The organism is Kluyvera sp. (assembly GCF_047971185.1).
In the GTDB taxonomy this organism is placed as follows: domain Bacteria; phylum Pseudomonadota; class Gammaproteobacteria; order Enterobacterales; family Enterobacteriaceae; genus Kluyvera.
The window spans coordinates 57,672-105,466 of the sequence record NZ_JBKDZH010000020.1 but is presented as its reverse complement, the minus strand read 5'-3'; the positions used below and the strand labels follow the sequence as shown (position 1 = coordinate 105,466).

Sequence of the window (47,795 nt, the reverse complement as noted above, 5' to 3'; positions counted from 1 at the left end):
TCTTCTGAAGCTTCTGCAGCGGACTCGATCAGGTTCTGGTGCCATTCTTCAGCCAGTTCCTGCATGTCAGCCGGGATATCTTCATAAGTGAAGGTTACGCCTGCGTCTTCTTCGTTCCAGTTGATGGCTTTCATTTTCACCAGGTCAACAACACCGGTGAAACCTTCTTCAGCACCAATTGCCAGCTGCAGCGGGACCGGAGTCGCGCCCAGACGGGATTTGATCTGACCAACAACTTTCAGGAAGTTCGCACCCATGCGGTCCATTTTGTTAACGAACGCAATGCGCGGTACTTTATATTTGTTTGCCTGACGCCATACGGTTTCAGACTGCGGCTGAACACCACCAACTGCGCAGTAAACCATTACTGCACCATCAAGCACACGCATGGAACGTTCTACTTCGATAGTGAAGTCAACGTGCCCCGGGGTGTCGATGATGTTAACGCGATGCGGTTCATACTGCTTAGCCATACCAGACCAGAATGCAGTAGTCGCTGCGGAGGTGATGGTGATACCACGCTCCTGCTCCTGCTCCATCCAGTCCATGGTTGCTGCGCCGTCGTGAACTTCACCGATTTTGTGGTTTACACCGGTGTAGAACAGAATACGTTCGGTAGTAGTGGTTTTACCGGCGTCGATGTGCGCACTGATACCGATGTTACGGTAGCGTGCGATGGGTGTTGTACGAGCCATTTGATTCCTCGTTTGTTTCTTTAGGCGTTCAGTTAAGTTATCCAGTACGGGCGACTTACCTGAAGCGCCCGCCTGGTGACTATGACTCCGAAGGGATTACCAACGGTAGTGTGCGAACGCCTTGTTGGCTTCTGCCATACGGTGATCGTCTTCACGTTTCTTAACTGCAGTACCTTTGTTGTCTGCAGCGTCAGAAAGTTCGTTCGCCAGACGCAGAGCCATGGATTTATCACCACGTTTACGAGCAGCTTCTACGATCCAACGCATTGCCAGGGCATTACGACGAACCGGACGGACTTCAACTGGAACCTGATAAGTAGAACCACCTACACGGCGGGACTTAACTTCGACGGTCGGACGGACGTTGTCCAGAGCGACTTCGAAAGCTTCCAGTTCATTTTTACCAGAACGCTGAGCCAGGGTCTCCAGCGCGCTGTATACGATTGCTTCTGCAGTAGATTTTTTACCATCTACCATCAGGATGTTGACAAATTTTGCCAGCAGTTCTGATCCGAACTTAGGATCTGGAAGGATTTTACGCTGACCAATGACGCGACGACGTGGCATGGAAATACTCCGTTGTTAATTCAGGATTGTCCAAAACTCAAAGAGTTTAGTTTGACATTAATATAAAACGTTTGGCCTTACTTAACGGAGAACCATTAAGCCTTAGGACGCTTCACGCCATACTTGGAGCGAGCTTGCTTACGGTCTTTAACGCCGGAGCAGTCAAGCGCACCACGAACGGTGTGGTAACGAACACCCGGAAGGTCTTTAACACGACCGCCACGGATCAGGATCACGGAGTGCTCCTGCAGGTTATGACCTTCACCACCGATGTAGGAGGTCACTTCAAAACCGTTAGTCAGACGAACACGGCAAACTTTACGCAGTGCGGAGTTCGGTTTTTTAGGAGTGGTGGTATATACACGAGTACATACGCCACGTTTCTGCGGGCAGGCTTCCAGTGCAGGCACGTTGCTTTTTGCAACTTTGCGAGCACGTGGTTTGCGAACCAGCTGGTTAACTGTTGCCATTAAATAGCTCCTGGTTTTAGCTTTTGCTTCGTAAACACGTAATAAATCGCCTCATATAATATGAGGACGCGAAATTTTAGGGCCATGCCGAAAGGGTGTCAAGAAATATACAACGGTATAGCATTACCAGGCCATCTGAGCCGGGTGTTTTACCGTTAACCTGACGAAGTCAGTATAGCTGACCATGATGACATCGCTCGAAATTTGAGCACAAAGACCGCGCGCCTGCACATCTACATTCAACACATGGATGGATATGGGGGCAGCACGCAGGATTTCAAGAAAGTGGCTATTCTCCACCGCCGCCAGCACGCCGTCGGCGATCAGCAGCAAATCATCGCCTTCCGCCATCAGGCGGAGCATACCCGCCATGTCGGCGTGCCAGGGAGAGGTACTGAGCGTATGCAGCATAGGGGCCTCAGAAACGCAGAATCACATCGTAGCCGGCCAGCCGTTCACGCAGCGCGTGCGGCTCTAACGGCTCAACGTCGGCAACAAACGCCGTGTCTGCCGCCAGACCGCGCTCGCGCATTGAGGCGGCGCAGATCCAGCAGTTTTCAATATCGTAGAGCGCCAGCAGTTTGAAGGTGGCAATGTAGTCGCGCGCCAGAATCACGCCAGGCGTCTGCTGGCTGAGCAGCTGAAACACTCCGTCGCCGATAAAAAAGACGCCGAGGTCTTCGCTTAACGCCGACGTCGCCAGCAGCGCATCCAGCCCTTCCCGCCCCGCTGCGCTACCGTGCGGCGCGCTGGAAAATACAAACGCAACGCGTTTCATCAGAACTGTACCATTCGATCGCAGGTCAGCGCGGCTTCGGCCAGCGAACCCAGTCCGCTTAGCGAGAAACCCGGCTGGAGGTTAAAAGTGGGCAGGCCAAGCTGGCCGGCTTCCATTTGATCGGTCACGCCTCGACGCAGCGCGGCGGCGACGCAAATATGCAGCGCCACGCCGTGCGTCTCATGGAGCGACTGCCACGCGCGGACCAGGTCAAACTCGTCGCTGGCCGGGGAGCTTAGCTGATTGGCGTTGTATACCCCTTCGCGATAGAAAAACACGCAGGCGAGCTCGTGACCTTCCGCCAGCGCCGCCTGCGCAAACTGCAGCGCGCTGCTGGCCTGCTGCGTACCGTAGGCCGGGCCGGTCACCATCAGGGCAAAACGCATTACTTGTCTTGCCCCAGGAAATCGCCGTTCTTGAACTGACGAATATAGAGGTACACCGTGTGTTTGGAGATATTCAGGCGGTCAGCCACCTGGTTGATGGCATCTTTAATGTCGAAAATGCCTTTCTCGTAAAGGTTCAGCACGATCTGGCGATTTTTGGCGTTATTGGAAACGTTGCGATCGGCGTTCACCTCTTCGATGGTGAACTCCAGCGTCTGGGTCACCAGATCCTCCACCGAGGAGGCGAAGTTAACCGCAGAGCCAACTTCCGGCGTCTCAGGCGGAATGAAAGTGTTCATGATCTGTGAGAACGGCACATCAAGGTTCATGTTGATGCACAGCAGGCCGATAACGCGATGCTCACGATTGCGAATGGCAATGGTGACCGACTTCATCAGCACGCCACTTTTGGCGCGAGTAAAATAGCATTTGGAAACGCTGCTATCCGCCCCGGTCATATCATGCAGCATCCGGAGTGCGAGATCGGTAATCGGCGATCCGATTTTCCGCCCGGTATGTTCACCGTTGGCGATGCGTATTGCCGAGCATTTTAGATCCTGAAGTGAATGCAGCACGATTTCGCAGTGGGAACCAATGAGCATCGCCAACCCGTCCACTACCGCTTCGTAGGATTTGAGGATATCGAAGTCAGTCTGATCGAAAGGACGTTGATCCAGTAAATCGAGCTCACTGGTTTCGTTGGTTAAAAGCGACCTGGACATGAAAAAAAGCACTCCTTTTCAGGAGCCTGTCGTTATGTTGTCAGGGCAGGCTCATCACTATTAGGGGCATCTAAAGTAATACAGCGCATAAGGCGCTTTCCAGCATTAATTATATCCTGCCGATAATAAAAAGCCGCCGCCCAGTGGGCGGCGGCGGTCTGACTCTTATTTTTTGCTCGCTTCAGCGGCTTTATCTGCCGGTGCAGCTTCTGGCTGCGCTTCGGCTTTCGGTGCCGGTTTAACGTCTAACAGCTCAACGTCAAAGACCAGCGTGGAATTAGCCGGAATGCCCGGAACGCCGGTTTTACCGTAAGCCAGATCCGGTGGGATAACCAGCTGGATTTTACCGCCTTTCTTGATGTTCTTCAGGCCTTCGGTCCAGCCCGGAATAACGCCATCCAGACGGAAGGAGAGCGGCTCGCCGCGGGTGTAAGAGTTATCGAACTCTTTACCGTCGATCAACGTACCTTTGTAGTTCACCACCACGGTATCGCTGTCTTTCGGCGCTTCGCCGGTGCCTTCTTTCTCTACTTTGAACAGCAGGCCGGTTTTAGAGGTTTTCACGCCCTTCTCTTTGGCAAACTTGTCGCGGTAGGCTTTGCCTTTCGCTTCGTTGTCAGCCGCGTCTTTTTCCATCTTCGCCTGAGCGGAGGTCTTCACGCGCGTTTCGAAAGCCTGCAGAGTTTGTTCAATTTCCTGATCGGACAGTTTGCTCTTGTCAGCAAAGGCGTCCTGAACGCCGGCGATCAGCTGGTCTTTATCCAGTTTGATGCCCAGTTTTTCCTGTTCTTTCAGAGAATTTTCCATGTAACGACCCAGCGATGCGCCCAGCGCATAAGCAGATTTCTGGTCGTCATTTTTGAATGCAGCTTTGCTTTCTGCTGCCGGGGCCGCTTTCGCCGCCGCGTCAGCCGCGAAGGTCAGAGGCGCATTCAGTGCAACGGCCATTGTGGTTGCCAGAAGCGTTACTTTAAACAGTGATTTCATCCATCTCTCCAGGGCCGGGGCCTCTCGCCCCATGTTAACTAAATGAGAAGCATACTATAAAACGTTGTAGAGGAAATCTACATACGAACGCTCCTGATATCGACCCTTTTCAGACTCTTTTTGTTTAAATTAGTTTCCGCTCACGCACGGTAGTGCTGCACGCCAGGGTAAAGTTGCGTAGAATCCGCCGCGTCAGAAACGCTTTTGGCGATAACAGAGTAGAGAGAGGCATCATGCAGGAAACGACTATCGAAGCGCGTCTGGAAGAACTTGAAAGCCGACTGGCCTTCCAGGAGATCACCATTGAGGATCTTAATCAGACGGTTACCGCTCATGAAATGGAGATGGCCAAACTGCGCGAACATCTGCGTCTGCTGACGGAAAAACTCAAAGCCAGCCAGCCGTCACATATCGCGTCGCAGTCGGAAGAGACGCCGCCGCCCCATTATTGAGACGTAAAAAAAGCGGGTTTCCCCGCTTTTTTTTGTGCCGGATGGCGACGTAAACGTCTTATCCGGCCTACCGTAGGCCTGATAAGCGTAGCGCCATCAGGCAATCAGCCGCATCGACCGATTAGTGGCAGCCGCAGCCGCCGTGGCCTTTACCGCCACCGCCGCAGCAGCCTTCGCCGCCGTGGTCATGACCGTGGTCGTGGCCGTGACCGCCGCAGCAACCGTCTTCACCGTGATCGTGGTGATGGTCGTGCGCGCCGTGAACGTGGCCATGAGCCAGCTCTTCTTCGGTTGCTTCACGGATAGCCACAACTTCAACGCTGAACTTCAGGTTCTGGCCAGCCAGCATGTGGTTGCCGTCAACCACGACGTGGTCGTCTTCAACTTCGGTGATTTCAACCGGAACCGGACCCTGGTCGGTTTCCGCCAGGAAGCGCATGCCAACCTGGAGTTCGTCAACGCCCATGAACACGTCTTTAGGAACGCGCTGCACCAGGTTTTCGTCGTACTGACCGTAAGCGTCGTTGGCCTGTACGGCAACGTCGAATTTATCACCAACATCGTGACCGTCCAGCGCATTTTCCAGGCCGGAGATCAGGGAACCGTGACCATGCAGGTAGTCCAGCGGTGCACTTACCGGAGACTCATCAACCAACACACCGTCTTCTGTACGTACCTGATAGGCCAGGCTGACCACCAGGTCTTTTGCTACTTTCATGATATCTCCTGAGCATGGGAATATTTAAGTGGCGCAGATTGTAGCGGAATTCTACACCCGTGTACCCATAAGCTTAAAAAAAGACAGCACGGATCGCTACTCTGGATGAAAAATACCGATCACTTGTTCCTCTTTGCGTACGTGATCGCGTGCTTGTTTATCCGCTTCGCGCATCTGATGCCCGCACTTAACGCATTCAACGACATCAATATTATTCTCGCGCCACATCGCCATAGAATCCTGCGCCTGACACGACGGGCATTTTGCGCCCGCGATAAAACGTTTACGTACCGCCATGCTTCACCTTCTATTCAAATTCGTCCCAGCCGTCCAGCTGCCGCCGCTCTTGTTGCATCTCACGCTGGAAGATCTCCTCCAGCTCTCGCCGCGCTTCCCGCACGCGCGAAATTTGTTGGGTATCGCTGTGAACCGGCATCAGTTCGCGCAGCATACGCATATCCAGCCGCTTGAAGTGCAGCTGCGCGCGCTGCGCCTGATGCGGGTGCATGCCGGTCGAGATCAGCGCCTTGCGTCCCAGCTCCAGCGCGCTGGAGAACGTTTCACGAGAAAACTGTACCACGCCCGCCTGCAGCAGTTCGTGCGCCTCCACACGTCCCCGCGCACGCGCCATGATATGCAGGTGCGGGAAGTGCTGCTGGCAGATCTCCACCAGCTTCATGGTGTCTTCCGGCTCGTTGCAGGTAATGACGATCGACTGCGCCTGCTCGGCCCCCGCCGAGCGCAGTAGCTCCACCTGGGTGGCGTCGCCGTAGTACACCTTATAGCCGTATTTGCGCATCAGGTTGACCGCGCTGATATCACGCTCGAGGACGGTAATGCGCAGCTTATTAGCCATCAGCAGGCGGCCAATCACCTGGCCGAAACGGCCAAAGCCCACCACGATCACCTGCGGCTTGTCATCCTCTACCCACGGCGCTTCATCTTCCTCTTCCGGGCCGTTAAAACGCCGCGAAAGCACCCGATCCACCAGCTTCATCAGCAGCGGCGTGGTCATCATCGACAGCGTGACGGTCACCAGCAGCAGCGACATCTGGTCGCCTTTAAACACCTTAAACGACGAGGCGGCGGAGAACAGCACAAAGGCAAACTCGCCGCCCTGGCTCAGCACGCTGGCAAACTGCATGCGCTCTGAGCTACGCATGCCGTGCAGGCGGGCCAGCAGGTACAGCACCAGCGTTTTGACGCCCACCAGCAGCGCCACGCAGCCCAGCACCGCCAGTAAATGGGTATAAAGCACGCCCAGGTTGAGCGACATCCCCACCGAGATAAAGAACAATCCCAGCAGCAGCCCCTTGAACGGCTCGATGGCAATCTCCAGCTCGTGGCGATACTCGCTTTCCGCCAGCAGCACGCCGGCGATAAACGTCCCCAGCGCCATCGATAGCCCCAGCGCATCCATAAACAGCGCGGAGCCAAGAACCAGCAGCAGCGTGGCCGCGGTAAACACTTCGCGCACGCCGGAGCTGGCGATAAAACGGAACACCGGGCGCAGCAGGTAGCGCCCGCCAATCAGCATCCCGGCAAAGGCCAGCACCTTCAGCCCGACGGTCTGCCAGTGGAAATGTTCGTCACCTGCCCCCGCCAGCAGCGGCACCAGCGCCAGCGCCGGGATCACCGCCAGATCCTGAAACAGCAGCACCGAAAAGCCGAGCTGCCCGGCCTCACTGCGGTTCATCCCCTTTTCGCGCATTAGCTGCAGCGCCATCGCCGTCGACGACATCGCCAGGCCAATCCCGCCAATCGCCGCCGCCTGCCACGAGAAGTTGGTCAGCAGCAGCAGCCCGCCGAGGATCGCGGCGCTGAAAATCACCTGCGCGGCGCCGATGCCGAAAATGGGTCGCCGCAGCTGCCACAGTTTGGCCGGGTTCAGCTCCAGCCCGATGATAAACATCAGGAACACTACGCCCAGCTCGGAGAAATGAAGAATTTCGTCGACGTCGCTGATGAAGCCCAGCCCCCACGGGCCGATGGCAATCCCCGCCAACAGATAACCTAACACCGCGCCGATGCCCAGCCTGGCCGCTAAAGGCACCGCCGCCACCGCCGCGAAGAGGAACAGCACCCCCGCCAGTAATAAATCCGAACCTTCCATCATCGTCCTCCTGCCACAATCGGCGCCGCCAGCCAGTCAGCGTAGGCCTTAGCATGGTTTGCCAGCTCATTGGGCGGCTGACGTCGCGCCCAGTAAACGATAATCGGGCTCATCCAGTGCATATGACACATGGCGGCGGTCAGCTCAAACGGACGCAGAATATCGCTCATCGGATAACGATTCAGGCCATCGTGGCGATAGGCGCTTTCCGGTTCGCCGGTGGTGATCACGCTACGCCAGTACTTTCCCGCCAGCTGATTGCCCCCGATGCCGCTGGCAAAACCACGGCTCAGCACGCGGTCGAGCCACTCTTTGAGCAGTGCCGGGCAGCTGTAGGTATAGAGAGGGTGTTGAAACACGATGACATCATGCTCGCGCAGCAGCGCCTGCTCGCGAGGAATATCGATAAAAAAATCAGGATAGTGCGCGTAGAGATCGTGCACGGTTACGTTGCTTAACTGCAAAGCCGGTTTAAGCAAAACCCGGTTAGCGACCGAGTCCTGTGATTCCGGATGGGCATAGATCAGCAATACCTTCGCCGTCTGTGACATCATTCCCCTCCCGGGTGTCCATCACGCCACCTGAATGGTTTTGTGTATCGTCATCGTTTTGGGCTACCATTGCGGCCCGGTCTAGCGATTCGCTTACCACATTACATTACCACAATGACAATTTAACATATTCAGAACATACGGCGCCTTATGATTGTTTTCTCCTCGTTACAAATTCGTCGCGGCGTGCGTGTCCTGCTGGATAACGCATCGGCCACCATCAACCCTGGGCAGAAAGTCGGCCTGGTGGGGAAAAACGGCTGCGGCAAATCCACGCTGCTCGCGCTGCTGAAAAACGAGATAAGCGCCGATGGCGGCAACTTTACCTTCCCCAGCAGCTGGCAGCTGGCGTGGGTAAACCAGGAAACCCCTGCGCTGCCGCAGCCCGCTCTGGACTATGTCATTGACGGCGACCGTGAGTTCCGCCAGCTGGAAGCCCAGCTCAACGACGCCAACGAACGTAACGATGGCCACGCCATCGCCACCGTTCATGGCAAGCTGGACGCGATTGACGCGTGGACCATCCGCTCTCGCGCCTCCAGCCTGCTGCACGGCCTCGGCTTCAGCAACGAGCAGCTTACCCGCCCGGTTAGCGACTTCTCCGGCGGCTGGCGTATGCGTCTTAACCTGGCCCAGGCGCTGATTTGCCGTTCCGACCTGCTGCTGCTTGATGAACCGACCAACCACCTCGATCTTGACGCGGTGATCTGGCTGGAAAGATGGCTGAAAAGCTATCAGGGCACGCTGATTCTGATTTCCCACGACCGCGACTTCCTCGATCCGGTGGTGGACAAAATTATCCATATCGAACAGCAAACGATGTTCGAATACACCGGCAACTACAGCTCGTTTGAAGTGCAGCGCGCCACCCGCCTGGCCCAGCAGCAGGCGATGTACGAAAGCCAGCAGGAGCGCGTGGCGCATCTGCAAAGCTACATCGACCGCTTCCGCGCCAAGGCCACTAAGGCCAAGCAGGCGCAGAGCCGCATCAAGATGCTGGAACGCATGGAGCTGATTGCTCCGGCCCACGTCGATAACCCGTTCCACTTCAGCTTCCGCGCGCCGGAAAGTCTGCCAAACCCGTTGCTGAAAATGGAAAAGGTCAGCGCGGGCTATGGCGATCGCACAATCCTTGAATCTATCAAGCTGAACCTGGTGCCGGGTTCGCGCATCGGCCTGCTGGGCCGTAACGGTGCGGGTAAGTCGACGCTGATTAAGCTACTGGCGGGCGAACTGGAGCCGCTACACGGTGAGATTGGCCTCGCCAAAGGCATCAAGCTCGGTTACTTCGCCCAGCACCAACTGGAGTTCCTGCGCGCCGACGAATCCCCGCTGCAGCATCTGGCGCGCATGGCGCCGCAGGAGCTGGAACAGAAGCTGCGCGACTACCTCGGCGGCTTCGGCTTCCAGGGCGATAAGGTGACTGAACAGACCGCCCGCTTCTCCGGCGGCGAAAAAGCGCGTCTGGTGCTGGCATTGATCGTCTGGCAGCGCCCGAACCTGCTGCTGCTCGATGAACCGACTAACCACCTGGATCTCGATATGCGTCAGGCGCTGACCGAAGCGCTGATCGATTTCGAAGGCGCGCTGGTTGTGGTTTCGCACGATCGTCACCTGATCCGCTCCACCACCGACGATCTCTATCTGGTGCATGACAAAAAGGTCGAGCCGTTCGATGGCGACCTGGAAGACTATCAGCAGTGGCTGAGCGACGTGCAGAAGCTGGAAAACCAGGCCGACGACGCGCCGAAAGAGAACAACGCCAACAGCGCCCAGTCGCGTAAAGACCAGAAGCGCCGCGAAGCCGAGCTGCGCACCCTGACGCAGCCGCTGCGTAAAGAGATTACCCGTCTGGAAAAAGAGATGGAAAAACTCAACGCCCAGCTGGCGCAGGCGGAAGAGAAGCTCGGCGACAGCAGCCTGTACGACCCCAGCCGCAAAGCGGAAATGACCGAGTGTCTGCAGCTGCAGGCCAGCGCCAAATCCGGGCTGGAGGAGTGCGAAATGGCGTGGCTGGAGGCGCAGGAGCAGCTCGAACAGATGATGCAGAACGACTAACCTCCGAGGGCAGCCGATGAACCTGTCAATCACCGATGACATTACCTTCCGCAAGCTGACCATCTTCATGACCTTTATGGAGAAGGGCAACATCGCCCGTACCGCTGAGGTGCTGAATATCAGCGGCGTCAGCGTGCATCGGGCGCTGCACACGCTGGAAGAGAACGTCCGCTGCCCGCTGTTCGTCCATAAAGGCCGTAATCTGATTGCCCAACCGGCGGCGTGGACGCTACTGGAGTACTGTCAGGAAGTCACACAGTTGATGGAGCGTGGGCTGGAAGAGACGCGCAAAACGGCAGGCGTGGGCCAGGGCCGTTTACGTGTGGGCACGCTCTACTCGCTGACGCTGGAGACGGTGCCACACCTGATTATGGGGATGAAACTGCGCCGCCCGGATCTGGAGCTGGATCTCACCATGGGCTCTAACGAGGCGCTGCTGAAAATGCTGGAAGATGGCGTTCTGGATGCCATCCTCATCTCTATTTCCGAAAGCGAAATCGATCGCAACAGCCTTGAAGTGCTGCCCCTGTTCCACGACGATATCTACCTTGCCGCGCCGATGACCGCTGGGCTGGATACCACCGCGAAGGCGGACCTGCGCCACTATCGCCATGAAAAGTTTGTCTCGCTGGCGGAAGGCTTCGCCACCTATGCCGGCTTTCAGGAGGCGTTTCATATCGCCGGATTTGAGCCGGAAATTGTCACCCGCGTGAACGATATTTTCTCCATGCTCAGTCTGGTACAGGCAGGGGTAGGATTCTGTTTGATGCCGGGGCGCATGAAGAAGATGTATGAGAATACCGTACAGTTGCAGAAACTGGCGCAGCCGTACCAGATGCAGCAGCTTATCGCCATTGTCTTTGCCCGCAACCGCGAGCGCGATCCAAGCCTGTTGGCGCTGGCCGCCGAAGGGCGCATGTACGCCAGGACGCTGAACCAGAACGCCTGATTGCCGGATGGCGACGCTTCGCGTCTTATCCGGCCTACGCGTATCGAGCCGGTTTTGTAGGCCCGATAAGCGCAGCGCCATCGGGCAATCACATCACGCACGAAGCCGTTTCGCCAGATGCACGGCAACATCCACACCGCTGCGCTCCAGCGAAACAGACTCCCCTTCCCACGCCGCCTGACGGGTTAAGCAGGTCAGCACGCCACCGGGCGGCATCTCAATCGCCAGCCGCGCTTCACGTTCGTTAGCGGAGATAACCGCCTCCTGCCAGCGCACGGTACGCGCCATATTCATCGCCAGATCGTCGGCAATACGTTCCGGCTGCCACAGTACGCGCCCGGTGCTGCCGCTGAGGTAGGCGTAGCGTGGGCGAGAAAGCGTCACCTTACTGAAAGCCTCAACCAGCTTTTGCGCCGGTTCCGCCAGTAGTTCACAGTGGGACGGCACGCTCACCGCCAGCCGATGCACTTTGCTGGCGCCTTTCTCCAGCGCGCGTTTTGCCACCCCTGCCATCGCTTCATCGCTACCCGCAATCACAATCTGCGTTTCCGCGTTCAGGTTGGCGATATAGGTGCCGCTGCCGTCGACCAGTGACTCAACCTGCGACAGGGTTAGCCCCATAATCGCCGTCAGGCCGTAGCCGTGCGGATACGCCTGCTCCATTAAATCACCACGCAGCGCCACGAGCTTCAACGCATCGGCAAAATCCAGTGCCCCGGCGACCACCGCCGCTGGGTAAGCACCGATAGACAAACCACTGACGATATCCGGCGACACGCCGCGACGCTCCAGCTCCCGCGCCCAGGCGACACCGGCAATCAGCAGCGCCAGCTGCACCGCCCGGGTATGTTGCAGTGATGGCGGGGAATCCAGCGTCTCCGCCTCACTCCCCAGCACCTCACGCGCCTGCGCTAACTCTGTTCCCGGAAGGTTTTGCAGCATACCTGCGTGCTGCGTTCCCTGCCCCGGAAAGGTAAACAGAATTTTCATTATTCCTCCCTGCTCCACGGGTCGCTCACCAGACGCGGCCCCTGTGAGGTTTTTAACAGTGCTTTACCGTCACGCAGCCATTCGTTGAGGGCAAACGCGCCACAGGGCGTTTCCACCTGGGTATCCGCCCGGCACAGCCCGCCCGTCAGCTGCTGCTGCCACATCGCCAACGGCTCGCGTGCCAGCGGCTGCGGCGCGCGGATCAGCAGATCCAGATCGCTTGCCGCATGGATCACCGGGATCCCGGTCGCCAGCGCATAGCCGGTACTGCCGGTAATGCCCCACGTCCACGGCCACGCCTGCTGCGCCAATAACAAAGCCACCTGAACGGGTGGCTGAGAGATAAAGGGCGAGCGCAGCAGCGCCAGCGGGTCCACCAGCGATTCCGGCGAGCAGACGCGGACGACCGCCCCCGCTTTCACCCAACCGGCGGCGCGCTGGTCGCGCTTCATGCCGCGCACGCCAACCGGCACGCGCCCCTGCGCATCAACATCACGCCGCACCACCACCGGCAGACCGCTATGCCAGACGGTATCCACCCAGGATTCCGTGACATCTTCAAGCGCGTCGCGCGCGTTCAGCCAGATAAGGTCGTGTGGGCGTAATGTTGTGCTCATGATTTAGATTCCTGAAGTCAGCGAGATAAACAGCGGCAGAGACAGGATACACAGGACCGAACTCAACAGCAGCACGGCTTCTGCATCAGGCGACTGCACGCCAAAGCGGTTACCAAACACCACGCCGAAGAAACCCGCGGACAGCGCAATCATCAGGATTGCAGTAATCGCCACGGAGCCATGCAGACCGAAAATCAGCACGATACCCCAGGCAATGGCCGGTTGAATCAGCAGTTTGGCGATAGTGGAGGTAATCACCACCGTGTTGATCTGCAGTTTACGCGCAGAGAGGATCACACCGGTCAGGAACAGCGCCGCCGCAGTCGCGGACAGACCCAGCGGTTTGATCGCCGCCAGCACCAGTTCCGGCATTTTAATACCAATGGCGGAGAGGATAACCCCCAGCAGCGGGCCCATAACGATCGGTTTTTTGATGGAACGCCACATCAGCACCGGCAGCATAGACAGCGTAGAACCGGAGTTACCGCCTTCCGCGCGCGCTTTCTCACGTTCGAGGATCAGCAGGCAGAACGGCGTCATCAACACGGAACCGCAGGCGATGGAAACGGCAACGGAAAGCGAGGTGGAAGAAGTTTCACCCAGTACGCTACCCAGAATCGGCAGACCCAGCGCGGCGTAGTTTGGCAGCGCGACGGTCAGCGTCAGCACGGCGGCATCCTGCGGCGATTTCTTGAACACTTTGGTCGCCATAAAGTAGATGGCGGCATAGGTAATCCACATTGCCAGCGTCAGCACCACAATCAGCGGCGACTGCGCAACGATGCCGGCCCACGGTGTTTGTACCGTGGCGCTAAACAGCGCGGCGGGCAGCGCGAAGTCCATCACGAAGATATTGAGCAGGGAGACATTCTTGTTATCCACCATTTTGGCCTTCCCGGCCCAGAATCCCAGCAACATAATGACGAAAATCGGAGCAAGAGCATGAACAATTACGTAAGTCATATTTCACCTGTAATGAAAAAAAGTTAGCACTGGCGCGATGATTATTATTTTTCAGATGCAACTGCCCGCATGGGCGCGGAAAGCGCCCATGGAGCCGTACATCCGGCAGGTCTCTTTTTTACTTACCAGCTTGCTCGCATGCGTTCGCGTACGAGGGCAGAGCTGCGGCGATTGTCGGCCCCCAGACGGCTTTTCAGCGTCGGGTCCTGACGAGCGTCGTTGATGGCCTGTTGCAAGGTGTTTAACACCAGCGTCAGATCGTTAGCAGACGGGGCATCCGGATTGCTGATATCCAGCAGATTCTCCAGCAGCCCCAGGGTGGCGTAGTTGCTGATGTCATACGCCATTGGCGGAATGGTTGCCGCCAGTTTTTCCAGCGCCTCAACGGTACGCAGGGTGATGCGCGCCGCGGACTCTTTGCCCATCGCGTGGATCAGTACGCCTTTGTCGTTAAAGGCGATCAGGCGGTTTGCCTGATAGCCGTGCGCCAGAAACGCACCGGACATCGCTTTACCGACGATAAGGCCAATCACCGGGTGACCTGCCAGACGCGCATTGGCATACGCCGCTGCGGCACCGGCCAGCGCCTGGTGAATGCCAAAGCCTTCTTCACGACGACCATAGGCCTGGCTCGGCACGTCAATCACCGCCACAATCGGGCGCTTCACGGCTTTATCGGCATCGGCGGCGATGGTTTCGCTTACCACTTTCGCCAGGGTCCAGCCTTCCAGCAGGCCCACTTCGCCTTTCGCGGCACGCGGGTAGTGGTTGTTCGCGTCCGGCACCACGGCAATAAAACGCACCGTTTCACCGTTCAGCTCGCCGTCGGCAGCCTGGACGGACGGACACAGACCCTCGATACGTTTAGCGTTCGGCGCCAGGATTTCCAGCCATAATTGGCCACGGCTCATTGCGTTACTCATCATTTCACCTCCCGGGCAAAGAGCGCATGAATCTGTTCGGTATCGGCCTGTTTACGCGTGTCGAAGTGGGTCAGGCGTTCGAGATACCAGTCGTAGTTATCGGTGCGATGTTTTGCCGGAACGCCTTTAGCCAGCGCATCGTTCATCGCCGCTTTCACCGCGTTGACGCCGTCGCCGACCAGCGCTTCCACCAGCCCGCTTTGGTAGCGAATTTCGCCACCGGTCATGCCCCAGATAAACGGACGGTCACGGGAGTCGTACTCTTCAATCCCGGCTTCCTGTTCGATAACCTGCGGGCCGTTCAGGCCGAGACGCGCTTCGCGGGTGACAATCAGATAGCTGCACAGCGCCGCCGCGATGGACATCCCACCGAAGCAGCCCACGGTACCGGCGACAATGCCGACCACCGGGGTATAACGGCGCAGGTCAACAATCGCCGCGTGAATATCAGCAATCGCCGCCAGACCGAGGTTCGCTTCCTGCAAGCGCACGCCACCGGTTTCCAGGCTCAGGACCGCCTGAGTCGGGATGCCGTTGCGGTTATCTTCCGCCGCCAGCTCCAGCGCCGCCGCCATTTTGGCGCCGGTCACTTCGCCCATGCTGCCGCCCTGGAATGCGCCTTCAATCTCTACAACAACGGCCGGTTTGCCATTGATGGTGCCTTTCGCCACCACCATGCCGTCATCGGCCTGCGGGACAATACCCTGTGCGCCGAGCCACGGCGACATCACGCCTTCAAACGGGTCGAGCAGTTCACGGTAGCTGCCTTCGTCCAGCAGCGCGTGCGCACGCTGGCGCGCTTTTAATTCGATAAAACTGCGATCATCACGCATAGCTCACCTCTTCAAATACCTGTTCGATACGAATGCGCGCCACGCCCGGCGTCGCGCCGAAATCGTGGATCGTCAGTTTGCCCGCAGGCAGGCTGCTGACCGTTTGCAGACGGTTGAACAGCGCTTCCCAACGGCGGGTGCTGTTATCGACAGAAGTGGTGATATCAATGGTTAACGTCTGGCCCTGGTCGGCGGTGAATAACACCTCCATATCCCCGGAGCCCACAACGCCTGCCAGCGCTTTGCCGCTTAAGGTGCGGCTGGCCGGTACGGTTAACGTAATGTGTTCCATAACATCCTCTTAATGCTTGAAATAAGGCGATTCGATGCGATCGAGAAACAGCGTGGCGGCCAGTAAATCGGCTGCACCGCCCGGCGAGGCGTTCAGCGCCAGCATCTGGCTATCGAGCGCCGCTAAGGCCGCCTGGCCTGCCGGATGGGCGCTACCCCCTGCGCTCAGCACGGCGCGGGCGCCGTCCTGCATAGCGTCCAGCCCCGCCATCCCGGCGCGCGACAGCACGCAGGTGTCGGTGAGCGAGGTCATGATCGCCATCAGCGCATCGAGCCTTGCGTGCGTTTCGCTGCTGCCGTTAAAGCGGCTTAAACGAAGCTGCGGCAGCGCGCGCTGCATGATGTGCGGAAACGCCTGCTGTGCCTCTTCTCTGGCACCCGGCACCTGATAACGGTGGGTGGCGCGTAGCCCCTTGCTGAAGACCTTCGGCGCGGCGGCATCCGGCAGTTTTGCCAGTTCAGCGGCGGTATTCGCCACCTGCTGCGCGCTGCCCACGCCGCCATGCATCGCCACCGCGCTGACCAGCAGCCCGAGCGCCCAAATCGCGCCGCGGTGGGTATTCACGCCGTCGGTGGCGGCCATCATCTGTTTCTCGCCTTCTCGGCCTAGTCGCCCTACGGTTTGTCTCAGCGCAATGTCGGCTGGCCGCTGCCAGCTCTGTTGCGCAAGTGCCTGAAACGTGGGGGTCAGGCTGTGCGCGGAGCGCTCCATTAGCGCAAGCGATAAATCGTGGTGCGCGCCGTTCCCCCGACTGTCCACCAGACCGGGTTTCGGGCTTAATCGTGCTTCGTCAATCAGACACTGCGTGGCGGTTCGCGCCAGCCATTCGGCACCGCCTTCAACCTGAATCTGGGGCAGAAGTTTCATTACCAGCTCCGGAATTTCGCAGGTGGGTTGTAAAGACCGCCAGACCATTCCACCAGGTCCGCGACGCTACCGGCCGCCAGCAGCGAACGGGTGGCATCGGTACGACGAATGCCCATATCTTCCGGGTAGACCACTTTGCCGCTCTGGCGCAGCTCGGCAACGCGCTTAGCGTCAACGCCCAGACCGATATCGGTGATACCGGCAACCGCAGCGACCATCGCGCGGCGTTCTTCCAGATCTTTGGCGCGGTAGAGGTAGGCGATACCTTCTTCAGTCAACACGTGGGTCACGTCGTCGCCGTAAATCATCACCGGCGCCAGCGGCATACCGGAGGCTTTCGCCACGTCTACCGCATCCAGTTTCTCAACGAAGGTTGGCTTCACACCGGCCTGGAAGGTTTCGACCATCTGCACCACCAGTTTTTTACCGCGCTGCATCGGATCCGGTTCGGTGATCATGTTCAGCCAGGCTGGGGTCGCGTGGCGACGACCGTGCGGATCGTGGCCCATGTTCGGCGCGCCGCCGAAGCCGGAGAGGCGGCCTCGGGTGACCGTTGAGGAGTTGGCGTAGCCGTCAACCTGCAAGGTAGAACCGATAAACATATCCACCGCGTACTGACCTGCCAGCTGGCAGAAAGCGCGGTTGGAACGCATGGAGCCGTCGGAACCGGTGAAGAAGATGTCCGGACGGGCGCGGATGTACTCTTCCATCCCCAGTTCGCCGCCGAAGCAGTGCACGCTTTCTACCCAGCCGCTTTCAATCGCCGGGATCAGCGTCGGATGCGGGTTCAGAGTCCAGTGTTTACAGATTTTGCCCTTCAGCCCCAGCTGTTCGCCGTAGGTCGGCAGCAGCAGTTCGATAGCGGCAGTATTGAAGCCGATACCGTGGTTCAGCGACTGCACCTGGTGTTCCGCGTAGATGCCTTTAATCGCCATCATCGCCATCAGGATGTGTTCCTGTTTAATCAGGCGCGGGTCACGGGTAAACAGCGGTTCAATAAAGAATGGCTTATCGGCCACCACCACGAAGTCAACCCAGGAGCCGGGGATGTCCACGCGCGGCAGGTCGCATTCGTCGTCCACCAGCTCGTTCACCTGTGCGATGACGATACCATCGTGGAACGCGGCGGCTTCAACCAGCGCTGGCGTATCTTCGGTGCTCGCCCCGGTGTAGAGGTTACCTTTGCGGTCGGCTTTGAAGCCGGCAATCAGCGCCACGTTCGGCGACAGGTCAACGTACAGACGGGAATAGAGTTCGATATAAGTATGGATGGCGCCAATTTCCAGCTGACCATCTTCCAGCAGCTGCGAGATGCGCAGGCTCTGGGTGCCGGAGAAGGAGAAGTCCAGCTTGCGGGCGATACCCTTTTCGAAGATATCCAGATGCTCGCTGCGCCCGACGCTTGGCATAATCATGTGCAGGCCGTGCACAATCTGCGGGTTCACCTCAGCCAGCATACGGGACAAGAAATCTGCCTGCTTTTGGTTATTCCCTTCTAATACCACGCGGTCACCCGGCGCGATCAGTTTTTCCAGCATCGCGGTCAGGTCTGCGGTCGGCAGCACCTTACCCTGCACCGGAACGGAAGCCAGACGGCGCTGTTTTTCCGTGCGGCGGGTGTTCCAGACTCGTGCTGGCGTTTGCCCAGATAACATTATTAACCTCCTGATTCAGCTAATCATTTTGATTGCTTAACACAGCTAAGAGTGTGCGCCCTGGTGAGAAAGTCATCAATTAAGCGTAGGAGAGAATCATTAGCTTGAGAGTAATAATTGAAGTAACAATTTGTGATGAGGATCAGATCCCAAAGGGATAAAAACGACTATCTATGCCTCATTTTCATAAACACGAGGGCAAAGTGACGGTATAGTAGGCGGCAGATTAACGAGTAAACATCACGTAGACATGACTGAAACCACCCACCACGATCTCAACATCGACACCCAGAGCAGCGCCGACTTCGTGCCGATGCGCGGCGTCAGCAACCGTCATTTGCAGACCATGCTGCCGCGCCTTATCCGCCGTAAGGTACAGTTCACGCCGCACTGGCAGCGCCTTGAGCTGCCGGACGGTGATTTTGTCGATCTGGCGTGGAGTGAAGATCCGCAGGCCGCGCGCCACAAACCGCGTCTGGTGGTGTTTCACGGTCTGGAAGGTAGCCTGTACAGCCCGTATGCGCACGGCCTGATCAGCGCCGCGAAAGCGCAGGGCTGGCTGGGCGTGGTGATGCACTTCCGCGGCTGTAGCGGCGAACCCAACCGTCTTAACCGCATCTACCACTCCGGCGAAACGGAAGACGGCACCTGGTTCCTGCACTGGCTGGCGCGCGAGTACGGCAACGTGCCTACCGCCGCGGTGGGCTACTCGCTGGGCGGTAATATGCTGGCCTGCCTGCTGGCGAAAGAAGGCGACGAGGTGCCGATTGACGCCGCCGCGATCGTTTCGGCGCCGTTTATGCTGGAAGCCTGTAGCTACCACATGGATAAAGGCTTTTCGCGCGTCTACCAGCGCTATCTGCTCAACCTGCTGAAAGGCAACGCTGCCCGCAAGCTGAAGGCCTATCCCGGCTCGCTGCCGGTGGATCTCCGCCAGCTAAAAAGCATGCGCCGCATCCGCGAGTTTGACGATTCGATTACCTCGAAGATCCACGGTTTCGCTGATGCCATCGACTACTACCGCCAGTGCAGCGCGATGCCGATCTTAAGCAAAATTACGAAGCCGACGCTGATCATTCACTCGAAGGACGATCCGTTTATGGATCACCACTCCATCCCCGCGCAGGAAGAGCTGCCGGAGAACGTGGAGTACCAGTTGACGGAATACGGCGGACACGTGGGCTTTATCGGCGGCACCCTGCGCCACCCGGAAATGTGGCTGGAAAAACGCATCCCCGCCTGGTTGATGCGCTGGCTAGGAGCGAAAGCATGATTATTCCCTGGCAGGATATCGACCCGGAGACGCTGGACAACCTGATTGAAAGCTTTGTCTTGCGCGAAGGCACTGATTATGGTGAATATGAACGTTCACTTGCGCAAAAGGTCGCCGACGTAAAACAGCAGCTACAAACAGGCGAAGCGGTGCTGGTCTGGTCCGAACTTCACGAGACCGTCAATATCATGCCCCGTAACCAATTTCGCGGTTAACTATACTTACGCTAAGCGCGCCGCGCTGATCGTAGCCTGTTCAGGGAGTTATTCGCATGTCTGCCAAACACCCGGTTATTGCCGTTACCGGCTCCAGCGGGGCGGGAACCACCACCACCAGCCTCGCGTTTCGTAAAATCTTTGCTCAGCTCAACCTGCGGGCGGCCGAAGTGGAAGGCGACAGCTTTCACCGCTATACCCGCCCGGAAATGGATATGGCGATTCGTAAAGCCCGCGATTTGGGCCGCCATATCAGCTACTTTGGTCCGGACGCCAATGACTTCGGCCTGCTGGAACAAACCTTCCACGACTATGGCCTGAACGGTAAAGGGCAGTCGCGTAAATACCTGCATACCTACGATGAGGCGGTGCCGTGGAATCAGGTGCCCGGCACCTTTACCCCCTGGCAGCCGCTGCCGGAACCCACCGACGTGCTGTTCTATGAAGGCCTACACGGCGGCGTAGTGACGCCCCAGCATGACGTCGCGCGCCATGTCGACCTGCTGGTTGGCGTAGTGCCGATCGTTAACCTCGAGTGGATCCAGAAGATGATCCGCGACACCAGCGAGCGCGGCCACTCCCGAGAAGCGGTGATGGATTCCGTGGTGCGTTCGATGGAAGACTACATCAACTACATCACGCCGCAGTTCTCCCGCACCCATATCAACTTCCAGCGCGTGCCGACGGTCGATACCTCCAACCCGTTCGCCGCCAAGGGCATTCCGTCGCTGGATGAGAGCTTTGTTGTCATTCACTTCCGCAACCTCGATAACATCGATTACCCGTGGCTGCTGGCGATGCTGCAGGGCTCGTTTATCTCGCATATGAATACGCTGGTGGTGCCGGGCGGGAAGATGGGGCTGGCGATGGAATTAATCATGACGCCGCTGGTGCAGCGTCTGATGGAAGGCAGGAACTAGCAGGTAGCCCGGACGAGGTGCGCAAGCACCGACGCCGGCAACGTCCCCGGCGTCACTTCGTTCGGCCGGGCTACCCTTCGAAGGGATTAACCTTCAATCACTTCGTAAGAATGGGTAATGTTCACCGCTTTTTCGAGCATCAGCGCGACGGAGCAGTATTTTTCCGCCGACAGATCCACCGCGCGGGAAACCGCCGCATCCTTCAGCCCTTTACCGGTGACGATAAAATGCAGGTTGATGTGGGTGAACAGGCGCGGCGCCTCTTCACGACGCTCGGAGGTCAGCTTCACTTCGCAGTCGGTCACATCGTTGCGACCCTTCTGCAGAATAGAGACCACGTCAATCGCGCTGCAGCCGCCGGCGGCCATCAGCACCACTTCCATCGGGCTTGGCGCTTTATCGCCAGAGTTGCCGTCCATCAGAATCTGGTGGCCGGAAGCGGACTCGCCCAGGAAGGTCAGCCCTTCAACCCATTTCACACGCGCTTGCATAATTTTTAACTCCAAGGTTGCAATTTTCTTCTCAGATTACGCGCACATAACAATTCTCGCAATGGAAGGCGATCGGCGTCATGCTGAAGCGAGACACCAGGAGACACACGGCAAAAGCTATGCTAAAACAGTCGGGATGCTACGGTAATACATAAACGTACTGCATGTATGCAGAGGACATCACATTACAGGCTGCGACAGTATTCGACAGCCGACTTCCCAGGTAACGGGAAGGATACTATTGCAACCGGTGGCCGCTAGGCTTTTGCCGCCGGGAAGAGCTTATAACAGAGGATAACCGCGCATGGTGCTTGGCAAACCGCAAACAGACCCGACTCTCGAATGGTTCTTGTCTCATTGCCATATTCATAAGTACCCATCGAAGAGCACGCTGATTCACCAGGGTGAAAAAGCAGAGACGCTGTATTACATCGTAAAAGGCTCAGTGGCAGTACTCATCAAGGACGAAGAAGGGAAAGAGATGATCCTCTCTTACCTCAACCAGGGCGATTTCATCGGTGAGTTAGGCCTGTTCGAAGAAGGCCAGGAACGCAGCGCGTGGGTACGGGCAAAAACCGCTTGTGAAGTTGCTGAAATCTCTTATAAAAAATTCCGTCAGCTGATCCAGGTTAACCCGGACATCCTGATGCGTCTCTCTTCGCAAATGGCGCGTCGTCTGCAGGTTACCTCTGAGAAAGTCGGCAACCTGGCGTTCCTCGACGTCACCGGTCGTATCGCGCAGACCCTGCTGAACCTGGCGAAACAACCTGACGCCATGACCCACCCGGACGGGATGCAGATCAAAATCACCCGCCAGGAAATTGGTCAGATCGTGGGCTGCTCCCGTGAAACCGTGGGCCGTATCCTGAAGATGCTGGAAGATCAGAACCTGATCTCCGCACACGGCAAAACCATTGTCGTTTACGGTACCCGCTGATCCAGCCCAAACGGCGTATTGTTAACCCAGTACGCCGTTTTTGTTTTCCCTCTATGTGGCGCAGGCTGATTTACCACCCGGAAATCAACTATGCACTGCGGCAAACGCTGGTGCTGTGTCTGCCCGTTGCCATCGGCCTGCTGTTCGGCTACCTCCAGCAAGGGCTGCTGTTCTCGTTAGTGCCCGCCTGTTGCAACATTGCCGGTCTCGACACCCCGCATAAACGCTTTTTTAAACGTCTGGCTATCGGCGGCTGCCTGTTCGCCGGCTGTAGTCTCGCCGTTCAGCTGCTGCTGGCGCGCGATGTGCCTTTGCCACTGATTCTGACCGGGCTAGCGCTGCTGCTTGGCGTAACGGCGGAGATCAGCGCGCTACACGGACGACTGCTGCCCGCCTCGCTAATTGCCTCCATTTTTACCCTCAGCCTCGCGGGAAATATGCCCATCTGGCAGCCGCTGCTGCTGTATGCGCTGGGCACCCTGTGGTACGGGCTGTTTAACTGGTGGTGGTTCTGGATGTGGCGCGAACAACCGCTGCGCGAATCGCTCAGCCTGCTGTACCGCCAACTGGCCGACTACTGCGAAGCCAAATACAGCCTGCTGACCCAGCATACCGATCCCACCACCGCGCTGCCGCCGCTGCTCACCCGTCAGCAGAAAGTGGTCGATCTGATTTCCCTGTGCTACCAGCAGCTGCACATGCTGGCGGCTAACCAGCATAATGACTATAAGCGCCTGCTACGCGCCTTCCAGGTCGGGTTAGATTTGCAGGAGCATATCTCCGTCAGCCTGCACCAGCCGGAAGAGGTGCAGAAGCTGGTTGAACGCAGCCACGCCGAAGCGGTGATCCGCTGGAATGCCCAGACCGTGGCCGCGCGCCTGCGGGTGCTGGCGGACGATATCCTCTATCACCGCTACCCTACCCGCTTCAGCATGGATAAACAGATTAGCGCGCTGGAAAAAATTGCCGACCAGCACCCGGATAACCCGGTTGGCCAGTTCTGCGCCTGGCACTTCAGCCGCATTGCCCGCGTGCTGCGCTTTCAGCGGCCGCTGTATCCGCGCAACCTGATGGCCGACAAAGAGCGGCGGCTGCCGCTGTTCCCGGCGCTGAAAAGCTACCTGTCTTTGAAGTCTCCGGCCCTGCGTAACGCCGCGCGTCTCAGCGTGATGCTGAGCATCGCCAGCCTGATGGGCGCGGCGCTGCATCTGCCGAAACCGTACTGGATCCTGATGACGGTGCTGCTGGTGACGCAAAACGGCTACGGCGCGACCCGGGTACGTATTTTCCACCGTGCGGCGGGCACCCTTGCCGGGCTGGTGATTGCCGCCATTACCCTGCACTTCCACGCGCCGCAGGGCTGGGCGCTGGCCGGCATGCTGATGATCACGCTGGTGAGCTACCTGATTATTCGTCGCAGCTACGGCTGGGCGACCGTTGGCTTTACCATCACGGCGGTATACACCCTGCAAATCCTGACGCTTAACGGCGAAGAGTTCATCGTCGCCCGCTTTATCGACACCATTATTGGCTGCCTGATTGCCTTCGGCGGCATGATCTGGCTGTGGCCGCAGTGGCAGAGCGGCCAGCTGCGCCAGAACGCGCAGGCGGCGCTGGAAGCGGACCAGGAAGCCATTCGCCTGATCCTCAGCCCCGACCCGCAGGCACCAAAGCTGGCCTACCAGCGCATGCGCGTTAACCAGGCGCATAACACGCTGTATAACACCCTCAACCAGGCGATGCAGGAGCCGGGGTTTAACTCGCGCTATCTGGAAGACATGAAGCTGTGGGTCACCCACAGCCAGTTTATCGTCGAGCACATCAACGCCATGACCACCCTGGCGCGCGAGCACAACATGCTAACGCCCGATCTGGCGCAGCAGTATCTGGAGTCGTGTGAAATCGCCCTGCAGCGCTGTCAGCAGCGGCTGGAGTACGATGAGGCGGGGGGCAGCGGCGAGGTCAATATTATGGAAGCGCCGGATTCGCTGTCGCATGGGCCGCTAAGCACCATGGAACAGCATCTCCAGCGTATTCTGGGGCACCTGAACACCATGCACACCATTTCATCGGTGGCGTGGCGCCAGCGCCCGCGGCACGGTGGCTGGTTAAAGCGGAAAGCTAGCTGACAATTCTGGCGACGGCCTGTGCAAAACGCTGCATGCCCTCGTCGATATCCACTTCTTCCACCACCAGCGACGGCGCAAAGCGCATCACGTCCGGCCCGGCGTTGAGCACCATCACGCCAACGTCCGCCGCGGCGTATAAGAAGTCGCGCGCGCGGCCCTTGTACTTCGCGTTCAGTTCGGCGCCAATCAGCAGCCCCATCCCGCGCACGTCGCTGAAGACGTCATATTTCGCATTGATCTGCTGCAGGTGCTGCACAAAGCGCTCGCGCTTGGCGTTGACGCCGTTCAGCACTTCCGGGGTGTTGATGATATCAAAAGCAGCACCGGCCACCGCACAGGCCAGCGGGTTGCCGCCGTAGGTCGAACCGTGCGAACCGACGTGGAAGGCGCTGGCAATCTCTTCAGTGGTGAGCATGGCGCTGACCGGGAAGCCGCCGCCCAGCGCTTTGGCGCTGGTCAGGATATCCGGCGTCACGCCGTAGTGCATGTAGGCAAACAGCGAACCGGTACGGCCCATGCCGCTCTGCACTTCATCAAACACCAGCAGCGCCTGGTGCTTATCGCACAGGTCGCGCAGGCCTTTAAGGAATTCTGGCGTTGCCGCCATCACGCCGCCTTCACCCTGAATCGGCTCCACCACTACCGCGCAGGTGTGGTCATCCATTACCGCCTCGACCGCATGCAGATCGTTAAACGGCACGTGGATGATATCGGCCGGTTTCGGGCCAAAGCCATCGGAGTACTTCGGCTGGCCGCCAACGGAAACGGTAAACAGCGAACGCCCGTGGAAGGCATTGTGGAAGGCGATAATTTTCGTTTTGTACGGGCTATGACGGGTAGAGGCGTAGTAACGCGCCAGCTTGAAGGCGGTTTCGTTCGCTTCCGTGCCGGAGTTCATGAACACCACGCGCTCGGCGAAAGTGGCGTCAACCAGCTTCTGCCCCAGGCGCAGCGCCGGTTCGTTGGTAAAGACGTTGCTGGTGTGCCACAGGGTTTCGCCCTGGGTTTTCAGCGCCTCAACCAGCGCCGGATGACAGTGGCCCAGCGCGGTCACCGCGATACCGCCCGCAAAATCAACGTACTCTTTGCCTTGCTGATCCCACACGCGGCTGCCTTTTCCTTTCACCGGAATAAACTCCGCCGGTGCATAGATTGGTAAAATGACCTGATCGAAGGTCGCGCGGGTGATCGCAGGTTGTTTGGTTACCATGTCATGCCCTTCTTCAAACGATGCAGCAATGATTGTGAGAATCTACCCACAAAATATGCATAAAAAATCACATCATAGCAACTACTATCGCTGGAGAAAGTTGGCCAGCAGCTGATGCCCTTGCTCGCTAAGAATGCTTTCCGGATGGAACTGGACGCCTTCCAGATCCCACTCGCGATGACGAATGCCCATGATTTCGCCGCTTTCGCTGCGCGCGGTCACCTCAAAGCAATCGGCCAGCGTATCGGGATCAACCAGCAAAGAGTGATAGCGCGTGACGGTCAGCGGGTTATTCAGACCGCGAAAAACGCCCTGCTGCTGGTGGCTAATGGGAGAAGTTTTACCGTGCATAACCTGCTGTGCACGCACAATGCGCGCGCCAAACGCCTGCGCGATAGCCTGATGACCTAAGCAAACGCCGAGGATAGGAATCGTGCCCGCGTAGCGGCGGATGACGGCAAGAGAGATACCGGCATCGTCCGGCGTGCAGGGGCCGGGTGAGATAACGATTTTTTCCGGCGCCAGCTGCTCGATGTCATCAAGGGTGATGTCATCGTTACGTCTGACCACCACGCTGGCCCCCAGCTCGCAAAAATACTGGTACAGGTTCCAGGTAAAAGAATCATAATTATCAATCAGCAGAATCATGGCGGCTCCGGTCATTTATCTGCCGCCATTCTACCGGGTGCGGGTTGCTTTAGCGATACGGGCGGCGGTCTCATGCCAGACGCCGCCCGACGTGGCTTACGGCAGCACCTTCGCCGACAGGATCACGATCGGTTTGGTCGGCACATTCTGGTATGGCCCAACGTTGTGGCTCGGCACCTGGGAAATTTTGTCGGCCACATCCATGCCCTTCACGACCTTACCGAATACCGCGTAGCCAAAATCACGCTGGCCGTGGTCAAGGAAGGCGTTGTCGGCCACGTTAATAAAGAACTGGCTGGTAGCGCTGTCTTTATCGGCAGTACGCGCCATGGCAATGGTGCCGCGGGTGTTACGCAGGCCGTTGTCGGCTTCGTTTTTGATCGGTGGGTTCGGCTGCTTCTGCTGCATCTGCTCGTTAAAGCCGCCGCCCTGAACCATAAAGCCCGGGATCACGCGGTGGAAGGTGGTGTTGTTGTAAAAACCGCTATTAACGTATTTCAGGAAGTTTTCAACGGAAACCGGCGCTTTCTGGCTATCCAGCTGCAGCTCTATGTTGCCTGCGGAGGTGGTCAGCAGCACGTGCGGGTTCGTGGTTGCTGCTAATGCCGCAGGAGCCATCGCCGAGAGAGCAAAAACAGCCGCCACGGCCGCCAGAGTTGATTTGAGCATGAGAATTCCTTTAACAGGTGCAGTAGAGAAAGCGAGTGGCTTGATTCTAAAGAGGGATAGCCCCTCAGGCCAGTGCTTTACCAAAGTTTACGCGGATGTAACGCTTATAATGAGCAGGGTAAGAATTACCTCACTCCATTTTGTGATCCAGATCACAATGAAAAGTGTAATACGCCAACGTTTGCGTAATAAAACTATGAATACATCACTCAAGTGAATAAAATCTGCCCGCTCAGCGTGGTGTCAACGCGCTTTACACAACTATTCACAGGCCAGTCATGACTAACAGCAACCGTATCAAGCTCACATGGATCAGCTTCTTCTCCTACGCCCTTACCGGTGCGTTGGTAATTGTCACCGGGATGGTGATGGGGAACATCGCCGATTACTTCAATCTGCCTGTTTCCAGCATGAGTAACACCTTTACCTTCCTGAACGCTGGGATCCTGATCTCGATTTTCCTCAACGCCTGGTTGATGGAAATCGTACCGTTGAAAACGCAGCTGCGTTTTGGCTTTATCCTGATGGTGCTGGCGGTTATTGGTCTGATGACCAGCCACAGCCTGGCGCTGTTCTCCGCCGCCATGTTCGTGCTGGGTCTGGTCAGCGGGATCACCATGTCGATTGGTACCTTCCTGATCACCCACATGTATGAAGGGCGTCAGCGCGGGGCGCGTCTGCTGTTTACCGACTCCTTCTTCAGCATGGCGGGGATGATTTTCCCGATGCTGGCCGCCTGGCTGCTGGCACGTACCATTGAGTGGTACTGGGTATATGCCTGCATTGGCCTGATCTACGTGGCTATCTTCGTGCTGACCTTCGGCTGCGACTTCCCGGTGCTGGGTAAAAAAGCGCAGAACAACGACCAGCCGGTCGTTAAAGAGAAGTGGGGCATTGGCGTGCTGTTCCTGTCCATCGCCGCGCTGTGCTACATCCTCGGCCAGCTGGGCTTTATCTCGTGGGTACCGGAATACGCTAAGGGTCTGGGTATGAGCCTCGGCGATGCGGGCAAGCTGGTCAGCGACTTCTGGATGTCTTACATGTTCGGCATGTGGGCCTTCAGCTTTATCCTGCGTTTCTTCGACCTGCAGCGCATCCTGACCGTACTGGCCGGTATTGCCACCGTGATGATGTACCTGTTCAACCACGGCGAACCGCAGCATCTGGCGTGGTTTATCCTGACGCTCGGCTTCTTCTCCAGCGCCATTTATACCTCCATCATCACGCTGGGCTCGCTGCAAACCAAAGTGGCCTCACCCAAACTGGTTAACTTCGTGCTGACCTGCGGCACTATCGGCACCATGCTGACCTTCGTGGTCACCGGCCCGATCGTTGCCCACAGCGGCCCGCTGGCGGCGCTGACGACCGCCAACGGTCTGTACGCCGTGGTGTTTGTAATGTGTCTGATCCTGGGCTTTGTGAGCCGTCACCGCCAGCACGCGGCGTCAGCCTCTCACTAATCCGCTTCGCCCCTTTTCGCCATGAAAAGGGGCGCTTCTGGCCCCCATTTTCCTCGCCTGCCAAATCGCCGTTTATTTACGCTTTCCGCACAAAAAACGCACAACAAAGAAAGTTGAGTATTATCCGCAACTTACAAAAACACTTATAAATCATCAATCTACTCATTAAGGAGTAGGCAAAGGCTAAATTGATTTGAATCAATAATCCCCCTAGCTGAATCGTTAAGGTAGGCAGTATTAGAATAGAAATCGAGGCAAAAATGAGCAAAGTCAGACTCGCAATTATCGGCAACGGTATGGTCGGCCACCGCTTTATCGAGGATCTTCTCGATAAGTCCGACGCCAGCCAGTTCGATATTACCGTCTTCTGTGAAGAACCCCGCATCGCCTACGACCGCGTACACCTCTCTTCCTACTTCTCACACCACACGGCGGAAGAGCTGTCGCTGGTGCGCGAAGGCTTCTACGAGAAGCACGGCGTGAAGGTGCTGGTCGGCGAACGCGCGATCACCATCAACCGTAAAGAGAAGGTGATCCACTCCAGCGCGGGTCGTACCGTCTTCTATGACAAGCTGATCATGGCGACCGGCTCCTACCCGTGGATCCCGCCAATCAAAGGGTCTGAAACTCAGGATTGCTTCGTTTATCGTACGATTGAAGATCTCAACGCCATTGAATCCTGCGCCCGCCGTAGCAAACGCGGCGCGGTCGTCGGCGGCGGCCTGCTTGGCCTCGAAGCGGCCGGTGCGCTGAAAAACCTCGGCGTCGAAACCCACGTGATCGAATTCGCACCCATGCTGATGGCCGAACAGCTCGACCAAATGGGCGGCGAGCAGCTGAAGCGCAAAATCGAAAGCATGGGCGTGAAGGTTCACACCAGCAAAAACACCAAAGAGATCGTACAGGAAGGCGAAAACGCGCGTAAAACCATGCGCTTCGCCGACGGTAGCCAGCTGGAAGTCGACTTTATCGTCTTCTCCACCGGTATTCGTCCGCGCGACAAGCTGGCCACGCAGTGCGGCCTGGAAGTGGCTACTCGCGGCGGCATCCTGATTAACGACAGCTGCCAGACCTCTGACCCGGATATCTACGCGATTGGCGAATGCGCCAGCTGGAAAAACCGCGTCTACGGCCTGGTCGCGCCGGGCTACAAAATGGCCCAGGTGGCGGTGGACCACATCCTCGGCACCGAAAATAGCTTCCAGGGTGCCGACATGAGCGCCAAGCTGAAGCTGCTGGGCGTTGACGTTGGCGGTATCGGCGACGCGCATGGCCGCACACCGGGCGCGCGCAGCTACGTGTACCTCGATGAAAGCAAAGAGGTCTACAAACGCCTGATCGTCAGCCAGGACAACAAAACGCTGCTCGGCGCAGTGCTGGTCGGCGACACCAGCGACTTTGGCAACCTGCTGCAATTAGCGCTGAACGCCATTGAGCTGCCGGAAAACCCGGACTCGCTGATTCTGCCCGCCCACGCCAGCGGCGGTAAGCCGTCTATCGGCGTGGATAAGCTGCCGGATAGCGCGCAGATCTGCTCCTGCTTTGACGTCACTAAAGGCGACCTGGTCGCGGCGATCAACAAAGGCTGCCACACCGTGGCGGCGCTGAAGGCCGAAACCAAAGCCGGTACTGGCTGCGGCGGCTGTATCCCGCTGGTCACTCAGGTGCTCAACGCCGAGCTGGCGAAACAGGGTATCGAGGTGAACCACAGCCTGTGTGAACACTTCGCGTTTACCCGTCAGGAGCTGTATCACCTGATCCGCGTGGAAGGCATTAAAACCTTCGACGAACTGCTGGCGAAATACGGTAAAGGCTACGGCTGTGAAGTCTGTAAACCGACCGTCGGCTCGCTGCTGGCCTCCTGCTGGAATGAGTACATCCTCAAGCCGCAGCATACGCCGCTGCAGGACACCAACGACAACTTCCTGGCGAACATCCAGAAAGACGGCACCTACTCCGTGATCCCACGCTCTGCGGGCGGTGAAATCACCCCGGAAGGTCTGGTGGCGGTGGGCCGTATCGCCCGCCAATTCAACCTGTACACCAAAATCACCGGTTCCCAGCGTATCGGCCTGTTTGGCGCGCAGAAAGACGACCTGCCGGAAATCTGGCGTCAGCTGATTGAAGCGGGCTTTGAAACCGGCCACGCGTATGCCAAAGCGCTACGTATGGCGAAAACCTGCGTAGGCAGCACCTGGTGCCGTTACGGCGTCGGCGACAGCGTCGGCTTCGGCGTGGAGCTGGAAAACCGCTACAAGGGCATTCGTACGCCGCACAAAATGAAGTTTGGCGTCTCTGGCTGCACCCGCGAATGTGCGGAAGCCCAGGGTAAAGACGTCGGCATCATCGCCACCGAAAAAGGCTGGAATCTGTACGTCTGCGGCAACGGCGGCATGAAGCCGCGCCACGCGGATCTGCTGGCGGCCGACCTCGACCGCGACACGCTGATCAAGTACCTCGACCGCTTTATGATGTTCTACATCCGCACCGCCGATAAGCTGACGCGTACCGCCCCGTGGCTGGATAACATGGAAGGCGGCATCGACTACCTGCGTTCGGTGATCATCGACGACAAGCTGGGCCTGAACGACCATCTGGAAGAAGAGATCGCCCGTCTGCGCGCCGCGTTCGCCTGTGAATGGACCGAAACGGTTAACGACCCAGCCGCTCAGGTGCGCTTCAAGCACTTTATCAACAGCGAGCAGCGTGACCCGAACGTGCAGGTGGTTTCTGAACGTGCACAGCATCGCCCGGCTACGCCGTACGAACGCATTCCGGTAACTCTGGTGGAGGAAAACGCATGAGCCAGTGGGTAAATATCTGCAACATTGACGCGATTGTGCCGGCCACCGGCGTCTGCGCCCTGCTGGGCGACCAGCAGGTGGCGGTGTTCCGCCCGTACGCCGATAATCAGGTGTTCGCCATCAGCAACATCGACCCGTTCTTCGAGTCAAGCGTGCTGTCCCGCGGCCTGATTGCCGAGCATCAGGGGGAACTGTGGGTGGCTAGCCCGTTGAAAAAGCAGCGCTTCCGCCTGCGTGACGGCCTGTGCATGGAGGACGAAAGCCACTCCGTCGCCCATTACGAGGTTCGCGTTAAAGACGGCCTGGTACAGCTAAAAGCCTGATCGTTTTCGGCATAAGTAATAGCGAAAACTTATGACCTTAAAGGGGTAACAGCAGCAAAAATCGTGTATTCCAGACGATGTCTGCTGTTATCCTTACCCGCATTATTTATCCCCCGCATTTCTATTGTTAATTCCGTGAGGTTGCCCCGTGGATCACTTACCCATCTTTTGCCAACTGCGCGATCGCGACTGTTTGCTGGTCGGCGGCGGTGATGTCGCCGAGCGCAAAGCGCGCCTGCTGCTGGACGCGGGCGCACGCCTGACGGTAAACGCGCGGGATTACGTTCCACAGTTCCACGTCTGGGCCGACGCGGGGATGCTGACGCTGGTGGCGGGCGATTTTCAACCTGCCCTTCTTGACCCCTGCTGGCTGGCGATTGCCGCTACCGACGACGATGCCGTCAATCAGCAGGTGAGCGACGAAGCGGAAGTACGCCGTATTTTCTGTAACGTGGTCGATGCTCCGAAAGCCGCGAGCTTTATCATGCCGTCGATTATTGACCGCTCACCGCTGATGGTGGCCGTCTCCTCCGGCGGCACCTCACCGGTGCTGGCGCGTCTGCTGCGCGAAAAGCTGGAAGCCATGCTGCCGCAGCATCTGGGCCAGGTCGCGACCTACGCCGGCCAGCTGCGCGCGCGGGTGAAACAACAGTTCGCCACCATGGGCGAACGCCGTCGCTTCTGGGAAAAGTTTTTCGTGAACGATCGTCTGGCGCAGTCGCTGGCGAATCAGGATCACAAAGCAGTAGCGGATGAAACTGAACAGCTGCTGAACACCCCGCTGGATCATCGAGGTGAAGTGGTGCTGGTCGGCGCAGGGCCGGGCGACGCCGGGCTGCTGACGCTCAAAGGCCTGCAGCAGATCCAACAGGCGGACGTGGTGGTGTATGACCGTCTGGTTTCCGACGATATTATGAATCTGGTGCGCCGCGACGCCGACCGCGTGTTCGTCGGCAAACGCGCGGGCTACCACTGCGTACCGCAGGATGAGATCAACCAGATCCTGCTGCGTGAAGCGCAGCAGGGCAAACGCGTGGTGCGCCTGAAAGGCGGTGACCCGTTTATCTTTGGCCGCGGCGGCGAAGAGCTGGAAACCCTCTGTGAAGCGGGCATCCCGTTCTCCGTGGTGCCGGGCATTACCGCCGCCTCCGGCTGCTCGGCCTATTCCGGCATTCCGTTAACCCACCGCGACTACGCCCAGAGCGTGCGCCTGGTCACCGGCCACCTGAAAACCGGCGGCGAGCTGGACTGGGAAAACCTGGCGGCAGAGAAGCAGACGCTGGTGTTTTATATGGGGCTGAATCAGGCCGCCACCATCCAGCAGAAGCTCATTGAGCACGGTATGCAGGCCGATATGCCGGTAGCTATCGTTGAGAACGGCACGGCGGTTAACCAGCGGGTGGTCGATGGGCAGCTGACGCAGCTCGGCGAGCTGGCGCAGCAGATGGCCAGCCCGGCGCTGATTATCGTCGGCCGGGTGGTGGGATTACGCGGGAAACTGAACTGGTTCTCTAATCACTAAAGCAAAAAACCGGGATTATCCCGGTTTTTTTATGCGCAATGTGACGCCGGAGTTCCCGGCGACGGCTTACGGCTTGCTCACAAAGCCAATCGCTTCGTACACCGCCTTCAGTGTCTCAGAAGCGCGCGCGCTGGCTTTCTCCGCGCCCTCTTTCATGATCTTCTGCAGGAAAGCTTCATCGTTGCGGTAGCGGTGGTAGCGTTCCTGCAGCTCGCTCAGCATACCGGAAACCGCTTCTGCCACTTCCCCTTTCAGGTGGCCATACATCTTGCCTTCGAAGTGTTGTTCCAGCTCTGGGATGCTCTGGCCGGTGACGCCGGAGAGGATATCCAGCAGGTTAGACACGCCCGCTTTCTCTTTCTGGTCATAGCGAATCACCGGCGGCTCTTCGGAGTCGGTCATCGCACGTTTGATCTTCTTAACGACCGATTTCGGATCTTCCAGCAGGCCAATCACGTTGTTGCGGTTGTCATCGGACTTGGACATCTTTTTAGTCGGCTCGAGCAGCGACATCACGCGCGCGCCAGACTTCGGAATAAACGGCTCAGGTACTTTGAACACATCGCCGTAGATGGCGTTAAAGCGCTGAGCAATATCGCGGCTCAGCTCCAGGTGCTGTTTCTGATCTTCACCCACCGGCACCTGATTCGTCTGGTACAGCAGGATGTCGGCGGCCATCAGCACCGGGTAGTCAAACAGACCGGCGTTGATGTTTTCCGCGTAACGGGCGGATTTGTCTTTGAACTGGGTCATACGGCTCAGTTCGCCGAAATAGGTGTAGCAGTTCAGCGCCCAGCCCAGCTGCGCGTGCTCCGGCACGTGAGACTGAACGAAGATGGTGCTTTTTTCCGGGTCGATGCCGCAGGCCAGATACAGCGCCAGGGTGTCCAGCGTCGCTTTACGCAGCGCCTGCGGATCCTGACGAACGGTAATCGCGTGCTGATCCACGATGCAGTAGATGCAGTGATAGTCATCCTGCATGTTGACCCACTGACGCAGCGCACCCATGTAGTTACCGATGGTCAGTTCACCTGACGGCTGTGCGCCGCTAAATACGATGGGCTTAGTCATGTTTTGATTCCTGATTTTCACTGTTCGCAAGCCCAAGAGCGGGCAAAAGTTCGTTAAAGTGGTCGAAGATGACGTCCGGCTCGCTGAGCGCGATGGCTTCGCCATAGTTGTAGCCGTAGGTCAGGCCGACGGAGGCGCAGCCCGCCGCTTTCGCTGCCTGGATATCGTTGCGCGAGTCGCCAACGAACAGCAGCGCTTCCGGCGTCAGGGAGAGTTTCTCCGCCACCTTCAGCAGCGGCTCCGGATGCGGCTTCTTGTTTTGCACATCATCGCCGCCAATCACCACCGAGAAGTAGCTGTCGATGCCCAGCGACGCCAGAATCGGCGCGACAAACGGCGTCGGCTTGTTGGTCACCAGCGCCAGCGGCAGGCCGCTGGCATGCAGCGCGGCCAGCGTTTGCTCGACGTGCGGAAACAGGAAGCTGCCTTCTTCGGCAAATTCGGCATAATAGCGATCGAACAGGCGGCGCAGCACGCGAAGCTGCTCATCCTGCGGAATATCGTGGCTATCGACGGAGGGTTTACCCTGCGCCGCACGCTGCGTCGCGCGCTCCTGGCGAGCCCAGTTCAGCGCCCGCTCCATCAGCACGTCGGCACCGTTGCCAATCCAGGTGACCACGCGATCTTCGCCGGCCACCGGCAGCTCCAGCGCGTACAGCGCGCTATCTACCGCCGCCGTCAGCCCCGGCGCGCTGTCGACCAGCGTGCCGTCGAGGTCAAACGCGACGCCGCGAATGCTTTGCAATTTATCCATGACTTACCTTTGCCAGCTCACTGCGCATTTCATCAATGACTTTTTTGTAGTCAGGTTGGCCAAAAATCGCCGACCCCGCGACGAACATATCCGCCCCGGCCGCCGCGATTTCGCTAATGTTGTTCACTTTAACACCGCCGTCCACTTCGAGGCGAATGTCGTAGCCGGACTCATCAATGCGGCGACGCACTTCACGCAGCTTCTCCAGCGTGTGCGGGATAAAGGACTGGCCGCCGAAGCCCGGGTTAACCGACATCAGCAGAATCACGTCCAGCTTATCCATCACGTAGTCGAGATAGCTCAGCGGCGTCGCCGGGTTAAACACCAGCCCCGCTTTGCAGCCATGCTCTTTAATTAATTGCAGGGTACGGTCGACGTGCTCGGAGGCTTCCGGATGGAAGGTGATGATGCTGGCGCCCGCGGCGGCGAAGTCCGGAACCAGACGGTCAACCGGCTTCACCATCAGGTGCACATCAATAGGGGCGGTGATACCGTAGTCACGCAGCGCTTTCAGCACCATCGGCCCGATGGTCAGGTTCGGCACGTAGTGGTTATCCATAACATCGAAATGAACCACATCCGCCCCGGCGGCCAGCGCGCGGGCCGTGTCTTCACCCAGGCGGGCAAAGTCGGCCGACAAAATTGAAGGGGCAATCAGGTACTGTTTCATCCGCATCTCCTCAGAGCCTATCCATTAGGGTCTTTAACGTTGTTTTTTTGCAGGCGGGCGATACAGCGCCAGCAGCTCGTCCACCTTTTTACGCGTGCCGCCATTGCGGCTAATGCTACGTCGAACCTTCACGACGTGCGTCTGCGTTGCGTTTTTATACCATTCCAGCGTCAGCGGCGTGCGGTGGTTTGAAATAAGCACCGGAATACGCTTCGCCATCAATTCTTCCGCTTTTCGCGCCAGAACTTCCTGCTGCTCCAGGCTAAAGCTGTTGGTGTGGTAGGCCGTAAAATTCGCCGTCGCCGACAGCGGCGCGTACGGCGGGTCACAGTAGACAACGGCATTCTTTCCGGCGCGCTTCATGCAGTCTTCATACGACTCGCAGTAGAACTCGGCATTTTGCGCTTTCTCGGCAAAGTGGCGCAGCTCGGCTTCCGGGAAGTAAGGCTTCTTATAACGCCCAAACGGGACGTTAAACTCACCGCGCAGGTTGTAACGGCACAGGCCGTTGTAGCCGTGGCGGTTGAGGTACAAAAACAGCACCGCGCGACGGAACAGATCGGTGCTGGCGTTAAACTCTTCGCGGTACTGATAGTAGCGCTCGGCGTTATTGGTCTCGGGCACAAACAGCATCCGCGCCTGCTCAACGTACTCATCGGCGCGCGTTTTAACGATTTTATAGAGCTCAATGAGGTCGCTGTTGATATCAGCCAGAATATAACGCGAAAAATCGGTATTCAGGAATACCGATCCAGCACCAACGAAGGGTTCAACCAGGCACTCGCCTTTCGGCAGATAACCTTGAATTTCATCGAGCAGCGGGTACTTTCCCCCTGCCCATTTCAAAAAAGCGCGATTTTTTTTCATGCGGCCTGACTACTTACACTCTCTCCGGCTGTGGAGAAAGCTCCGACAGCATCCTGCGCTTCTACGCCCCGCTTATACGCAACGGTATAAACGGGGCGGTCGACAACGAAACGACGATTACTTCAGGTCAGACTGAACCTGATGCAGCGGTTTCGCCCACGGGTTTTTCGCCTGTACGTCGGCTGGCAGCGTGGTCACGGCGCGCTTGGCATCATCTTTCGACGCGTAGATGCCGCTGACCAGAACATACCACGGCTGGCCGTTACGAGAGGTTTCATACACCACGTAGTTTTTCAGGTTCTCTTTCTTCGCCCAACCGTTCAGGTTGTCGTAGTTAGAAGAGGAGCTGAGCTGCAGGGTGTAGTGCGAGCCAGAAGCCGATTTCAACGAACCGACGTCACCGGCAGACTTACCGGTTGCCGCCGCAGCAGGTGCAGCAGTAGCCGCTGCGGTTGCCGCTGGTGCGGTAGTCGTCGCGGTTGGCTTGGCGGCTTCAGCAGCCGGCGCTTTAGTTGGCGCTGGCGCTGCGGCCGTCACGGTCTGCTTCGGCGCGGTCGTGACCGGCTTCGCTTCAGCAGGTTTGCTCTGCGCTGCAGGGGTCTGGGTTTTCGTGGTCGCAACCGGCTTAGGTTTCGCTTCAATCACCGTGTGCTTACGTTCCGGACGCGGAGCGGTCGCGGTCTGACGCGGCGTTTCCGGCGCGGTTACCGCCGGGCGCGCGCCGTTACGGATCGGCGCCACGGTAGCCGGCTCGGTTGGCAGCGTCGAATTGACGACCGCATTGTCAATCTGGCCCTGCTGCTGGGTCAGCGCATTGTTCAGGTCACCCTGCACTTCTACGCGCTGCTGGCCGTCCGGCGCAGCGGTTTGCTGGCCCTGGGTCGGCGTCGAGGAAATGGGCGGCAGAGAAACGTCCTGCTGCGGATTCGCTTCCGGCGCCGGCTGGCTCTGGGTCATACTGGACTGATCGACGTTATCGCCGCCAGACAGTGAAATGCTTTTCTCAGCAGAAGCGCTCTGATCGTTTGTCGACGGGGCTTTCAATGCCGAACCGATGCCGACAATCAGCACCAGCAGCACCACCACGCCCAGCCCCATCATGATGTACTGACGGGAGGCCGGCTTACGCGGCGCGACATTTTTACGTTTACGCGGGCGGCGCTCTACGACTTCTTCTACGTCACCCTCATCGGCTTCGTCAGAATTCTCGTATTCGTCTTCCGGTTCAACTTCTTCGCGTGCTTTGCGACTACGGGACGGACGACGCTCATCCGCATCGAGATCCACATCATCAAAGTTGATCTGTGGCTCGTTGTCACGATCGGAAGATTGACGAGAGCGACCAGTACGACGATCGCTGGGATCGGGTTTCAGCTCGTCTTCTGGTTTAAATTCATCCATTTAACACCCCACTAAAAGGCTTATGCCACGACAATTGCACATCACCTGAAGTTAAAACACCGCGCGAACGCGGCTAGACCTTTCTTATAGTTGCGCCCGCTGAGTATCAGCAATAGCGCCAAGAACCACATCGTGGGATACGCCACCGCGTACCTCACTTTTGCCGATAGCCAGCGGCAGCACTAAGCGCATTTCGCCAGCCAGGACTTTTTTATCTCGCAGCATATGCGGCAGATAGGCTTGCGCGGTCATCTCCTGCGGACCCGTAACCGGTAGCCCCGCGCGCTTCAGCAGCGCAATGATGCGCTGCGTGTCCTGGGCATCAAACTGGCCCAGGCGCTCGGAGGCGTGCGCCGCCATGACCATACCCGCCGCCACGGCTTCACCGTGCAGCCAGTTGCCATAGCCCATCTCGGCTTCGATGGCATGGCCAAACGTATGCCCAAGATTGAGTAAAGCACGTAACCCGGTTTCGCGCTCGTCGGCAGCGACAACATCGGCTTTCAGCTCACAACAACGGCGAATACAGTACGCCATCGCTTTTTCATCCAGCGCCATCAGCGCATCGATGTTATTTTCCAGCCAGTCGAAGAACGGCGCATCGAGGATGATGCCGTACTTGATAACTTCGGCAAGGCCGGAAGAGAGCTCACGTTTCGGCAAGGTTTTCAGGCAGTTCAGGTCAACCACCACGGAGGCTGGCTGCCAGAATGCGCCGATCATATTTTTGCCGAGAGGATGGTTGACCGCGGTTTTGCCGCCAACCGAAGAATCCACCTGCGAGAGCAGAGTGGTAGGCACCTGGATAAAGCGCACGCCGCGCTGGTAGCTTGCCGCCGCAAAACCGGTCAGGTCGCCAATCACGCCGCCGCCCAGGGCGACAAGTGTGGTATCACGACCGTGCGGTTTTTGCAGAAGCGCGGTGAAGACGGTATCCATGACGGCCAGGCTTTTATACTGTTCGCCGTCCGGCAGAATGACGCTATCAACCTTCACGCCAGCCTGCTCGAGCACGGTGCGAACCTGGTCCAGATAAAGCGGTGCCAGCGTTTCGTTGGTGACCAGCATAACCTGATCGCCAGACTTGAGCGGTAAGAAGGAAGCTGGATCGTTAAACAAACCAGCCGCGATGGTAATCGGGTAACTACGTTCCCCGAGAGTTACTGTAAGCCTCTCCATAACGCGACATCCACCTTAGTGACTTATATTCGCTGGCGTTCTACTTTTCTGGCCAGTATTAGTTGCTTTCCAGCATATGGATAATCTGGTTGGCAACAACTTTTGCGCTCTGATCGTCGGTGCGAATGGTGACGTCAGCAATCTCTTCGTACAGCGGATTACGTTCGTCGGCCAGCGCTTCGAGCACTTCACGCGGCGGCGTTTCGACCTGCAGCAGCGGACGCTTTTTATCACGCTGCGTGCGCGCGAGCTGTTTTTCAATGGTCGTTTCCAGGTAGACGACGACACCACGAGCGGAGAGACGATTGCGCGTTTCACGTGATTTCACAGAGCCACCGCCTGTTGCCAGAACAATACCCTGCTTTTCCGTTAACTCATTGATGATTTTTTCTTCGCGGTCACGGAAACCTTCTTCGCCTTCGACATCAAAGACCCAGCCCACGTCAGCGCCTGTTCGTTTCTCAATCTCTTGATCAGAATCGTAAAATTCCATATTGAGCTGTTGAGCCAGCTGGCGCCCAATGGTGCTTTTGCCGGCACCCATGGGCCCAACCAGAAAGATATTGCGTTTCTCTGCCATTTTTTTGGTACTACTAAGACTATTCGTTAATGATAAATCCGCGCCGCAGAACTTCACGCGTCGCAGGACATGAACTGAAACCTCTTATGCAATAGAGCGAGAGTCAGACTGAAAATTATCTCAATACTCCGGCTGGTTTGGCAACAGATTAAATCAGCAGACTACAGGAGAAGGAGCGGTGTGCACTGACACTCAAATCGGTACTCCTTGTATGCTAAATCTTGCCCCACGTCAAACCCGCGGCACACCTTCCCACTGAAATTCGCATCATTATTGGCTGCTATTGCGCAGAAATAATACGTGGCGTGATGAACACCACCAGCTCGCGTCGTTCATTATCTTTACCATCGCGGCGAAAAAGGTGGCCCAGCAGCGGGATATCGCCCAGAAAAGGCACGCTATCGCTGGCGTTTTTATGCTTCTGGGAAAAAATCCCGCCCAGCGCCAGCGTTTCGCCACTTTTCACTTCCACCTGGGTTTCTATTTCCTGTTTATCGATCGCCAGCACTTCGCCATCGGCCTGCTGCAGCACCTGCCCCGGCATGTTTTCGCTGATGCGCAGCTTCAGCCGCACGCGATCGTTCTGTAATACCGTGGGCGTCACCTCCATGCCCAGCACCGCCTCTTTAAATTCAACTGAGGTAGCGCCGCTCTCCCCGCTTGAGACCTGATAGGGAATCTCACTGCCCTGCTTAATACTGGCGGGCTGCAGATGCGAGGCCAGCAGGCGCGGGCTGGCGATAATATCCACCTTTTGCTTCTGCTCCAGCGCAGAAAGCTCCAGCTCCAGCAGACGGCCGTTGATGCGGCCAATATTAAAGCCCGCGCGCGTGGTGGCGTCGGCTACCGATAGATCGCTACTCAGGGTGGTAATTTTGCCCAATCCCGTCGCCCCCTGCGCGTCGGCCAGACTCCACTTCACCCCCAGCTCGCGCAGGCTGGTTTCATTAATCGTCACGATATGCGCGGCCAGCTCCACCTGACCAACGGGGATATCCATCTCTTTCGCCCAGGCACTGAAGGCCGGGAGGTGCTCGCTATCGTCGCGGACGATCAGCCGGTTGGTGCGTTTGTCGACGGTTAGCGTCCCGCGCGCACTGAGTAGTTTGCCTCCGGACTTTGCCAGCTCACTCGCATCAGCATAGTGCAACGCAATGCTGATGTGGCTTAACGGCAGCGTCTGCTGATGCCGCGTTTTTTCCGCCAGCGCTCGCGCCTGCTTTTCTTCACGCCAGCGATGAGAGTAGACGTAGAGCACGCCGCCCTCCTGGCTCATCACCAGCCCGCTGCTGGTAATCACCGTCTGTAGCGCCTGCTTCCACGGCAGGTTACGCAGCTGGAGCGAAATCGTGCCCTGCACGTCAGGAGCAATCACCAGGTTCTTCTGTTCAAGGTCGGCCAGGCTTTGCAGCACCTGCGCCACCGGCACGTCGTCGACCGTCAGGGTGACGTTTTTCGCCGGGCTGAGCAGCGGTAGAAGCAGCAGTATCAGCAGACTTATCCTTTTCATTTTGGGTCGTTCCTTCTCTTTTCCATTGCCAGCGCTGCGGCTCGCAGCCCGTTCCCACGGCTACCGTCAGGGTTTCTGGCGTGATAGCGATAACCCGCCAGCCGGTAATGAGCACGGTGTCGTTATCCACGCGTTGCCATTGATTATCATCACGCTGAACGATCGCTATCATCCGTTCTCCCGCCTCAACCAGCCCGCGGTAGCGCCAGAGCGTAAGCTGCGCGCTGTGGCACGGGTCATCAACCGGCATAAAGGGATCGTGCATGCCGCACAGCAGCGGGAGCAGCGCAATAAGGGCGAGCGAGCGCTTACGGTTCATCGGCGTGCACCAGTCGAAGGGTGAAGCGCAGCGTGCCGTTTGCCCCGGCAAGCGCAAACGCCGTTACCTGCATATCGCGCTCCGCCAGCAGCTCAAAGGTGGCGGCCACCTGCGGCCACGGCGTATCCAGCACCAGTTCACCGCCAGCATCCGCAGGCAGCCAGCTCACCAGCCTGGCCCCGGCCTGCTGGAACGCCGCCGGAGAGAACGCCACGGTGGGCAGCACTGACGGCAAGGGCGTGGCACGCAGCGGCATCAGCCGATGCCAGCCGGCGACATATTGCCCATGCTGCCGCTGGCGGGCATCTCTGTTTTTCTCCAGCGCAAGGTTGGTCTGGGCTGCCAGCTGAAAGCAGAGGCCGATGCCCGCCAGCATCGCCATTACCCCGGCGATACGCATCACGTTGAGCATGGAGAGCGGTCGCCAGCCGTCAGGGAGCCGCATCATCGGCCTCCTCAATGAGCTGATAGTGCGCCAGCCAGCGCCCGGCGCTATCGCGCTGAATTTTACCAACCTTCGCGGGCTGAAAACCGGGCACCGCCCTGAGGCTATTTTCCAGCGCCGCCAGCGCGGGAAAGCGCGTCAGCGTCGCCGACAGCGACAGCGTACGGTCGCGGTAGTCCAGCGCGTTCAGCCACGCCTGAGCGGGCATCCCTTCCGCCAGCGCCGTGAGCCGCGCCGACCACGTTGCGGTTGCGCGTCGTCGCGCCTGTTTTTGTGCATCCAGCACCTGCTGCCTGGCCTGCTCTCTGAGTTCACGTTCGCGCAGCGCCAGCCGCTGGGCAATCTGTTGTTCTGCGGCGAGATGAACCTCATTTACCGCCTGCGTCGCCTGCCCATTCAGCCAGCCAGAGAGCACCATCGCCGCGCCGCACAGCCAGCAGGCCGCTCCCCCCGCGCCCCAGCGACGCAGGTGCTGATAAAAGCGTTTTCGCCGCCACGGCAAAAAATTTACGGCTGGATTCATCGCCTTGCCGCCTCCATCGCCAGCCCAATCGCGACCGCAAACGCATCGCCGCAGGCGGGCAGCGGCGGCTGCTTTTGCGCCACGGCGCTCCAGGGGTCGAAGTAAGGATGCTGGTCCTCCGCCGCACAGCACACCAGCCGCGAGGCGGCCATGCCGAGGCGCTCGCTCAGCAGGGTGGGCGATGAGGCCTCGCTCAGCGCGCAGCAGCCCCAGCTCTCCCGGCTTGCCCATAGCCACTGGCCGTCATTGCGCCAGATCAGCACGCTATCCGGCTCAGCTTGTAGCGGTAAAAACGCCCGCAGCGCGCAGGCATCCGGGGTAATCGCCGTCACCTGAAGACGCAGGCGGTGCGCCAGATTCTGTAGGCGCGCGACGTCACGCTGCTGCGCAGCGGTGACGTTCCAGCATCCCTGCGGCTCCGCCAGGTGATAATCAAAGCACAGCGCCTCTGCGGGCATATCAAGCTGCTGCGACATTGCGCTGGCAATCCACTGGTTTTGCTCACTTTCGCGTAATGAAATCGCCGCACGCGGCAGGTTTTTTTGTAACGTTCGATTGGCGGGAAAGGCAATGCTCAGCGCATGCTGCCAGGGCAGCTCACGCCGCCATGGCGTAAGAGCGGCAAGCAGTGCCTCATCATCAGGAGAAGCCAGCGGTAGCTGCCACCAGCGGCGCAGCGACCAGCCGATACGGGCACGCTGCAGCGCCACGATGAAAATATTATCTTGCTGAATATGAAGACCCATTTGCCAGCAGTTGAAAGCCATTTCACGATTATCCTTACGTCACCGCAGGGTGACGGCTATATCAATGAATCAGGCTTGCCTTTATACTACCGCGCGTTTGTTTATAAACTGCCCAAATGACACTCAATGGGAAATCTCCGGTGAAGTTCGTAAAGTATTTATTCATCCTTGCAGTCTGTTGCATTCTGCTGGGAGCAGGCTCGATTTATGGCCTCTACAAATATATTGAGCCGCAGCTGCCAGACGTCGCTACGCTCAGAGACGTGCGCCTGCAGGTGCCCATGCAGGTCTATAGCGCAGACGGCGAGCTCATCGCACAGTACGGCGAAAAACGCCGTATCCCGATGACCCTTAGCCAGATCCCGCCACAGATGGTGAAAGCGTTCATTGCCACCGAAGATAGCCGCTTCTATGAGCACCACGGGATTGACCCGATTGGTATCTTCCGTGCGGCCAGCGTCGCGCTGATGAACGGTCACGCCTCGCAGGGGGCCAGTACCATTACCCAGCAGCTGGCGCGTAACTTCTACCTCAGCCCTGAAAAGACGCTGATGCGTAAGATTAAGGAAGCGTTCCTGGCGATTCGCATTGAGCAGCTGCTGAGCAAAGACGAAATTCTTGAGCTGTACCTGAACAAAATCTACCTCGGCTACCGCGCTTACGGCGTGGGCGCGGCGGCGCAGGTCTACTTCGGCAAACCCGCCGACCAGCTCAGCCTTAGCGAAATGGCGGTGATTGCCGGCCTGCCGAAGGCACCGTCAACCTTCAACCCGCTCTACTCGCTGGACCGCGCCACCGCCCGTCGTAACGTGGTGCTGTCGCGCATGCTGAGCGAAGGTTATATCACTCAGGCGCAGTACAACCAGGCGCGTAGCGAAGCGATTGACGCCAACTATCACGCCCCGGAAATCGCCTTCTCGGCGCCGTATCTCAGCGAGATGGTGCGTCAGGATATGGTGAAGCAGTACGGCGAAAAGGCCTACGAAGACGGCTATCGCGTTTACACCACCATCACGCGTCAAAATCAGCAGGCGGCCCAGCAGGCGCTGCGTAACAACGTGATGGATTACGACATGCGCCACGGCTATCGCGGCCCGTCTAACGTGCTGTGGAAAGCCGGCGAAGCGCGCTGGGACAGCCAGAAAATCCGCGCCACGCTGCGCGCACTGCCGTCTTACGGCCCGCTGCTGCCGGCGGTGGTGACGGCCGCCAATCCGCAGGAAGCGACCGTCGTGCTGGCCAACGGCACCTCGGTGTCGATAAGCATGGAAGGCATGCGCTGGGCGCGACCTTACCGTTCCGACACCGCGCAGGGGCCAACCCCGCGTAAAGTGACGGACGTGGTACAGGCCGGGCAGCAAATCTGGGTGCGTCAGAATGGCGACAGCTGGTGGCTGGCGCAGGTACCGGACGTTAACTCGGCGCTGGTGTCGATTAACCCGCAAAACGGCGCCATCATCGCGCTGGTGGGCGGCTTCGACTTCAACCAGAGCAAGTTCAACCGCGCGACTCAGGCGCTGCGTCAGGTCGGTTCGAACATCAAACCATTCCTCTACACCGCGGCGATGGATAAAGGCTTAACCCTCGCCAGTATGCTCAACGATGTACCAATCTCCCGCTGGGATGCCGGCGCGGGCTCTGACTGGCAGCCGAAAAACTCCCCGGCGCAGTACGCGGGCCCGATTCGTCTGCGTCAGGGGCTGGGGCAGTCGAAGAACGTGGTGATGGTGCGCGCGATGCGCGCAATGGGCGTGGACTACGCGGCGGAGTATTTGCAGCGTTTCGGCTTCCCGGCTGAAAACATCGTGCATACCGAATCGCTGGCGCTGGGTTCTGCGTCATTCACCCCGCTGCAGGTCGCCCGCGGCTACGCGGTAATGGCGAACGGCGGCTTCCTGGTTGATCCGTATTACATCAGCAAAATTGAGAACGATCAGGGCGGTGTGCTATTTGAAGCGAAGCCGAAAATCGCCTGCGCCGAGTGCAATCTGCCGGTGATCTACGGCGATACGCCGAAATCGAACGTGCTGGAAAATCAGGACGTCGAAGATGTAGCTATCTCCCGCACGCCGCAGAATTCCACGGTCCCGATGCCGCAGCTTGAGCAGGCCAACCAGCAGCTGGTGGCCCAGAGCGGCGGCCAGGAGTACGCGCCGCACGTCATCAACACCCCGCTGTCGTTCCTGATTAAGAGCGCGCTGAATACCAACATCTTCGGCGAGCCGGGCTGGCAGGGTACCGGCTGGCGCGCAGGGCGCGATCTGGGACGCCGCGATATCGGCGGTAAAACCGGGACCACCAACAGTTCGAAAGATGCCTGGTTCTCCGGCTACGGCCCGGGCGTGGTGACCTCGGTCTGGATTGGCTTTGACGATCATCGTCGCGATCTGGGACGCACCACCGCTTCCGGCGCCATCAAGGATCAGATATCCGGTTACGAAGGCGGCGCGAAGAGCGCACAGCCGGCGTGGGATGCGTTTATGAAGCAGGTTCTCAACGGTGTGCCAGAGGAGCCGCTGACGCCGCCGCCGGGTATCGTGACGGTCAATATCGACCGCAACACCGGGCAGCTTGCCAACGGGGGCAGCAGCCGTCAGGAGTACTTCATTGACGGCACGCAGCCTACGCAGCAGGCGGTTCACGAGGTGGGGACAGAAGTGATTGATAACGGGGAAACCCACGAGCTGTTCTGATGCCGAGGCGGGGGTTACCGCCGCCCCTTCAGGTGAATAAAAAAGGCGCCGCTGGCGCCTTTTTTATGACAAGCGGCCCTGGGCTTGTAGCCACTCGCGCAACAGGAACAGCGCGCTCACGTTGCGCGCTTCGCTAAAGTCCGGATCGTCAAGCAGATCCATCAGGCTAGCCAGCGGCCAGCGCACCTGCGGCAGCGGTTCTGGCTCATCGCCCGGCAGCGATTCCGGGTAGAGGTTTTCCGCCACCACGATATTCATTTTGCTGGAAAAGTACGACGGCGCCATGCTCAGCTTTTTCAGGAACGTCAGCTGATGCGCGCCGAAGCCGACTTCCTCTTTCAGCTCGCGGTTTGCCGCCTGCATCACCGTTTCGCCAGGGTCAATCAGCCCCTTTGAAAAGCCCAGCTCGTAGGACTCCGTGCCCACCGCATATTCGCGAATCAGAATGATGTGGTCGTCAACAATCGGCACAATCATTACCGCTTCGCGCGAGGACGGTTTCATACGTTCATAAACGCGACGTACGCCGTTGCTGAATTCCAGGTCAACGCTTTCCACGTTAAACAGGCGCGATTGCGCGACGGTTTCAACATGAAGAATGGTAGGTTTCTGTAATGATTTGCTCATTGGGCCGGGGTCTTTGCAGTGGTGACTTTTATCATTGTGCGATAGCGATAAGGTTCCGGCAATGCATAAAGCGTTTTATTTACATCATTGCAACCTTTACCTCCCCATCTCTCATTTCTGGATAAATGTCAAGAGCTTGAATTGTAATTGGGAATTTACTGATACTCGTCGGGGGATGGGTTTGTTATGCTAACGTTTTGCGAGAGTCTATAAACTGTTTATATGACCTCTTTAATACGTGCCGATGGTTTATAAGAAAAGCGGGCAATTCAAGAGACCTCTAAGAAAAGTATGATGGGAAAAGCATGGGCACATTGATGATCCTTACCGTAGCGATACTGATCTGCGCCGTGCTGGTCGGTTGGTTCCTTCGCAAAAGGACAAAACGCCTTCAACTGCCGTGGCTGCACCTTTTTCCTGGCGCAACCACGCGAAAACTCAGTGATGAAGAGCGCCAGGGCGTTGAAAACTATCTGGGCGACCTGAACCGCGATTTGCAGGTTCCCGCGTCCGGTTCGACGATCGCGCCGACGGCGCTGACGCTCGGCGCGCAAAGCGGCACCGTGTTCATGCTCACCCGTTCCATCACGCGCTACGGCATCACCACCGACGATCCGAATAAATGGCGCTACTTCCTCGACTCCGTGGAGGTACACCTGCCGCCGTTCTGGGAGCAGCACATTACCGATGAAAACAGCATTGAGCTTATCGTCACCGACGATATGCCGCTGGTCATTGGGCTGAACGGCCATTCACTCAAATCCTATTCACAGGAGAGCCAGAGCTTCGCGCTGGAGTCGACGACCTCCACGCAGGCCTCCATTCGCGGTGAAGAGAGCGAGCAGATTGAACTGCTCAACATTCGCCAGGAAACCCACGAAGAGCACGCGCTCAGCCGCCCCGACGGCCTGCGCGAGGCGCTGCTGATTACCGCCGCGTTTCTGCTGTTTTATTGCAGCCTGATTGCCCCGGCGGTATTTACCCCGTGGGTGCTGGGCGGCGCGCTGCTGCTGCTCGCCGGCGGGCTATGGGGGCTGTTTGCTCCGCCCGCCAAGTCTTCGCTGCGCGAGATCCACTGCCTGCGCGGCACGCCCAAGCGCTGGGGCCTGTTTGGCGAGAACGATCAGGAACAGATCAACAACATCTCGCTCGGCATTATCGATCTCATTTATCCGCGCCACTGGCAGCCTTTCGTGGCGCAGGATCTGGGACAGAAAACCGAT

Annotated in this window: 51 protein-coding genes (1 of these 51 only partly in view); 14 read left to right on the top strand and 37 right to left on the bottom strand. The window is 58.1% G+C overall.

The window, feature by feature from the left end; translation table 11 throughout:
- From ACK5JN_RS05815 to fkpA, 8 genes are all read right to left on the bottom strand, one after another.
- Positions 1-695: GTP-binding protein (locus ACK5JN_RS05815; RefSeq protein WP_416869278.1), on the bottom strand; the 695-nt coding region annotated here is incomplete at its 3' end.
- Between the two features lie 96 nt (positions 696-791).
- The gene (gene rpsG / locus ACK5JN_RS05810; RefSeq protein WP_416869277.1) at positions 792-1,262 is read right to left on the bottom strand and encodes a 30S ribosomal protein S7; all 471 of its coding nucleotides are present in this window, start codon (positions 1,260-1,262) and stop codon (positions 792-794) included.
- A gap of 95 nt (positions 1,263-1,357) precedes the next feature.
- A complete protein-coding gene (rpsL, locus tag ACK5JN_RS05805) occupies positions 1,358-1,732 on the bottom strand; it encodes a 30S ribosomal protein S12 (RefSeq protein ID WP_000246815.1) in 375 nt (124 codons plus the stop codon).
- Positions 1,733-1,855: 123 nt separating this feature from the next.
- Positions 1,856-2,143: a sulfurtransferase complex subunit TusB gene (tusB, locus tag ACK5JN_RS05800; RefSeq protein WP_416869276.1), complete on the bottom strand. Its 288-nt coding sequence runs from the start codon at positions 2,141-2,143 to the stop codon at positions 1,856-1,858.
- Positions 2,144-2,150: 7 nt separating this feature from the next.
- Positions 2,151-2,510: a sulfurtransferase complex subunit TusC gene (gene tusC / locus ACK5JN_RS05795; RefSeq protein WP_416869275.1), complete on the bottom strand. Its 360-nt coding sequence runs from the start codon at positions 2,508-2,510 to the stop codon at positions 2,151-2,153.
- Positions 2,510-2,896 carry a sulfurtransferase complex subunit TusD gene (gene tusD, locus ACK5JN_RS05790; protein WP_416869274.1) on the bottom strand — a complete coding sequence of 129 codons (387 nt, stop codon included), beginning with the start codon at positions 2,894-2,896 and terminating at the stop codon, positions 2,510-2,512. Before tusD ends, tusC begins: the two co-directional genes overlap by 1 nt.
- Positions 2,896-3,618: a helix-turn-helix transcriptional regulator gene (locus ACK5JN_RS05785; protein ID WP_416869273.1), complete on the bottom strand. Its 723-nt coding sequence runs from the start codon at positions 3,616-3,618 to the stop codon at positions 2,896-2,898. The genes tusD and ACK5JN_RS05785 overlap by 1 nt, the downstream gene beginning before the upstream one ends.
- Before the next feature lie 165 nt (positions 3,619-3,783).
- Complete coding sequence (gene fkpA, locus ACK5JN_RS05780; protein WP_163446644.1) at positions 3,784-4,605, bottom strand: FKBP-type peptidyl-prolyl cis-trans isomerase; 822 nt, start codon at positions 4,603-4,605, stop codon at positions 3,784-3,786.
- Between the two features lie 233 nt (positions 4,606-4,838).
- Between fkpA and ACK5JN_RS05775 the strand changes: the two genes are divergently transcribed.
- Positions 4,839-5,057, top strand: a complete 219-nt coding sequence (locus ACK5JN_RS05775) for a protein SlyX (protein ID WP_064541591.1) — start codon at positions 4,839-4,841, stop codon at positions 5,055-5,057.
- A gap of 121 nt (positions 5,058-5,178) precedes the next feature.
- Here the strand turns inward: ACK5JN_RS05775 and slyD are convergent, their stop codons facing one another.
- From slyD to kefG, 4 genes are all read right to left on the bottom strand, one after another.
- The gene (slyD, locus tag ACK5JN_RS05770; RefSeq protein WP_064541588.1) at positions 5,179-5,775 is read right to left on the bottom strand and encodes a peptidylprolyl isomerase; all 597 of its coding nucleotides are present in this window, start codon (positions 5,773-5,775) and stop codon (positions 5,179-5,181) included.
- A 96-nt stretch (positions 5,776-5,871) separates the two neighbouring features.
- Positions 5,872-6,072, bottom strand: coding sequence for a YheV family putative zinc ribbon protein (locus ACK5JN_RS05765; RefSeq protein WP_416869272.1), 201 nt, complete (start codon positions 6,070-6,072; stop codon positions 5,872-5,874).
- A 10-nt stretch (positions 6,073-6,082) separates the two neighbouring features.
- The gene (gene kefB / locus ACK5JN_RS05760; RefSeq protein WP_416869284.1) at positions 6,083-7,888 is read right to left on the bottom strand and encodes a glutathione-regulated potassium-efflux system protein KefB; all 1,806 of its coding nucleotides are present in this window, start codon (positions 7,886-7,888) and stop codon (positions 6,083-6,085) included.
- Positions 7,888-8,442, bottom strand: coding sequence for a glutathione-regulated potassium-efflux system ancillary protein KefG (kefG, locus tag ACK5JN_RS05755; protein WP_416869271.1), 555 nt, complete (start codon positions 8,440-8,442; stop codon positions 7,888-7,890). The genes kefB and kefG overlap by 1 nt, the downstream gene beginning before the upstream one ends.
- A gap of 147 nt (positions 8,443-8,589) precedes the next feature.
- Between kefG and ACK5JN_RS05750 the strand changes: the two genes are divergently transcribed.
- Both ACK5JN_RS05750 and ACK5JN_RS05745 read left to right on the top strand, forming a co-directional pair.
- Positions 8,590-10,497, top strand: a complete 1,908-nt coding sequence (locus ACK5JN_RS05750) for an ABC transporter ATP-binding protein (protein ID WP_416869270.1) — start codon at positions 8,590-8,592, stop codon at positions 10,495-10,497.
- Positions 10,498-10,513: 16 nt separating this feature from the next.
- Entirely contained in the window at positions 10,514-11,446 is a 933-nt protein-coding gene (locus ACK5JN_RS05745) for a LysR family transcriptional regulator (protein ID WP_416869269.1), read from the top strand.
- Positions 11,447-11,539: 93 nt separating this feature from the next.
- On the opposite strand, the gene mdcH is transcribed toward ACK5JN_RS05745, so the two are convergent.
- The 8 genes from mdcH to mdcA all read right to left on the bottom strand — a co-directional run bounded on the left by mdcH (position 11,540) and on the right by mdcA (position 18,586).
- Entirely contained in the window at positions 11,540-12,436 is an 897-nt protein-coding gene (gene mdcH, locus ACK5JN_RS05740; protein WP_416869268.1) for a malonate decarboxylase subunit epsilon, read from the bottom strand.
- Complete coding sequence (locus ACK5JN_RS05735) at positions 12,436-13,053, bottom strand: malonate decarboxylase holo-ACP synthase (RefSeq protein WP_278238684.1); 618 nt, start codon at positions 13,051-13,053, stop codon at positions 12,436-12,438. The genes mdcH and ACK5JN_RS05735 overlap by 1 nt, the downstream gene beginning before the upstream one ends.
- 3 nt (positions 13,054-13,056) lie before the next feature.
- Positions 13,057-14,016, bottom strand: a complete 960-nt coding sequence (locus ACK5JN_RS05730) for an AEC family transporter (protein ID WP_079225899.1) — start codon at positions 14,014-14,016, stop codon at positions 13,057-13,059.
- Between the two features lie 122 nt (positions 14,017-14,138).
- Positions 14,139-14,939 carry a biotin-independent malonate decarboxylase subunit gamma gene (mdcE, locus tag ACK5JN_RS05725; RefSeq protein WP_416869283.1) on the bottom strand — a complete coding sequence of 267 codons (801 nt, stop codon included), beginning with the start codon at positions 14,937-14,939 and terminating at the stop codon, positions 14,139-14,141.
- A complete protein-coding gene (locus ACK5JN_RS05720) occupies positions 14,939-15,772 on the bottom strand; it encodes a biotin-independent malonate decarboxylase subunit beta (protein ID WP_416869267.1) in 834 nt (277 codons plus the stop codon). Before ACK5JN_RS05720 ends, mdcE begins: the two co-directional genes overlap by 1 nt.
- Positions 15,765-16,064 carry a malonate decarboxylase acyl carrier protein gene (mdcC, locus tag ACK5JN_RS05715; protein ID WP_032945188.1) on the bottom strand — a complete coding sequence of 100 codons (300 nt, stop codon included), beginning with the start codon at positions 16,062-16,064 and terminating at the stop codon, positions 15,765-15,767. The genes ACK5JN_RS05720 and mdcC overlap by 8 nt, the downstream gene beginning before the upstream one ends.
- A gap of 9 nt (positions 16,065-16,073) precedes the next feature.
- The gene (locus ACK5JN_RS05710; RefSeq protein WP_416869266.1) at positions 16,074-16,931 is read right to left on the bottom strand and encodes a triphosphoribosyl-dephospho-CoA synthase; all 858 of its coding nucleotides are present in this window, start codon (positions 16,929-16,931) and stop codon (positions 16,074-16,076) included.
- Positions 16,931-18,586: a malonate decarboxylase subunit alpha gene (mdcA, locus tag ACK5JN_RS05705; RefSeq protein WP_416869265.1), complete on the bottom strand. Its 1,656-nt coding sequence runs from the start codon at positions 18,584-18,586 to the stop codon at positions 16,931-16,933. Before mdcA ends, ACK5JN_RS05710 begins: the two co-directional genes overlap by 1 nt.
- Before the next feature lie 250 nt (positions 18,587-18,836).
- On the opposite strand from mdcA, the gene ACK5JN_RS05700 reads away from it, so the two are divergent.
- Genes ACK5JN_RS05700 through ACK5JN_RS05690 form a run of 3 tightly spaced genes read left to right on the top strand, consistent with a single transcriptional unit; the run spans position 18,837 to position 20,994 of the window.
- Positions 18,837-19,859: a hydrolase gene (locus tag ACK5JN_RS05700; RefSeq protein ID WP_416869264.1), complete on the top strand. Its 1,023-nt coding sequence runs from the start codon at positions 18,837-18,839 to the stop codon at positions 19,857-19,859.
- The gene (locus ACK5JN_RS05695; RefSeq protein ID WP_064541565.1) at positions 19,856-20,074 is read left to right on the top strand and encodes a YheU family protein; all 219 of its coding nucleotides are present in this window, start codon (positions 19,856-19,858) and stop codon (positions 20,072-20,074) included. Before ACK5JN_RS05700 ends, ACK5JN_RS05695 begins: the two co-directional genes overlap by 4 nt.
- A 56-nt stretch (positions 20,075-20,130) precedes the next feature.
- Positions 20,131-20,994 (top strand): phosphoribulokinase, encoded by an 864-nt coding sequence (locus ACK5JN_RS05690; RefSeq protein WP_416869263.1) that lies wholly within the window; start codon positions 20,131-20,133, stop codon positions 20,992-20,994.
- An 86-nt stretch (positions 20,995-21,080) separates the two neighbouring features.
- Here the strand turns inward: ACK5JN_RS05690 and ACK5JN_RS05685 are convergent, their stop codons facing one another.
- Complete coding sequence (locus tag ACK5JN_RS05685; RefSeq protein WP_064541617.1) at positions 21,081-21,485, bottom strand: OsmC family protein; 405 nt, start codon at positions 21,483-21,485, stop codon at positions 21,081-21,083.
- A 304-nt stretch (positions 21,486-21,789) separates the two neighbouring features.
- Here ACK5JN_RS05685 and crp point away from each other — a divergent pair, with 304 nt between their 5' ends.
- On the top strand, positions 21,790-22,422 hold the full coding sequence (gene crp, locus ACK5JN_RS05680; RefSeq protein WP_000242758.1) for a cAMP-activated global transcriptional regulator CRP: 633 nt from the start codon (positions 21,790-21,792) through the stop codon (positions 22,420-22,422).
- 53 nt (positions 22,423-22,475) lie between these two features.
- The gene (locus tag ACK5JN_RS05675) at positions 22,476-24,551 is read left to right on the top strand and encodes a YccS/YhfK family putative transporter (protein WP_416869262.1); all 2,076 of its coding nucleotides are present in this window, start codon (positions 22,476-22,478) and stop codon (positions 24,549-24,551) included.
- Here the strand turns inward: ACK5JN_RS05675 and argD are convergent.
- From argD to ppiA, 3 genes are all read right to left on the bottom strand, one after another.
- A complete protein-coding gene (argD, locus tag ACK5JN_RS05670) occupies positions 24,544-25,761 on the bottom strand; it encodes a bifunctional acetylornithine/succinyldiaminopimelate transaminase (RefSeq protein WP_416869261.1) in 1,218 nt (405 codons plus the stop codon). The two genes, ACK5JN_RS05675 and argD, sit on opposite strands and share 8 nt — an antisense overlap.
- Before the next feature lie 84 nt (positions 25,762-25,845).
- Entirely contained in the window at positions 25,846-26,409 is a 564-nt protein-coding gene (gene pabA, locus ACK5JN_RS05665) for an aminodeoxychorismate synthase component 2 (protein ID WP_416869282.1), read from the bottom strand.
- Between the two features lie 96 nt (positions 26,410-26,505).
- Positions 26,506-27,078, bottom strand: a complete 573-nt coding sequence (ppiA, locus tag ACK5JN_RS05660) for a peptidylprolyl isomerase A (protein ID WP_416869260.1) — start codon at positions 27,076-27,078, stop codon at positions 26,506-26,508.
- 278 nt (positions 27,079-27,356) lie between these two features.
- Between ppiA and tsgA the strand changes: the two genes are divergently transcribed.
- The 4 genes from tsgA (at position 27,357) to cysG (ending at position 33,187) form a co-directional block, all read left to right on the top strand.
- Positions 27,357-28,538, top strand: coding sequence for an MFS transporter TsgA (gene tsgA / locus ACK5JN_RS05655; RefSeq protein WP_416869259.1), 1,182 nt, complete (start codon positions 27,357-27,359; stop codon positions 28,536-28,538).
- Positions 28,539-28,798: 260 nt separating this feature from the next.
- Positions 28,799-31,342: a nitrite reductase large subunit NirB gene (gene nirB, locus ACK5JN_RS05650; RefSeq protein ID WP_416869258.1), complete on the top strand. Its 2,544-nt coding sequence runs from the start codon at positions 28,799-28,801 to the stop codon at positions 31,340-31,342.
- The gene (gene nirD / locus ACK5JN_RS05645) at positions 31,339-31,665 is read left to right on the top strand and encodes a nitrite reductase small subunit NirD (RefSeq protein WP_416869257.1); all 327 of its coding nucleotides are present in this window, start codon (positions 31,339-31,341) and stop codon (positions 31,663-31,665) included. The genes nirB and nirD overlap by 4 nt, the downstream gene beginning before the upstream one ends.
- A 148-nt stretch (positions 31,666-31,813) precedes the next feature.
- On the top strand, positions 31,814-33,187 hold the full coding sequence (gene cysG / locus ACK5JN_RS05640; RefSeq protein ID WP_416869256.1) for a siroheme synthase CysG: 1,374 nt from the start codon (positions 31,814-31,816) through the stop codon (positions 33,185-33,187).
- Positions 33,188-33,253: 66 nt separating this feature from the next.
- Here the strand turns inward: cysG and trpS are convergent, their stop codons facing one another.
- From trpS to ACK5JN_RS05580, 12 genes are all read right to left on the bottom strand, one after another.
- Positions 33,254-34,258, bottom strand: a complete 1,005-nt coding sequence (gene trpS, locus ACK5JN_RS05635) for a tryptophan--tRNA ligase (RefSeq protein ID WP_416869255.1) — start codon at positions 34,256-34,258, stop codon at positions 33,254-33,256.
- Positions 34,251-35,012: a phosphoglycolate phosphatase gene (gph, locus tag ACK5JN_RS05630; protein ID WP_416869254.1), complete on the bottom strand. Its 762-nt coding sequence runs from the start codon at positions 35,010-35,012 to the stop codon at positions 34,251-34,253. The genes trpS and gph overlap by 8 nt, the downstream gene beginning before the upstream one ends.
- The gene (gene rpe / locus ACK5JN_RS05625; protein ID WP_163446688.1) at positions 35,005-35,682 is read right to left on the bottom strand and encodes a ribulose-phosphate 3-epimerase; all 678 of its coding nucleotides are present in this window, start codon (positions 35,680-35,682) and stop codon (positions 35,005-35,007) included. Before rpe ends, gph begins: the two co-directional genes overlap by 8 nt.
- A gap of 33 nt (positions 35,683-35,715) precedes the next feature.
- A complete protein-coding gene (gene dam / locus ACK5JN_RS05620; protein WP_416869253.1) occupies positions 35,716-36,549 on the bottom strand; it encodes an adenine-specific DNA-methyltransferase in 834 nt (277 codons plus the stop codon).
- A 117-nt stretch (positions 36,550-36,666) separates the two neighbouring features.
- Positions 36,667-37,950, bottom strand: coding sequence for a cell division protein DamX (gene damX, locus ACK5JN_RS05615; protein ID WP_416869252.1), 1,284 nt, complete (start codon positions 37,948-37,950; stop codon positions 36,667-36,669).
- Between the two features lie 84 nt (positions 37,951-38,034).
- The gene (gene aroB, locus ACK5JN_RS05610) at positions 38,035-39,129 is read right to left on the bottom strand and encodes a 3-dehydroquinate synthase (RefSeq protein WP_416869251.1); all 1,095 of its coding nucleotides are present in this window, start codon (positions 39,127-39,129) and stop codon (positions 38,035-38,037) included.
- A 58-nt stretch (positions 39,130-39,187) separates the two neighbouring features.
- A complete protein-coding gene (gene aroK / locus ACK5JN_RS05605; RefSeq protein WP_035892101.1) occupies positions 39,188-39,709 on the bottom strand; it encodes a shikimate kinase AroK in 522 nt (173 codons plus the stop codon).
- 280 nt (positions 39,710-39,989) lie between these two features.
- Positions 39,990-41,210 (bottom strand): DNA uptake porin HofQ, encoded by a 1,221-nt coding sequence (gene hofQ, locus ACK5JN_RS05600; RefSeq protein ID WP_416869281.1) that lies wholly within the window; start codon positions 41,208-41,210, stop codon positions 39,990-39,992.
- Positions 41,098-41,538 carry a HofP DNA utilization family protein gene (locus ACK5JN_RS05595; protein WP_416869250.1) on the bottom strand — a complete coding sequence of 147 codons (441 nt, stop codon included), beginning with the start codon at positions 41,536-41,538 and terminating at the stop codon, positions 41,098-41,100. Before ACK5JN_RS05595 ends, hofQ begins: the two co-directional genes overlap by 113 nt.
- Positions 41,528-41,986 carry a hypothetical protein gene (locus tag ACK5JN_RS05590; protein WP_416869249.1) on the bottom strand — a complete coding sequence of 153 codons (459 nt, stop codon included), beginning with the start codon at positions 41,984-41,986 and terminating at the stop codon, positions 41,528-41,530. The genes ACK5JN_RS05595 and ACK5JN_RS05590 overlap by 11 nt, the downstream gene beginning before the upstream one ends.
- Positions 41,970-42,506 (bottom strand): PilN domain-containing protein, encoded by a 537-nt coding sequence (locus ACK5JN_RS05585; protein WP_416869248.1) that lies wholly within the window; start codon positions 42,504-42,506, stop codon positions 41,970-41,972. The genes ACK5JN_RS05590 and ACK5JN_RS05585 overlap by 17 nt, the downstream gene beginning before the upstream one ends.
- Positions 42,503-43,273, bottom strand: coding sequence for a pilus assembly protein (locus ACK5JN_RS05580; protein WP_416869247.1), 771 nt, complete (start codon positions 43,271-43,273; stop codon positions 42,503-42,505). The genes ACK5JN_RS05585 and ACK5JN_RS05580 overlap by 4 nt, the downstream gene beginning before the upstream one ends.
- 119 nt (positions 43,274-43,392) lie before the next feature.
- Here ACK5JN_RS05580 and mrcA point away from each other — a divergent pair, with 119 nt between their 5' ends.
- Positions 43,393-45,945, top strand: coding sequence for a peptidoglycan glycosyltransferase/peptidoglycan DD-transpeptidase MrcA (gene mrcA / locus ACK5JN_RS05575; RefSeq protein WP_416869246.1), 2,553 nt, complete (start codon positions 43,393-43,395; stop codon positions 45,943-45,945).
- Between the two features lie 63 nt (positions 45,946-46,008).
- On the opposite strand, the gene nudE is transcribed toward mrcA, so the two are convergent.
- A complete protein-coding gene (gene nudE / locus ACK5JN_RS05570; protein WP_416869245.1) occupies positions 46,009-46,572 on the bottom strand; it encodes an ADP compounds hydrolase NudE in 564 nt (187 codons plus the stop codon).
- A gap of 305 nt (positions 46,573-46,877) precedes the next feature.
- Between nudE and ACK5JN_RS05565 the strand changes: the two genes are divergently transcribed.
- Positions 46,878-47,795, top strand: partial view of an intracellular growth attenuator family protein gene (locus ACK5JN_RS05565; protein ID WP_416869244.1) — the 5' end (the start) only. It continues 1,230 nt past the right edge of the window; only the first 918 of its 2,148 coding nucleotides appear in the window; its start codon is at positions 46,878-46,880; its stop codon lies off the right edge, out of view.

Coding starts and splice junctions, on each gene's coding strand:
- ACK5JN_RS05775 (WP_064541591.1), top strand. CDS start 4,839: ATGCAGGAAACGACTATCGAAGCGCGTCTGGAAGAACTTGAAAGCCGA.
- mdcA (WP_416869265.1), bottom strand. CDS start 18,586: ATGTTATCTGGGCAAACGCCAGCACGAGTCTGGAACACCCGCCGCACG.
- ppiA (WP_416869260.1), bottom strand. CDS start 27,078: ATGCTCAAATCAACTCTGGCGGCCGTGGCGGCTGTTTTTGCTCTCTCG.
- ACK5JN_RS05700 (WP_416869264.1), top strand. CDS start 18,837: ATGACTGAAACCACCCACCACGATCTCAACATCGACACCCAGAGCAGC.
- tsgA (WP_416869259.1), top strand. CDS start 27,357: ATGACTAACAGCAACCGTATCAAGCTCACATGGATCAGCTTCTTCTCC.
- trpS (WP_416869255.1), bottom strand. CDS start 34,258: ATGACTAAGCCCATCGTATTTAGCGGCGCACAGCCGTCAGGTGAACTG.
- mdcH (WP_416869268.1), bottom strand. CDS start 12,436: ATGAAAATTCTGTTTACCTTTCCGGGGCAGGGAACGCAGCACGCAGGT.
- mdcE (WP_416869283.1), bottom strand. CDS start 14,939: ATGAGTAACGCAATGAGCCGTGGCCAATTATGGCTGGAAATCCTGGCG.
- ACK5JN_RS05710 (WP_416869266.1), bottom strand. CDS start 16,931: ATGAAACTTCTGCCCCAGATTCAGGTTGAAGGCGGTGCCGAATGGCTG.
- gph (WP_416869254.1), bottom strand. CDS start 35,012: ATGGATAAATTGCAAAGCATTCGCGGCGTCGCGTTTGACCTCGACGGC.
- damX (WP_416869252.1), bottom strand. CDS start 37,950: ATGGATGAATTTAAACCAGAAGACGAGCTGAAACCCGATCCCAGCGAT.
- aroK (WP_035892101.1), bottom strand. CDS start 39,709: ATGGCAGAGAAACGCAATATCTTTCTGGTTGGGCCCATGGGTGCCGGC.
- dam (WP_416869253.1), bottom strand. CDS start 36,549: ATGAAAAAAAATCGCGCTTTTTTGAAATGGGCAGGGGGAAAGTACCCG.
- pabA (WP_416869282.1), bottom strand. CDS start 26,409: ATGATTCTGCTGATTGATAATTATGATTCTTTTACCTGGAACCTGTAC.
- ACK5JN_RS05580 (WP_416869247.1), bottom strand. CDS start 43,273: ATGGCTTTCAACTGCTGGCAAATGGGTCTTCATATTCAGCAAGATAAT.
- mdcC (WP_032945188.1), bottom strand. CDS start 16,064: ATGGAACACATTACGTTAACCGTACCGGCCAGCCGCACCTTAAGCGGC.
- argD (WP_416869261.1), bottom strand. CDS start 25,761: ATGGTAACCAAACAACCTGCGATCACCCGCGCGACCTTCGATCAGGTC.
- ACK5JN_RS05685 (WP_064541617.1), bottom strand. CDS start 21,485: ATGCAAGCGCGTGTGAAATGGGTTGAAGGGCTGACCTTCCTGGGCGAG.
- slyD (WP_064541588.1), bottom strand. CDS start 5,775: ATGAAAGTAGCAAAAGACCTGGTGGTCAGCCTGGCCTATCAGGTACGT.
- ACK5JN_RS05765 (WP_416869272.1), bottom strand. CDS start 6,072: ATGGCGGTACGTAAACGTTTTATCGCGGGCGCAAAATGCCCGTCGTGT.
- nudE (WP_416869245.1), bottom strand. CDS start 46,572: ATGAGCAAATCATTACAGAAACCTACCATTCTTCATGTTGAAACCGTC.
- nirB (WP_416869258.1), top strand. CDS start 28,799: ATGAGCAAAGTCAGACTCGCAATTATCGGCAACGGTATGGTCGGCCAC.
- ACK5JN_RS05750 (WP_416869270.1), top strand. CDS start 8,590: ATGATTGTTTTCTCCTCGTTACAAATTCGTCGCGGCGTGCGTGTCCTG.
- rpe (WP_163446688.1), bottom strand. CDS start 35,682: ATGAAACAGTACCTGATTGCCCCTTCAATTTTGTCGGCCGACTTTGCC.
- ACK5JN_RS05730 (WP_079225899.1), bottom strand. CDS start 14,016: ATGACTTACGTAATTGTTCATGCTCTTGCTCCGATTTTCGTCATTATG.
- kefG (WP_416869271.1), bottom strand. CDS start 8,442: ATGATGTCACAGACGGCGAAGGTATTGCTGATCTATGCCCATCCGGAA.
- ACK5JN_RS05585 (WP_416869248.1), bottom strand. CDS start 42,506: ATGAATCCAGCCGTAAATTTTTTGCCGTGGCGGCGAAAACGCTTTTAT.
- rpsG (WP_416869277.1), bottom strand. CDS start 1,262: ATGCCACGTCGTCGCGTCATTGGTCAGCGTAAAATCCTTCCAGATCCT.
- ACK5JN_RS05745 (WP_416869269.1), top strand. CDS start 10,514: ATGAACCTGTCAATCACCGATGACATTACCTTCCGCAAGCTGACCATC.
- ACK5JN_RS05695 (WP_064541565.1), top strand. CDS start 19,856: ATGATTATTCCCTGGCAGGATATCGACCCGGAGACGCTGGACAACCTG.
- tusD (WP_416869274.1), bottom strand. CDS start 2,896: ATGCGTTTTGCCCTGATGGTGACCGGCCCGGCCTACGGTACGCAGCAG.
- ACK5JN_RS05675 (WP_416869262.1), top strand. CDS start 22,476: ATGTGGCGCAGGCTGATTTACCACCCGGAAATCAACTATGCACTGCGG.
- aroB (WP_416869251.1), bottom strand. CDS start 39,129: ATGGAGAGGCTTACAGTAACTCTCGGGGAACGTAGTTACCCGATTACC.
- crp (WP_000242758.1), top strand. CDS start 21,790: ATGGTGCTTGGCAAACCGCAAACAGACCCGACTCTCGAATGGTTCTTG.
- tusC (WP_416869275.1), bottom strand. CDS start 2,510: ATGAAACGCGTTGCGTTTGTATTTTCCAGCGCGCCGCACGGTAGCGCA.
- ACK5JN_RS05690 (WP_416869263.1), top strand. CDS start 20,131: ATGTCTGCCAAACACCCGGTTATTGCCGTTACCGGCTCCAGCGGGGCG.
- kefB (WP_416869284.1), bottom strand. CDS start 7,888: ATGGAAGGTTCGGATTTATTACTGGCGGGGGTGCTGTTCCTCTTCGCG.
- ACK5JN_RS05595 (WP_416869250.1), bottom strand. CDS start 41,538: ATGAACCGTAAGCGCTCGCTCGCCCTTATTGCGCTGCTCCCGCTGCTG.
- tusB (WP_416869276.1), bottom strand. CDS start 2,143: ATGCTGCATACGCTCAGTACCTCTCCCTGGCACGCCGACATGGCGGGT.
- nirD (WP_416869257.1), top strand. CDS start 31,339: ATGAGCCAGTGGGTAAATATCTGCAACATTGACGCGATTGTGCCGGCC.
- ACK5JN_RS05720 (WP_416869267.1), bottom strand. CDS start 15,772: ATGCGTGATGATCGCAGTTTTATCGAATTAAAAGCGCGCCAGCGTGCG.
- ACK5JN_RS05590 (WP_416869249.1), bottom strand. CDS start 41,986: ATGATGCGGCTCCCTGACGGCTGGCGACCGCTCTCCATGCTCAACGTG.
- rpsL (WP_000246815.1), bottom strand. CDS start 1,732: ATGGCAACAGTTAACCAGCTGGTTCGCAAACCACGTGCTCGCAAAGTT.
- ACK5JN_RS05735 (WP_278238684.1), bottom strand. CDS start 13,053: ATGAGCACAACATTACGCCCACACGACCTTATCTGGCTGAACGCGCGC.
- ACK5JN_RS05785 (WP_416869273.1), bottom strand. CDS start 3,618: ATGTCCAGGTCGCTTTTAACCAACGAAACCAGTGAGCTCGATTTACTG.
- fkpA (WP_163446644.1), bottom strand. CDS start 4,605: ATGAAATCACTGTTTAAAGTAACGCTTCTGGCAACCACAATGGCCGTT.